This window comes from Rhodoferax sp. ZS1R25, assembly GCF_056521335.1.
Genome location: NZ_JBWMAZ010000004.1, coordinates 109,329 through 159,509, shown reverse-complemented (window position 1 = coordinate 159,509; position 50,181 = coordinate 109,329). Strand labels below are relative to the sequence as shown.

The 50,181-nt window shown below is 63.9% G+C and carries 48 protein-coding genes and 1 pseudogene; 28 read left to right on the top strand and 21 right to left on the bottom strand.

The window, feature by feature from the left end; translation table 11 throughout:
* The 6 genes and pseudogenes from AC097R_RS20320 to pobA all read right to left on the bottom strand — a co-directional run.
* Nucleotides 1-202 (bottom strand): annotated as a pseudogene (locus AC097R_RS20320) (methyl-accepting chemotaxis protein); the annotation flags it as partial.
* 541 nt (nt 203-743) lie between these two features.
* On the bottom strand, nt 744-1,091 hold the full coding sequence (locus AC097R_RS20315; protein WP_479600042.1) for a phosphomannose isomerase type II C-terminal cupin domain: 348 nt from the start codon (nt 1,089-1,091) through the stop codon (nt 744-746).
* Nucleotides 1,092-1,143: 52 nt separating this feature from the next.
* Nucleotides 1,144-2,034, bottom strand: coding sequence for a MurR/RpiR family transcriptional regulator (locus tag AC097R_RS20310; RefSeq protein ID WP_479600041.1), 891 nt, complete (start codon nt 2,032-2,034; stop codon nt 1,144-1,146).
* 89 nt (nt 2,035-2,123) lie between these two features.
* Nucleotides 2,124-5,198 (bottom strand): efflux RND transporter permease subunit, encoded by a 3,075-nt coding sequence (locus tag AC097R_RS20305; protein ID WP_479600040.1) that lies wholly within the window; start codon nt 5,196-5,198, stop codon nt 2,124-2,126.
* Nucleotides 5,195-6,418: an efflux RND transporter periplasmic adaptor subunit gene (locus AC097R_RS20300; RefSeq protein WP_479600039.1), complete on the bottom strand. Its 1,224-nt coding sequence runs from the start codon at nt 6,416-6,418 to the stop codon at nt 5,195-5,197. Before AC097R_RS20300 ends, AC097R_RS20305 begins: the two co-directional genes overlap by 4 nt.
* 140 nt (nt 6,419-6,558) lie before the next feature.
* The gene (gene pobA, locus AC097R_RS20295; protein WP_479600038.1) at nt 6,559-7,731 is read right to left on the bottom strand and encodes a 4-hydroxybenzoate 3-monooxygenase; all 1,173 of its coding nucleotides are present in this window, start codon (nt 7,729-7,731) and stop codon (nt 6,559-6,561) included.
* Between the two features lie 137 nt (nt 7,732-7,868).
* On the opposite strand from pobA, the gene AC097R_RS20290 reads away from it, so the two are divergent.
* The 12 genes from AC097R_RS20290 (at nt 7,869) to AC097R_RS20235 (ending at nt 21,198) form a co-directional block, all read left to right on the top strand.
* On the top strand, nt 7,869-8,681 hold the full coding sequence (locus AC097R_RS20290) for an IclR family transcriptional regulator domain-containing protein (RefSeq protein WP_479600037.1): 813 nt from the start codon (nt 7,869-7,871) through the stop codon (nt 8,679-8,681).
* 23 nt (nt 8,682-8,704) lie between these two features.
* Complete coding sequence (gene trhA / locus AC097R_RS20285) at nt 8,705-9,340, top strand: PAQR family membrane homeostasis protein TrhA (protein WP_479600036.1); 636 nt, start codon at nt 8,705-8,707, stop codon at nt 9,338-9,340.
* Nucleotides 9,341-9,417: 77 nt separating this feature from the next.
* Entirely contained in the window at nt 9,418-10,665 is a 1,248-nt protein-coding gene (locus AC097R_RS20280) for a DEAD/DEAH box helicase (RefSeq protein ID WP_479600035.1), read from the top strand.
* A 76-nt stretch (nt 10,666-10,741) separates the two neighbouring features.
* On the top strand, nt 10,742-11,221 hold the full coding sequence (locus tag AC097R_RS20275; protein WP_479600034.1) for a low molecular weight protein-tyrosine-phosphatase: 480 nt from the start codon (nt 10,742-10,744) through the stop codon (nt 11,219-11,221).
* A 26-nt stretch (nt 11,222-11,247) separates the two neighbouring features.
* On the top strand, nt 11,248-11,571 hold the full coding sequence (locus AC097R_RS20270) for an ATPase with chaperone activity (RefSeq protein ID WP_479600033.1): 324 nt from the start codon (nt 11,248-11,250) through the stop codon (nt 11,569-11,571).
* A gap of 196 nt (nt 11,572-11,767) precedes the next feature.
* Nucleotides 11,768-12,772: an ABC transporter ATP-binding protein gene (locus tag AC097R_RS20265; RefSeq protein ID WP_479600032.1), complete on the top strand. Its 1,005-nt coding sequence runs from the start codon at nt 11,768-11,770 to the stop codon at nt 12,770-12,772.
* A gap of 65 nt (nt 12,773-12,837) precedes the next feature.
* Nucleotides 12,838-14,145 (top strand): ABC transporter substrate-binding protein, encoded by a 1,308-nt coding sequence (locus AC097R_RS20260; RefSeq protein WP_479600031.1) that lies wholly within the window; start codon nt 12,838-12,840, stop codon nt 14,143-14,145.
* Between the two features lie 102 nt (nt 14,146-14,247).
* Nucleotides 14,248-15,252, top strand: coding sequence for a carbohydrate ABC transporter permease (locus tag AC097R_RS20255; protein WP_477890152.1), 1,005 nt, complete (start codon nt 14,248-14,250; stop codon nt 15,250-15,252).
* Nucleotides 15,249-16,421 carry a carbohydrate ABC transporter permease gene (locus AC097R_RS20250; RefSeq protein WP_479600030.1) on the top strand — a complete coding sequence of 391 codons (1,173 nt, stop codon included), beginning with the start codon at nt 15,249-15,251 and terminating at the stop codon, nt 16,419-16,421. The genes AC097R_RS20255 and AC097R_RS20250 overlap by 4 nt, the downstream gene beginning before the upstream one ends.
* A 25-nt stretch (nt 16,422-16,446) precedes the next feature.
* Complete coding sequence (locus AC097R_RS20245; protein WP_479600029.1) at nt 16,447-18,099, top strand: alpha-glucosidase family protein; 1,653 nt, start codon at nt 16,447-16,449, stop codon at nt 18,097-18,099.
* A gap of 16 nt (nt 18,100-18,115) precedes the next feature.
* The gene (locus tag AC097R_RS20240) at nt 18,116-19,834 is read left to right on the top strand and encodes a glycoside hydrolase family 13 protein (RefSeq protein ID WP_479600028.1); all 1,719 of its coding nucleotides are present in this window, start codon (nt 18,116-18,118) and stop codon (nt 19,832-19,834) included.
* A gap of 11 nt (nt 19,835-19,845) precedes the next feature.
* Nucleotides 19,846-21,198 (top strand): MATE family efflux transporter, encoded by a 1,353-nt coding sequence (locus tag AC097R_RS20235; protein ID WP_479600027.1) that lies wholly within the window; start codon nt 19,846-19,848, stop codon nt 21,196-21,198.
* Nucleotides 21,199-21,204: 6 nt separating this feature from the next.
* Here AC097R_RS20235 and AC097R_RS20230 read toward each other — a convergent pair whose 3' ends face one another.
* From AC097R_RS20230 to AC097R_RS20220, 3 genes are all read right to left on the bottom strand, one after another.
* Nucleotides 21,205-22,092, bottom strand: a complete 888-nt coding sequence (locus AC097R_RS20230) for an SMP-30/gluconolactonase/LRE family protein (RefSeq protein ID WP_479600026.1) — start codon at nt 22,090-22,092, stop codon at nt 21,205-21,207.
* On the bottom strand, nt 22,083-22,862 hold the full coding sequence (locus AC097R_RS20225) for an SDR family NAD(P)-dependent oxidoreductase (protein WP_479600025.1): 780 nt from the start codon (nt 22,860-22,862) through the stop codon (nt 22,083-22,085). Before AC097R_RS20225 ends, AC097R_RS20230 begins: the two co-directional genes overlap by 10 nt.
* Nucleotides 22,863-22,940: 78 nt before the next feature.
* A complete protein-coding gene (locus tag AC097R_RS20220) occupies nt 22,941-23,675 on the bottom strand; it encodes a FadR/GntR family transcriptional regulator (protein ID WP_479600024.1) in 735 nt (244 codons plus the stop codon).
* Between the two features lie 74 nt (nt 23,676-23,749).
* Between AC097R_RS20220 and AC097R_RS20215 the strand changes: the two genes are divergently transcribed.
* Nucleotides 23,750-24,691 (top strand): 2-dehydro-3-deoxygalactonokinase, encoded by a 942-nt coding sequence (locus AC097R_RS20215; protein WP_479600023.1) that lies wholly within the window; start codon nt 23,750-23,752, stop codon nt 24,689-24,691.
* Nucleotides 24,688-25,320: a 2-dehydro-3-deoxy-6-phosphogalactonate aldolase gene (locus AC097R_RS20210; protein WP_479600022.1), complete on the top strand. Its 633-nt coding sequence runs from the start codon at nt 24,688-24,690 to the stop codon at nt 25,318-25,320. The genes AC097R_RS20215 and AC097R_RS20210 overlap by 4 nt, the downstream gene beginning before the upstream one ends.
* A gap of 5 nt (nt 25,321-25,325) precedes the next feature.
* Here the strand turns inward: AC097R_RS20210 and rsmI are convergent, their stop codons facing one another.
* A complete protein-coding gene (rsmI, locus tag AC097R_RS20205) occupies nt 25,326-26,237 on the bottom strand; it encodes a 16S rRNA (cytidine(1402)-2'-O)-methyltransferase (protein ID WP_479600021.1) in 912 nt (303 codons plus the stop codon).
* Here rsmI and AC097R_RS20200 point away from each other — a divergent pair, their 5' ends adjacent.
* Genes AC097R_RS20200 through AC097R_RS20190 form a run of 3 tightly spaced genes read left to right on the top strand, consistent with a single transcriptional unit; the run spans nt 26,238 to nt 27,923 of the window.
* Nucleotides 26,238-26,627: a YraN family protein gene (locus AC097R_RS20200; RefSeq protein ID WP_479600020.1), complete on the top strand. Its 390-nt coding sequence runs from the start codon at nt 26,238-26,240 to the stop codon at nt 26,625-26,627.
* A 58-nt stretch (nt 26,628-26,685) separates the two neighbouring features.
* Nucleotides 26,686-27,285 carry a phosphoheptose isomerase gene (locus tag AC097R_RS20195; protein WP_479600019.1) on the top strand — a complete coding sequence of 200 codons (600 nt, stop codon included), beginning with the start codon at nt 26,686-26,688 and terminating at the stop codon, nt 27,283-27,285.
* Nucleotides 27,282-27,923, top strand: coding sequence for a BON domain-containing protein (locus tag AC097R_RS20190; protein WP_479600018.1), 642 nt, complete (start codon nt 27,282-27,284; stop codon nt 27,921-27,923). The genes AC097R_RS20195 and AC097R_RS20190 overlap by 4 nt, the downstream gene beginning before the upstream one ends.
* Before the next feature lie 46 nt (nt 27,924-27,969).
* Here the strand turns inward: AC097R_RS20190 and AC097R_RS20185 are convergent, their stop codons facing one another.
* Genes AC097R_RS20185 through AC097R_RS20175 form a run of 3 tightly spaced genes read right to left on the bottom strand, consistent with a single transcriptional unit; the run spans nt 27,970 to nt 31,137 of the window.
* A complete protein-coding gene (locus AC097R_RS20185) occupies nt 27,970-28,896 on the bottom strand; it encodes an NAD(P)-dependent oxidoreductase (protein ID WP_479600017.1) in 927 nt (308 codons plus the stop codon).
* A gap of 5 nt (nt 28,897-28,901) precedes the next feature.
* The gene (locus AC097R_RS20180) at nt 28,902-30,038 is read right to left on the bottom strand and encodes a PilT/PilU family type 4a pilus ATPase (protein ID WP_310342285.1); all 1,137 of its coding nucleotides are present in this window, start codon (nt 30,036-30,038) and stop codon (nt 28,902-28,904) included.
* Between the two features lie 55 nt (nt 30,039-30,093).
* Nucleotides 30,094-31,137, bottom strand: coding sequence for a type IV pilus twitching motility protein PilT (locus tag AC097R_RS20175; RefSeq protein WP_310342283.1), 1,044 nt, complete (start codon nt 31,135-31,137; stop codon nt 30,094-30,096).
* A 44-nt stretch (nt 31,138-31,181) separates the two neighbouring features.
* On the opposite strand from AC097R_RS20175, the gene AC097R_RS20170 reads away from it, so the two are divergent.
* Nucleotides 31,182-31,886 carry a YggS family pyridoxal phosphate-dependent enzyme gene (locus tag AC097R_RS20170; RefSeq protein ID WP_479600016.1) on the top strand — a complete coding sequence of 235 codons (705 nt, stop codon included), beginning with the start codon at nt 31,182-31,184 and terminating at the stop codon, nt 31,884-31,886.
* On the opposite strand, the gene AC097R_RS20165 is transcribed toward AC097R_RS20170, so the two are convergent.
* Complete coding sequence (locus tag AC097R_RS20165; protein ID WP_479600015.1) at nt 31,883-32,437, bottom strand: DUF3617 domain-containing protein; 555 nt, start codon at nt 32,435-32,437, stop codon at nt 31,883-31,885. The two genes, AC097R_RS20170 and AC097R_RS20165, sit on opposite strands and share 4 nt — an antisense overlap.
* 76 nt (nt 32,438-32,513) lie before the next feature.
* Nucleotides 32,514-32,987: a winged helix-turn-helix transcriptional regulator gene (locus tag AC097R_RS20160; protein ID WP_479600014.1), complete on the bottom strand. Its 474-nt coding sequence runs from the start codon at nt 32,985-32,987 to the stop codon at nt 32,514-32,516.
* 97 nt (nt 32,988-33,084) lie between these two features.
* Between AC097R_RS20160 and AC097R_RS20155 the strand changes: the two genes are divergently transcribed.
* From AC097R_RS20155 to AC097R_RS20145, 3 genes are all read left to right on the top strand, one after another.
* A complete protein-coding gene (locus tag AC097R_RS20155) occupies nt 33,085-36,102 on the top strand; it encodes an L-glutamate gamma-semialdehyde dehydrogenase (RefSeq protein WP_479600013.1) in 3,018 nt (1,005 codons plus the stop codon).
* Between the two features lie 162 nt (nt 36,103-36,264).
* Nucleotides 36,265-37,215 (top strand): ABC transporter ATP-binding protein, encoded by a 951-nt coding sequence (locus AC097R_RS20150; RefSeq protein WP_479600047.1) that lies wholly within the window; start codon nt 36,265-36,267, stop codon nt 37,213-37,215.
* Nucleotides 37,212-37,982: an ABC transporter permease gene (locus AC097R_RS20145; protein ID WP_479600012.1), complete on the top strand. Its 771-nt coding sequence runs from the start codon at nt 37,212-37,214 to the stop codon at nt 37,980-37,982. The genes AC097R_RS20150 and AC097R_RS20145 overlap by 4 nt, the downstream gene beginning before the upstream one ends.
* Here the strand turns inward: AC097R_RS20145 and AC097R_RS20140 are convergent.
* Nucleotides 37,979-38,383 (bottom strand): MAPEG family protein, encoded by a 405-nt coding sequence (locus AC097R_RS20140; RefSeq protein WP_479600011.1) that lies wholly within the window; start codon nt 38,381-38,383, stop codon nt 37,979-37,981. The two genes, AC097R_RS20145 and AC097R_RS20140, sit on opposite strands and share 4 nt — an antisense overlap.
* A gap of 66 nt (nt 38,384-38,449) precedes the next feature.
* Between AC097R_RS20140 and AC097R_RS20135 the strand changes: the two genes are divergently transcribed.
* Nucleotides 38,450-39,460, top strand: a complete 1,011-nt coding sequence (locus AC097R_RS20135; protein WP_479600010.1) for an MBL fold metallo-hydrolase — start codon at nt 38,450-38,452, stop codon at nt 39,458-39,460.
* A 9-nt stretch (nt 39,461-39,469) separates the two neighbouring features.
* Here the strand turns inward: AC097R_RS20135 and rocF are convergent, their stop codons facing one another.
* Nucleotides 39,470-40,384, bottom strand: a complete 915-nt coding sequence (gene rocF / locus AC097R_RS20130) for an arginase (protein WP_479600009.1) — start codon at nt 40,382-40,384, stop codon at nt 39,470-39,472.
* A complete protein-coding gene (locus tag AC097R_RS20125) occupies nt 40,381-41,388 on the bottom strand; it encodes an asparaginase (RefSeq protein WP_479600008.1) in 1,008 nt (335 codons plus the stop codon). The genes rocF and AC097R_RS20125 overlap by 4 nt, the downstream gene beginning before the upstream one ends.
* A gap of 103 nt (nt 41,389-41,491) precedes the next feature.
* On the opposite strand from AC097R_RS20125, the gene AC097R_RS20120 reads away from it, so the two are divergent.
* The 3 genes from AC097R_RS20120 (at nt 41,492) to AC097R_RS20110 (ending at nt 44,935) form a co-directional block, all read left to right on the top strand.
* Nucleotides 41,492-42,349 carry a phytanoyl-CoA dioxygenase family protein gene (locus AC097R_RS20120; RefSeq protein ID WP_479600007.1) on the top strand — a complete coding sequence of 286 codons (858 nt, stop codon included), beginning with the start codon at nt 41,492-41,494 and terminating at the stop codon, nt 42,347-42,349.
* A 35-nt stretch (nt 42,350-42,384) separates the two neighbouring features.
* Entirely contained in the window at nt 42,385-43,044 is a 660-nt protein-coding gene (locus AC097R_RS20115; RefSeq protein WP_479600006.1) for a ProQ/FINO family protein, read from the top strand.
* 67 nt (nt 43,045-43,111) lie between these two features.
* Complete coding sequence (locus AC097R_RS20110) at nt 43,112-44,935, top strand: carboxyl transferase domain-containing protein (protein ID WP_479600046.1); 1,824 nt, start codon at nt 43,112-43,114, stop codon at nt 44,933-44,935.
* A 55-nt stretch (nt 44,936-44,990) separates the two neighbouring features.
* Here the strand turns inward: AC097R_RS20110 and AC097R_RS20105 are convergent, their stop codons facing one another.
* The gene (locus AC097R_RS20105) at nt 44,991-45,287 is read right to left on the bottom strand and encodes a Bor family protein (protein ID WP_479600005.1); all 297 of its coding nucleotides are present in this window, start codon (nt 45,285-45,287) and stop codon (nt 44,991-44,993) included.
* Between the two features lie 203 nt (nt 45,288-45,490).
* Between AC097R_RS20105 and AC097R_RS20100 the strand changes: the two genes are divergently transcribed.
* On the top strand, nt 45,491-45,901 hold the full coding sequence (locus AC097R_RS20100) for a hypothetical protein (RefSeq protein WP_479600004.1): 411 nt from the start codon (nt 45,491-45,493) through the stop codon (nt 45,899-45,901).
* Nucleotides 45,902-45,918: 17 nt separating this feature from the next.
* On the opposite strand, the gene AC097R_RS20095 is transcribed toward AC097R_RS20100, so the two are convergent.
* Both AC097R_RS20095 and AC097R_RS20090 read right to left on the bottom strand, forming a co-directional pair.
* Nucleotides 45,919-47,421, bottom strand: a complete 1,503-nt coding sequence (locus AC097R_RS20095) for an FAD-linked oxidase C-terminal domain-containing protein (RefSeq protein ID WP_479600003.1) — start codon at nt 47,419-47,421, stop codon at nt 45,919-45,921.
* A gap of 73 nt (nt 47,422-47,494) precedes the next feature.
* On the bottom strand, nt 47,495-48,367 hold the full coding sequence (locus AC097R_RS20090) for a LysR substrate-binding domain-containing protein (protein WP_479600002.1): 873 nt from the start codon (nt 48,365-48,367) through the stop codon (nt 47,495-47,497).
* 126 nt (nt 48,368-48,493) lie between these two features.
* Between AC097R_RS20090 and AC097R_RS20085 the strand changes: the two genes are divergently transcribed.
* Complete coding sequence (locus AC097R_RS20085) at nt 48,494-49,069, top strand: bactofilin family protein (protein ID WP_479600001.1); 576 nt, start codon at nt 48,494-48,496, stop codon at nt 49,067-49,069.
* 259 nt (nt 49,070-49,328) lie between these two features.
* Nucleotides 49,329-50,168 (top strand): archaetidylserine decarboxylase, encoded by an 840-nt coding sequence (gene asd / locus AC097R_RS20080; protein WP_479600000.1) that lies wholly within the window; start codon nt 49,329-49,331, stop codon nt 50,166-50,168.
* Nucleotides 50,169-50,181 lie beyond the last annotated feature (13 nt).

Sequence of the window (50,181 nt, the reverse complement as noted above, 5' to 3'; positions counted from 1 at the left end):
GGCGCAATTGCAGAGAAGTTCGCGTGACATCCAGCTGAACGTCCGCCATGCGCATCAATTGCGGCGTGCGGTTGTCGCTCGCTCGCTGGGCCAAAAGTGCTACCTCATTCAAGGAGATCCATGCCGAAACAGCGACCCCAACCAAGGCGAGAACCAACACCCCGCAGACTAGATACAGACGCTTTGCGATGCTCAGTTTCATGGCTGGCTCCGATGTTTTTTGTTTTAAATTTCTTCCCCAAAATAGCTGGGGACAAACTTTCGTCTTGGTCGCGGGAGCATCGTATACCTGTTCTTGCGGATGGCAAGACTATTTCAAGTGATGCCTCATCAACACAAAAAACGGAGCGCTACGGCCGAGTTGCTCTGTGCTCTTTGCACGACTGGCTAAAAGAGGCGTCATCTGGAATTTCCGTTCACTGTCGACTGGGCGCCACGACAACGCGAATTCCGGCAGGGCTCAAAACACTCTAATGAAGTACCTGCGATCCGATGAGACTGAGCCCACCTAGGCAAGGCGGGCAGCTCAAGCAAGCTCGATCCCAATACCGAAAAACTGGCTACCTGGCTGGGAGTGGAGGCAACTAAATCACGGAAGCAGCGTCGAAATTTAAAGCAAATCCACGCGCTGTATGCCTGACGGTTCTGGCGAGAGAACTTTTAAATCCCGCGGCACAGTTTGGATCTCTGGAAGGCAATCGTCATCGATGACGTTGCTGCTGAGCGCGTCGTAGAGAAAGGGTTCAAGCCCGGCCGTAGCGGTCTTCAAACCGCACAATGTCGTCTTCTCCCAGATATGGGCCCATCTGCAGCTCGATCAGCTCCAGCGTGTCGGGGCCCTGGTTGGCCAGGCGATGCTTTACGCCCACGGGGATGTAGACGGTTTCGCCAATCTTCAGCTCCACCACCTCTTCACCCACAGTCACTTCGGCCTTGCCGGCGGCCACTACCCAGCGCTCGGCGCGCTGGTGGTGCAGTTGCAGCGACAGGGTTTGACCTGGGGTCACAGTAATGCGTTTGACCTTGTAGCCCGGCGCTTCGTCCAGAACGGTGAAGGAGCCCCAGGGGCGGGTTTCGAAAGCAGCAGACATGGTGGTGGTCCTTTAAAAAGAGGGGTTGGAAGGTCGTGATCGGAGCGGGACGCTACACATGTTCCCGTTTGTACTTGATGTTCTTTTCCAGCGCCTTGAGTTGCGGCGCCAGATGGGGGCTGCGCTTGGTGGCCACCGCCATCACCAGGATATCAACCACCAGCAGCTGAAGCACCCGCGAAACCATGGGCAGCGCCAGGTTGCTGTCTTCGTCGTGCTCGACGGGGATCACCACATCGGCCATCTGGGCCAGCGGAGAGCCGGTCTTGGTGACGGCGACGATCTTCACCTTGCCCCGCTTGGCGATCTGCGCCGCATGCACCAGGTCCGCCGTGCGGCCCGAGGTGGAGAAGGCAATCAAGCAGTCTTGTGGCTGCGCCATGGTGGCGGTGATGACTTGCTGGTCCGTGTCCTGGCAGACCGTGCAGTTCACACCCAGGTGGTAGAATTTGTGCTGGGCGTCGGTGGCCACAATGCCGGAGTTGCCCACCCCCATGAGCAGCACGTGGCCGTGGCGGTCCAGCGTGGCGTTGATCGCCTGGGCCGCCTGCTGGATGGGCCCAAACCCGGCCGACTTGCGGAATGCGTCAATCGCGGAGATCAGGTTGCTGCTGAGGTTGGCGCCCAGGTTCTCGATGTCATCCTGGTGTTTCAGCGAGTAGTTCACATACGGCAGATCGTGCGACGACGAGCCCAGGTAGAGCACCAGATGCCGCTTGAACTCGGTGAGCCCCTCGTACCCCACACGCCGGCACGCCCGCACTACCGTCGGTTTGCTGACCTTGGCCAGCAGCGAGGCCTGCTCGGCCGACATCTCTAAAAACGCCTTCGGGTCGCTGCATGCCAGCGCCATGACACGCCGCTCGGACTCGGGCAGGCCATCCAACGCATGTTCAATGCGCTGGATGAAGTAGCTCGCGTGAATGGAGGAAGGCGTTGCCATGGCCGGTACACAACATGAATGTACCGATGTTACATAAAAACCTAATTTATATCAATAGTTGCGTAACACGGGTACTTGAGGCCGGCGGATCAAGTCTCCGGCGTTAGCACTGGGCCGGTGCCGCTGAAGCGCTCCAGCATCAGGTAAATCACCGGGGTGATGAAGAGCGTGATGGCCTGGGAGAACACCAACCCGCCTACGACCGCCAGGCCCAGTGGCTGGCGTAACTCGGCGCCGGCGCCAATGCCCAGTGCAATCGGCAGGGCGCCCATCAGCGCGGCCATGGTGGTCATCATGATGGGGCGGAAGCGCAGGATGCAGGCCTCGCGGATGGCCTGTGCCGGCGTCATGCCCTGGTGGCGCTGCGCGTCCAGTGCGAAGTCGATCATCATGATGGCGTTCTTCTTCACGATGCCGATCAACAGCACGATGCCGATGGTGGCGATCAGCGTCAGGTCCTGCCCGAACAGCATCAACGTGGCCAGCGCACCCACCGCAGCCGATGGCAGGCCGGCCAGGATGGTGATCGGGTGGATGTAGCTCTCGTACAGCACGCCCAGCAGCACGTAAATCACCAGCAGCGCCGCAACCACCAGAATGGTCTGGCTGCCCTGCGAGCTCTTGAACACCGCGGCGTCACCGCCATAGGTGCTGATGATGGACACAGGCATCTGGATGGCTGCGCGCGCCGCATCGATCTTGGTTGTGGCATCGCCCAGCGCCGTACCCGGCGCCAGGTTGAAGGACACGGTCACGGCCTGCAACTGGCCCACATGGTTGATGGAGGAGGGCCCCACAGCACGTTCCACCGTGGTGAAGCTGGACATGGGCACCAGCGCGCCGGTGGAGGAGCGCACGTAAATGCCGTTCAGCGCGTGCTCGTCTTGCTTGGCCTCGGGCGCCACTTCCATGATGACCTGGTAGCTGTCGGTGGGCAGGTAGATGGTGGACACCTGGCGCTCCCCAAACGCGCTGAACAGCGCGGTGCGGATGGCGTCGATGGACACGCCCAGCGCGTTAGCCCGGTCCCGGTCGATCTTGAGTTGGGCCTGCAAGCCGCGCAACTGCGCATCGCTGGTCACGTCGCGGAACACGGGGTCGGCGCGCAGCTTCTCCTGCAGTTTGGTGGCCCAGGTGTTGAGCTCGTCCGCGCGCACGCTTTGCAGGATGTACTGGAACTGCGCCTTGCTCTGGCGCCCGCCCAGTTGCAGGTTTTGTGTAGGCCGCATGAAAACGTTGATGCCAGCCACACCGCGCAGCTGCTTGCGCAGGCCTTCCACCACTTTCTTCATGGGCTCGCGCTCAGCCGTGGGCTTCAAGGTCACAAACATGCGGCCGGTGTTTTGCGCACCGCTGCCGCCGTTGAACGAACTCACGGCTGCCACGTTGTTGTCCTTGCGGATGATCTCAGCGGCCCGCTCTTGCAGGCGCACCATCTCGGGGAAGGAGGTGTCCTCGCTGGCCTCGGTGGTCACCTGGATCTGGCCAATGTCTTCCTCGGGGAAGAAACCCTTGGGGATGATCACCAGCAGCCAGGCGGTTGCCACAAAGGTCGCGATGGCCAGACCCACGATCAATGCCCGGTGGGACAGCGCCTTGTCCAGCAGCCGGGTGTAGCCAGCCAGCAGCGCGTTGAAGCCACGCTCGAAACTGCGCACCACGGCGCCAGGCGGCTTCATGTGGGCTTCGTCGGTCAGGAAGCGGCTGGCCAGCATGGGCACCAGCGTCAGCGACACAAAGGCCGACACCACGATGGACAGCCCCACCACCACCGCAAATTCGTGGAACAGCAGGCCGATCACCCCGGGCATGAAGAAGATGGGGATGAACACAGCGATCAGCGAGGTGGAAATCGAGACGATGGTGAAGCCCACTTCGCGCGCGCCGCGCAGCGCGGCCTGGAACGAGTTTTCGCCATGCTCCACGTGGCGGATGATGTTCTCCAGCACCACGATGGCATCGTCCACCACCAGGCCCACGGCCAGCGTCAGGCCCAGCAACGAGATGTTGTCCAGGCTGTACGACAGGCCCCACAGCAAGGCCACCGCCCCCACCAGCGACACTGGCAGCGACAAGGCCGGAATGGCCGTGGCCACAAAGCGGCGCAGGAACAAAAAGATGACCAGCACCACCAGCGCGATGGTGCCAATCAGTGTCAGGGTCACGTCGTGCAGCGCCTCGCGCACGGACACGGAGCGGTCGTTGATCGGCGTCATGCTGACCGACTGCGGCATCTGGCTTTGCAGGGCGGGCAGCGCGTTGCGAATGGAGTCAACCACGCGCACGGTATTGGCGCCGGGCTGGCGCTGGATGGCCAGCGTGATGGAGGTTTCACCGTTCAGCGTGGCCCAGCTCTTCAGCGTTTCCAGGCTGTCTTCCACCACCGCCACATCGCGCAGGCGCACCGGGGTGCCGCCGCGTGTGCTGACGATCAGGTCGGCAAACTCGGCCGCGGTGCGCAGCTGCTTGTTGGCCTGTAACACCAGGGTTTGCTTGGGGCCTTCCAGCGTGCCCACGGGCGTGTTCACGTTAGCGGCTTTCAGGGCGGCGCTGATTTCGTCCAGGCTGATGTTGCGGGTGGCGAGCGCCTCGGGCTGCACGCGCACGCGCACCGCGTAGCGCTTGGCCCCGAAGATGCTGACCTGGGCCACGCCATCCACGGTGGAGAGTGTGGGCGAGATCAGGTGCTCGGCATAGTCCTGCAGGTCCGCGGGCGAGAGCGAGGGCGAGCGCAGTGCAATCAGCAGCACGGGCGCATCCGCCGGATTGACCTTGCGGTACGACGGCGGGTTGGTCATGTCCTGCGGCAGCGCACGTTGGGCGCGCAGCAGCGCGGCCTGCACGTCCACCGCGGCGGCGTCGATGTTGCGGGACTCTTCAAACTCCAGCGTCAGCGAAGTGCTGCCCAGCGTGCTGGTGGAACTGATGGTCTTGAGGCCAGGCACCGTCTGGAATTGTTTTTCCAGCGGCAGCGCCACCGAGGTGGCCATGGTCTCGGGGCTGGCCCCGGGCAGGGATGCAGACACGTTGATGACCGGCGTGTCATAGCTGGGCAGCGCCGACACAGGAATGCTGCGAAAACCAATCACCCCGGCCAGCACGATGGCCAGGTTCAGCAGCACCGTCATCACCGGACGGCGGATAAACAGTTCAGAGAAGTTCATGGCGTGGCGGGCTTGGTGCTGTCCTGGGCCACGGCCTTGCCGTCCTTGTCTTTGGGGGCGCCGGGCGGGTCTTTGGCGTCTTTGCCGCGCTCCACCACCGGGCTATTGGGGCGCAGGTTTTGTTTGCCGTCCAGCACCACGCTGTCGCCCGCCTGGATGCCCGTCACCGCCGCATCACCCGCCTCTGCGTACACCAGCTTCACGGGGCGCAGTATGGCCTTGCCGTCCTCCACCACGTAGACCACGGTGCCGCGTGCGCCCTGGATGATGGCCGCCTGCGGCACCACCACGGCACCTTGGATGGTGGACACGGTTTGTGAAATTTCTACAAAGGCACCGGGCCAGAGCTTGGCGTCCTTGTTGTCAAACACGGCCTTGGCTTTGACCGCGCCTGAGCTCGCGTCCACCAGGCTGTCCACAAACTGCAGGCGGCCCTTGAAGGCACCGCCGCCGTCGGCCAGCGTGGCCGTCACACTGGCGCCGCCGCCTTGCAGTGCCTGCAGGGCATCGCCCAGGTTGCGCTGGGGAATGCTGAACTGCACGCTGATCGGGTCCAGCTGGGTGATGGTGACCAGGGTGGTCACGTTGGCCTGCACCGCGCTGCCGGGGTACACGCTGACGGCGCCTGCGCGCCCCGCATTGGGCGCGGTGATGCGTGAGTAGGACAGCGCCACGCGCGTAGCGTCTATGGCTGCCTGGTCGGCCGCCACGGTGGCGGTGGCGGACTCTACCAGCGCCTGCGCCGTGTCCACCGCACCTTGGGAGATGAAGTTTTGTGCAAACAGCTGCTGAGCTCGCTCGAACTGGCGCTTGGCATCGGCCAGGCTGGCGTTGTCCTTGGCCAGTTGGGCCCGGGCCTTCGCCGCGTTGGCTTCATCGGTGCGCGCGTCCAGCATGAACAGCACTTGGCCTGCCTTGACGAACTGGCCCTCCTTGAAGTGCACCTGGGTCACCGTGCTGGTGACCTGGGACTTGACGTCCACCGTGGTCAGCGGGGCGACGGTTCCGGTGGCCTTCAGCGTGACCGACAAGTCGCGGCTCAACGCTTTGACGGTGCTAACCGTAGCAGGTGCTCCGGCCGCAGCACTGGCCGATGCGGTGGGTGCTGGCGCGGTGGCGGCGGCCTGCGCCGTAGGGGCCTCGGTCTTGCCCGAGCACCCCAGCAGGGCCAGGGGCAACAGGGCGCCAAAAATGAGCAGAGGAGAGCGGGCAAAGTTCATGGGCGGCAACGACGTTGGAATAAAAAAGTTCGGGGAGCGCGACACTGCCGATTGGGCAGCGAACGCTCCATACGAGGACTTTGAATCCTGTTTACCTCACGCCCGCTGTCGGCTTTGTAAAGCCTCCGTAAAGTTCGGCCCTACAGCGGCAGGCCCACGTAGTTTTCGGCCAGCGCGGTAGACGCGGCTTGGGACTGCACCAGGTACGCCAGCTCGGCCTCCTGCAGCTTTTGGCCGATGGCGCCCTCGTCGGGCAAACGGTGCATCAGGCTGGTGAACCACCATGAAAAACGCTCGCCCTTCCAGATGCGCTGCAGGCAGCGCTGCGAGTAGTGGTCGATGCCTGCGGACGACTGCTCCTGGTAGTGCTCGATGAAGGCGGTGCTCAGGTACTTCACGTCGGTGGCGGCCAGGTTCAGGCCCTTCGCGCCTGTGGGCGGCACGATGTGGGCTGCGTCACCCGCCAGGAACATGCGACCAAAGCGCATGGGTTCGGCCACAAAGCTGCGCAGCGGCGCAATACTTTTCTCCAGCGACGGGCCGGTCACCAGCGCCGCACGGGCCTCGGGGTCCAGGCGCAAGCGCAGCTCTTGCCAGAAGGCCTCGTCCGACCAGTTCTGGACCTTGTCGGTGAGCGGCACCTGCAGGTAGTAGCGGCTGCGCGTGGCGCTGCGCTGCGAGCACAGTGCAAACCCACGAGGGCTGTTCACATAAACCAGCTCGTGGTGCACGGGTGGCGTGTCGGCCAGCAGGCCCAGCCAGCCAAAGGGGTAGACCTTCTCGTACTCGGTGATCGCGCCCTGCGGCACGCTGGCGCGGCACACGCCGTGAAAGCCATCGCAACCCGCAATGAAGTCGCAAACGATCTCATGGGTCTGCCCGTCTTTCTCGTAGCGCACGCGGGGCTGGGTGGTGTCAAAGTCGTGCACCGTGAGGTTGCCCGCCTGGTAAATGGTGGGGAGTGCCGCAGCCTGGCGCGCCTCCATCAGGTCGCGCGTCATCTCGGTTTGGCCATAAACCGTCACCTGGCGGCCGCCGGTCAGTGCGCGCATGTCGATGCGGTGGCGTTCGCCACCAAACAGCAGGTCAAAGCCACCATGCACCAGCCCTTCGCGGTGCATGCGCTGGCCCACGCCGGCCTCAATCAACAGGTCGGTGGTGACCTGCTCCAGGATGCCAGCGCGGATGCGCGAGAGCACATAGTCGCCGGTCTGGCGTTCCAGAATGACCGCATCAATGCCCGCCTTGTGCAGCAGCTGGCCGAGCAGGAGGCCGGAGGGCCCGGCTCCGATGATGGCGACTTGGGTGCGCATGAAAACTCCGCGTTCGTGGTGAGCCTTCAGCTTAGTCAGACGCCATCGTTTTGGCATCCCACCGGCCACGCTGTTGCGCGATGAACAGAGTGATTGCGCGACAATCGCACAAAACCAGTTTGCCTGAAGGCCACCCCATGACCCCTACCACCCCCTTGCACCCCAGCACCATCGCGCCGGCCGACCTGATCGCCGGCATGGCCAAGGGCATGGCGGTGCTGGAGAGCTTTGACACCGAGCGCCAGCGCCTGAACGCCACGCTGGCGGCCCAGCGCGCCGGCATCACGCGCGCGGCGGCGCGGCGCCACCTGCTCACGCTGGCCTACCTGGGCTACCTGGAGACCGATGGCAGCTACTACTGGCTCTCCAGCAAAGTGCTGCGCTTTTCGGGCAGCTACCTGGCCTCGGCGCGCATGCCACGTGTGCTGCAGCCCACACTCAACCGGTTGGCGGCACAAACGCAAGAGTCGTTTTCGGCCGTGGTGCTGGACGGGCACGAAGTGGTCATCGTGGCCCGCAGCGGCAATGATTGGCGCAGCTCACCCTCGGGCAAGGCCCAGGTGCTGGCCTACGGTTTGCACCTAGGGGCACGCCTGCCGGCGCACGCCACCTCCACCGGGCGCCTGCTGCTTGCGGCCCTGCCCAAGCCCGCCCTCAGCGACTGGATCAAGGCGCAGCCCCTGCGGCGCCTGACCGCGCACACCGTGACCGATACCAAGGCCCTGCGCCAGAGTATTGACGCCGCGCGGCGGCAAGACTTCTACCTGGCCAGCGAAGAGCACGAGCTGGGTGTGCAAGCCCTGGCCGTGCCACTGCGCAATGTGCAGGGGGACACCGTGGCCGCCCTCAATGTGGTGGCCGCACCGCACCGCTGGACGCCGCAGACCCTGCAGAGCGAGCTGCTGCCGGTGCTGCTGGATGCCGCGCGGGAGCTGCGCCCGCTTTTATAGGTCCAAGCTGCGACAATCGGGGCATGACCGCACGACTCCAAAGCCTGGGTGAAGAAATCGCCAACAGTGTCAGCCACGGGCTGGCGCTGCTGGCTGCCATCGGTGCTGCGCCCTTTCTGATTGCGGCGGCGCGCGACCTCGGGACGGCCAGCCAGATTGGGGCCGTTGTGTTTGCCGTGACCATGGTGCTGCTGTATTTCACCTCCACGCTCTACCACGCGCTGCCCAACGGACGTGCCAAGCGGGTATTTCTCAGGCTGGACTACTGCGCCATCTTCCTGTTCATCGCCGGCAGCTACACCCCGTTCGCGCTGGGCGCGCTGGCCGGCGCCTGGGGCTGGACTCTGTTTGGCCTGGTGTGGGCCTTGGCCGTCGTCGGCGTCATCCTCAAGTCCACCGACAAGCTTTCGCACCCCTGGGTTTCCACCGGCCTGTACCTGTGCATGGGCTGGCTGGTGCTGATTGCCGCTGTGCCGTTGGTGGAGCGCGTGCCGCTGCAGGGCCTGGTCTGGCTGGTGGCCGGTGGTCTGGCCTACACCCTGGGGGTGGTGTTCTTTGTGCTCGATTCGCGTATCCGCTATGCGCATGCGATCTGGCACGGCTTTGTGGTGGCTGGTACTGGTTGCCACTTTTTCGCTGTGATGGGCTACGCCGGCTGATCTCCCGGCTTGCGGCTGACTCGTCCCTCCTATTCTTCTTCCACGTTCCGTTTACTGCCCACCGGGCTCCCCACGCCATGCCCTTTTCCGACCTCGGTATTCCCCCCGCACTGGCGCATGCCATGGTGCTTCAGGGCTATGTCCTGCCCACGCCTGTGCAGGCGCAGACCGTGCCCGTGGCCCTGGACGGGCAGGACGTACTGGCCTGTGCGCAAACCGGCTCCGGAAAAACCGCCGCCTACGCCATGGTGCTGCTGGCGCAACTGGCCAGCCGTACGCCGCATAAGCCCCGCCAGGCCACCGCGCTGGTGGTGGTGCCCACGCGTGAGTTGGCGACCCAGGTCGGCGACACGTTGCGCACCCTGGCCCAGCACGCCGGTCAGGCGGCCCGTGTGACGGTGCTCTTTGGTGGGGTGTCCATCAATCCGCAGCTCATGGGCCTGCGCGGTGGCACCGACATCGTGGTGGCCACGCCGGGTCGCTTGCTGGACGTGGTGGACCACCGCGCCCTCACGCTGGGCGGAGTGCAGACCCTGGTGCTGGACGAGGCAGACCGCCTGCTGGACCTGGGCTTTGCGCAGGAGCTTGATCGCATCCGCAGCCTGCTGCCGGCGCGCCACCAGAGCCTGCTGTACTCGGCTACCTTTCCGGCCGCGGTGCGCGCCATGGCGCAGGCCAGCCTGCACAGCCCCGTGGAGGTGAATGTGGTGGCCGAAGAGGGCGAGCAGCCCGACATCGCCCAGCGCGCCATCGAGGTGGATGGCAGCCAGCGCACCCAGTTGCTGCGTCACTTGATCGCCGAGCAGGGCTGGAGCCGGGTGTTGGTGTTTGTGGCAACCAAATACGCCGCCGAGATGGTGGCCGACAAGCTGCGCCGCGCGGGCCTCCTGGCCGAGCCCTTCCATGCCCAGCTCAGCCAGGGCAAGCGCACCCAGGTGTTGATGGACTTCAAGGCCTCGGCCATTGGCGTGGTGGTGGCGACGGATGTGGCCGCGCGCGGCATCGACATCAGCGACCTGCCCGTGGTGGTGAACTACGACCTGCCACGCTCGGCCACCGACTACACCCACCGCATTGGCCGCACCGCGCGCGCCGGTGCCAGCGGCCTGGCGGTGAGCTTTGTCACCGCCGACATGGAAGCACATTTCCGCCTGATCGAAAAGCGCCACCGCAAGCCCGTGCCGCGCGAGCAGGTGGCCGGCTTTGAGCCCGCGCCGCGTGCCAGCGATGCGCCGGGCGGCACCGCGGGTGGCGGTATCAAGGGCCTGCGGCCCAGCAAGAAAGACAAGCTGCGCGCCGCTGGCCTGCTGCCACCTCTGGCCTGATTGCTATGAAAACAAGAGCTGCTCGCGCAATGGATACGGGGGCTAGAGGCTGATTTGACTTAAAACAGGGGCGCGAATGCCAGACTACCGTTTGTTGTTTGTGTGCATGGGCAATATCTGCCGCAGCCCCACGGCCCATGGCGTGATGCGCCACAAGGTGCAGCAGCGGGGCTGGCAAGACCGTGTGCAGGTGGACTCGGCCGGCACCCACAACTACCACCCGGGCGAGGCGCCGGACCCGCGTTCCCAAACCCACGCAGCCCGGCGTGGCTACGACCTCTCTGACCTGCGTGCCCGCCAGCTGGCCGCGGCCGACTTTGCGCGCGCGGACCTGATTCTGGTCATGGACTGGGACAACCTGGCATTGGCACAAGACCTGTGCCCGCCCGCGCACCAGGCCAAGCTGCGCCGCCTGACCGAGTTTTGCCAGCAGCACGACAGCCCCGTGGTGCCTGACCCGTACTACGGTGGGGCAGGCGGCTTCGACGCGGTGCTCGATTTGGTGGAAGATGCGTGCGACGGCTTGCTGCTGCATGTGCAGCGCCAGCTGCGCTGACCTCCCTTCACCGTCTCCCCCCCCCCATGTCCGACGACTACCAAATCGAAATCCCCCAGAGCTTTCTGGCGCTCTACACCGACACCCGCCGCAACCGCCTGCACACGCCATGGCAAGAGGTGGCCCAGCGCTACGAGCTGTGTGAAGACCTGGCCAACCTGCTGACCACCACGGCGCGCGACATGGAGTTCGGCCTGGGGCTGACTGACGGGGATGTGCTGACGCGCTGCCACCAGGGTTTGCTGGGCGAGGCCGCCGTGGTGACGCCCACGGAGGCGCAGTGGGTGGTGAGCCGTCTGGCCGAGTTGCTGGACTGGGCCCTGCCCCAGTGGGTTACCGAAAATCGGTAACCGGTTGGTAACTTGGTTACCTGAATCCGGGAAATTGTATCGAAAGGTGCTTTCGACGCTTCATTGGACAAAATCGGTTTTGAAAACTGATGGAAAACCGGATTTTCAAGGGTTTTCCCTGAGTGGTTGTATGTGTAATCTGGTTACATTCTGCTGCGTGGCGAGGCGCCGCAGGTCAACCGCAAGGAGCATGCATATGAGTCAGTCCGATGTCCGTTTGCGCGGAATCGTTAAAAACTACGGCAAAGCGGATGTCATCCATGGCATCGATTTGGACATTGAGCCGGGTGAGTTCACGGTGTTTGTCGGCCCCTCGGGCTGCGGCAAGACCACGCTGTTGCGCATGATTGCGGGCCTGGAAGACATCTCTGGCGGCGACCTCAATATCGGTGGTGTGCGCGTCAATGAACTGGGTCCGTCCGAACGCGGTGTGGCCATGGTGTTCCAGAGCTACGCGCTCTACCCCCACAAGACCGTGTACGACAACATGGCCTTCGCCCTGAAGATTGCCAAGACGCCCAAGGCCGAAATCGAACGCCGCGTGCGCGAGGCCTCCGAGATCCTGCAGCTCACCGAATACCTGGACCGCCTGCCCAAAGCCCTGTCGGGTGGCCAGCGCCAGCGCGTGGCCATTGGCCGTGCCATCGTGCGCGACCCCAAGGTGTTTTTGTTTGACGAACCCTTGTCCAATCTGGACGCCGCCCTGCGCACCAAGATGCGCGTGGAGCTGGCCACGTTGCACCGCCGCCTGGGTGCGACCATGGTCTACGTGACGCACGACCAGGTCGAGGCCATGACGTTGGCCGACAAGATCGTGGTGCTGAACAGGGGCAAGGTCGAGCAGGTTGGTCGCCCACTGGAGCTGTACAACAAGCCTGCCAGTCTGTTTGTCGCCAGTTTCATCGGCTCGCCGCAGATGAACCTGATTGGCGGCGAGTTCGCCGCCCGCCACAACGTGGCCACCGTCGGCCTGCGCCCCGAGCACCTGAAGGTGCAGGCGGGCGGTCCCATCCAGGGCACGCTCAAGCACTCCGAGCAGCTGGGCAACGAAACCTTTGCCTACGTCACCGCTGGCGCGCATGGCGACATCACCGCACGCATGGATGGCACGCTGGCGCTGGAGCCTGGCAAGACCATTGAGCTGGGCTTTTCGCCCGAGCACCTGTACCGCTTCAACGCCGAGGGTCGGCGCGTCGACTGACGCACCGCTCCCCCATTTTTTAAGCACCACGGATGGGCCGTGGCGCACCAAGAGGAGAAGAGACGATGTTCAAGAAAACCGTAATCGCCGGAGCGTCCGCTCTGGTACTGGGCACGCTGGTCAGCCCGGCCATGGCCGCCGCCGACTACAAAGGCCCGAATCTGAAGGGTGAAGTGGTCACCATCACCTGCCCCTGGACGGGCGCCGAAGAGGTGTCGTTCCAAAAGGTGATTGATGGCTTTGAAAAAGCCACCGGCGCGACCGTGAAGCACTCCTGCTCACAAAGCTCCGAGCAACAAATCGTGATCGACATCAAGGCCGGTTCGCCGTCCAACATCTCGGTGTTCCCCCAGCCCGGTCTGGCCGCCAACATGGCTGCCATCGGTGGCCTGGTGCCCCTGGGCGAGAAGTCCAAAGAATGGGTGAAGAAGAACTACGCCGCCGGCACCTCCTGGGCAGACCTGGGCACCTACGCCAACAAGGCGGGCAAGAAAGAGTTCTACGGCCTGTTCTACAACGTCAACGTGAAGAGCCTGGTCTGGTACATCCCCGAGAACTTCAAGGAAAAGGGCTACAAAGTGCCCAAGACCATGGAAGACTTGCAAGCCCTGACCAAGAAGATTGCGTCTGACGGCGGCAAAGCCTGGTGTATCGGCCTGGGTTCGGATGCCGCCACCGGCTGGCCTGCCACCGACTGGGTGGAAGACTTCATGCTGCGCACGCAAACCCCTGAGGTGTATGACGGCTGGGTGAGCAACAAGGTCAAATTCAACGACAAGCGCGTGGTCGAGGCTATCGAAGCGTACGGCTGGTTCGCCAAGAACGACGCCTATGTGGATGGCGGCGCCAAGGCCGTGGCCACCGTGAGCTTCAAGGACAGCCCCAAGGGTCTGTTCGGTTCGCCACCCAAGTGCTACATGCACCGCCAGGCGTCCTTCATCCCTGCGTTCTTCCCCGAAGGCAAGGCCGATGACGCTGACTTCTTCTACTTCCCCTCGTTTGCCAGCAAGAAGCTGGGCAACCCGGTTCTGGGTGGCGGCACGATCCTGACCATCACCAAGGAAAGCAAGGCTGCACATGCCTTCATGGACTACATGCAAAGCCCCCAAGCGCATGAAATCTGGATGGCTGACGGCCCCGGCTTCCTGACACCGCACAAGGGTGTGGACCTGGACAAGTACAAGACCAAGGCCCAGAAGAAGCAAGGCGAGATTTTGCTCAACGCAACGACCTTCCGCTTTGACGGTTCCGACCTGATGCCTGGCGCCGTGGGTGCTGGCAGCTTCTGGAAGGGCATGGTCAACTACTCTGGCGGTCAAAGCGCACAGCAGGTGGCAGACGAAATCCAGAAGAGCTGGGACGCGATCAAGTAAGCATCTCCTCTGACGTTGCCCTGGTGGCGCGTCTTCAGGCCGGCGGCTCCGTGCTGCCGGCCTTTTTGAAACCCTTTCACGATACGCAAAAGAGTTGATCCCATGACCGATCAAATCCTCCAGACCATAACCGCCGTGGTGGTCAGCATTGCGTTTTGCCTGCTGTACTTCGCTGGCTCCAACTTTCTGTTGGACAAAATTGTGCACCTCCCCCTGGGGCAAAAGCACCAGCGCGAGCGGGTGCGTTCCAGCATACGACCCTGGCTGTTTTTGGCCCCTGCGTTGCTGCTACTTGGCACGTACCTGCTGTATCCGTTGTTCGAGACTTTTCGTCTCAGCTTTTTCGATGCCACCGGCGAACAGTTCGTCGGCCTGGCCAACTACCAATGGGTGTTGGTAGACCAGAATTTCCTGCTCACCATCCGCAACAACTTCTTGTGGCTGGTGGTGGTGCCTGCGGCCGCCACGGGCTTGGGCCTGATCGTGGCCGTCCTGGCCGACCGCGTGTGGTGGGGCGGCTTTGCCAAGTCCATGGTGTTCATGCCCATGGCCATCAGCTTTGTGGGCGCCAGCGTGATTTGGAAGTTTGTCTATGACTTCCGCGGGCCAGAGTCGGACCAGATCGGCATCCTGAACGCCATCGTCGTCGGGCTGGGCGGCCAGCCGCAGGCCTGGGTCACCGTGCCGTTCTGGAACAACTTCTTCCTCATGGCCATCCTGATCTGGATCCAAACCGGCTTTGCCATGGTGATCCTGTCGGCCGCACTGCGCGGCGTGCCGAACGAAACCATTGAAGCCGCCCGTATCGACGGGGCCAGCGAGCTGCAGATCTTCTTTGAAATCATGGTGCCCCAGGTCATGTCCACCATCCTTGTGGTGTGGACCACCATCACCATCACCGTACTCAAGGTGTTTGACATCGTGATGGCCATGACCGGTGGCCAGTGGGACACCAGCGTCCTCGCCAACCTGATGTACGACTGGATGTTCCGCGGCGGTGGCGACTACGGGCGCAGCTCTACGCTGGCCATGGTGCTCATGTTTGCGGTGGTGCCTGTCATGGCGTTCAATATCCGCCGGTTCCGGACCGAGGAGGCCCAGCGATGAAAAAATACTTCAGCTTTCCCTCGATCGCCGCGCAGCTCTTGCTGCTGGCCATCGTGGTGCTGTGGGTGCTGCCCACCTTCGGCTTGCTGGTGTCCAGCTTCCGCGAGAAGCAGCAGCTGGCCTCCAGCGGCTGGTGGACGGCCCTGTCCACCCAAACCCGTGCCGACATGCGCCGCACGGCTGGCGCACAAAGCCTGGTCAAGGAAGGCGACCGCTATGTGATCAGCGGCCGCCTGTTCCCCGAGCAGTCGGGGATCAAGATCAAGAAGTTCTCCCTCAAGTCGGGTAACCCCGGCGAGTTTGCCGTGGGCACGGCGGCTGAGGTGGCGGACGGCCAGGTGTTCGACGAAGAAGATGGCCAACCCGATGGCACGCTGACCGTGCAGGCCGATGGCAGCTACCGCCTGGAGCTGAGCCAGAACTACGACAAGGACCGCGGTGTGCGGGTGTTCTATGTGGCCGAATCGCCCCCGGTGTTTTTGACGCAGAACTACGAAAAGGTGGTGGCGTCCGAGGGCGTGGGCCAGGCCTTTCTCAACACCTTCAAAGTGACGATTCCCGCCACGTTTATTCCGATCCTGATCGCGGCCTTCGCGGCCTATGCCTTCAGCTGGATGGAGTTCCCGGGGCGCAAATGGCTGTTCGTGGTGGTGGTGGGCCTGCTGGTGGTACCGCTGCAAATGTCGCTGATCCCGCTGCTGCGTCTGTACAACCAATTGGGTGAGGCGCTGGGGGTGGAGAGCAAGTCGTACATGGGGGTGTGGCTGGCGCACTCGGCCTTTGGCCTGCCGCTGGCCATTTACCTGCTGCGCAACTACATCGCCTCCTTGCCCCGCGACATCATCGAGAGCGCGCGCATGGATGGCGCCTCGCACTTCCAGATTTTCCTGGGCATCGTGCTGCCGCTGTCGATTCCTGCGCTGGCCAGTTTTGCCATCTTCCAGTTCCTCTGGGTGTGGAATGACTTTTTGATCGCGCTGGTATTCCTGGGCAAGGCACCCGACCAGATCGTGCTGACCATCAAGCTCAATGACCTGTTGGGTTCCCGCGGCGAGAGCTGGGAAATTCTGACGGCCAGCGCTTTTGTGTCTATTGCGGTGCCTGTGGCGGTGTTCTTCTCGCTGCAGCGCTTCTTTGTGCGCGGCCTGCTGTCCGGTTCCGTCAAGTAACGGTTTTCTCTTCTCTTTTTTCTGTATGACCAAAGCATCGAACGACAACTGGTGGCGCGGCGGCGTCATTTACCAAATCTACCCCCGCAGTTTTGCCGACAGCAATGGCGATGGCATCGGTGACCTGGACGGCATCACCGCCAAGCTGGACTACGTGGCTGCGCTGGGTGCCGACGGCATCTGGCTCTCGCCCTTCTTCAAGAGCCCGATGAAGGACTTCGGCTACGACGTCAGCGACTACTGCGACGTGGACCCCATGTTCGGTACCGTGGCCGACTTCCGCAAACTGGTGGACCGTGCCCACGCGCTGGGTTTGAAGGTCATGATCGACCAGGTACTGTCGCACAGCTCGGACCAGCACCCCTGGTTTGTCGAGAGCCGCTCCAGCCTTACCAACCCCAAGGCTGACTGGTATGTGTGGGCCGATGCCCAGAGCGATGGCACGCCCCCCAACAACTGGCTCTCCATCTTCGGCGGTAGCGCCTGGCAGTGGGACACCCGCCGCTGCCAGTACTACATGCACAACTTCCTGACGAGCCAGCCAGACCTGAACTTCCACAGCCCCGACGTGCAGAACGCTTTGCTGGACACCGTGAAGTTCTGGTTGGACTTGGGGGTAGACGGCTACCGCCTGGACACCGCCAACTTCTACTTCCACGACGCGCAGCTGCGCAGCAACCCGCCCCGTGGCCGCCCTGATGGCGAAGACCCTGCCGTCAATGCCGTGAACCCCTACGGCTGGCAGTGGCACCAACACGACAAGAGCCAGCCCGAGAACCTGGTCTTCCTGCGCCGCCTGCGCGCGCTGCTGGACCAGTACCCCAACACCACCATGGTGGGCGAGATTGGCGACGACGACGGCCTGGCCCGTGTGGCCGAATACACCAGCGGCGGCGACAAGCTGCACATGGCGTACTGTTTTGACCTGCTGGGCACGGCGCACAGCGCAGCGCACTTCCGCGGCTTTGTGCAGCGCTTTGAAGAAGTGGCACCCGGGGGGTGGCCCTGCTGGGCGCTGTCAAACCACGACGTGGTGCGCGTAGCCAGCCGATGGGGCAGTGCGGACAAGGCCGCCCACCCCGACCTGTTGCGCCTGGGCGCGGCCCTGCAAATGAGCTTGCGCGGTTCGCCGTGCATTTACCAGGGCGACGAGCTGGGCCTGCCCGAAGCCGACATCGCGTTTGAAGACCTGCAAGACCCCTATGGCATCACCATGTGGCCGGAGTTCAAGGGCCGTGACGGTTGCCGCACGGCCCACCCATGGGCCAAGGACTCGGCCGACCTGGGCTTCTCCAGCGCGGCCACGCCGGCTGCCCCCTGGTTGCCGGTGATCGAGCCGCACCGCGCGCTGGCGGTGGATGTGCAGGAGCGCGACAAGGGTTCTTTGTTGCATTTCTACCGTGGCTTGCTGCGCTGGCGAAAAACCCAACCAGCGTTGGTCAACGGCACGCTCACCGTGCTGCCGGCCCATCCGCAAGTGCTGGCCTTTGTGCGTGCGTATGAAGGCCAGCAAGTGCTGTGCGTGTTCAACTTCAGCGACACCGCGGCGCAGTGGGACATTCCGGCGGTCTATGCCGCGTCCACAGCGCTGGCAGGCAGTGGCCTGGCCGATGCACCCCGTGCTGGCAACACGCTGCAGCTGGCACCTTGGGGTGGGGCTTACTACCGCCTGGGTTAAGCCCGGCAGTCGCACCATGGCTGCCTCTTCTGTAACGCGCCCGCCCGACGCCGACTGGAAACAGTCGGTGGTCTACCAGATCTACCCGCGCAGCTTTTGCGATAGCAATGGTGACGGGATCGGCGACCTGCCCGGCATCACCTCCAAGCTGGACTACCTGCAGGCGCTGGGGGTGGACGTCATCTGGCTCTCGCCGGTGTACCGTTCGCCCAACGACGACAACGGTTACGACATCAGTGACTACCGCGCCATCATGGCGGAGTTCGGCACCATGGCCGACTTCGACGCCATGTTGGCGGCTATGCACGCACGCGGTATCCGGCTGATGATGGACCTGGTGGTCAACCATACATCCGACGAACACCCCTGGTTCCAGCAGGCCCGCCAGAGCCGCGACAACCCGTACCACGATTACTACCTCTGGCGCGATATGCCCGCTGATGGCGGCCTGCCCAACAACTGGGAGGCCGCGTTCAGCGGCTCGGTGTGGGAGCCCAACCCGGCCACGGGTGAGTACTATCTGCACATGTTCTCCAAGAAGCAGCCCGACCTGAATTGGGAGAACCCCAAGGTGCGGCACGAGGTCTATGCCCTCATGCGTTTCTGGCTGGACAAGGGGGTGGATGGCTTCCGCATGGATGTGATCAACATGATCTCCAAGCCCTTGGGACTGCCCGATGCGCCCGTGATTCGGGGCGGCCACTTGCAACCCAGCTTTGGCATGGTGACCAATGGCCCACGCCTGCTGGAATTCCTGCGCGAAATGAAAGCAGAGGCGCTGGACGGCTACGACACGATCACGGTGGGTGAGGCGCCGCTGGCGACCATCCAGCAAGGCATAGATATCACCAATGCGCAGACCGGCGCGCTGAACATGTTGTTCCAGTTTGAGCACATGGACCTGGATTCCATTCCCGGGGATGGCCGTGGCAAATGGGCGCTGAAACCCCTGGCGCTGACCGACCTGAAGGCCAGCATGTCGCGCTGGCAGGACGCACTGTGGCAAACCGGCTGGAACAGCCTATACCTGAGCAACCACGACCAGCCGCGGCCTGTGTCGCGTTGGGGCGATGACGGTGTGCACCGTGTCGCTTCGGCCAAGATGCTCGCCACCTTGTTGCATGGCCTGCAGGGCACGCCCTATGTGTACCAGGGCGAAGAACTGGGCATGACCAATGTGCGCTTTGCGCGTATCGAGGACTACCGCGACATCGAATCGCTGAACATGTACCGCGAAGCGGTGCAGGAGCGCAAAGAGGCCCCAGCCGACGTGTTGGCGCGCATCCACACCAAGGGCCGCGACAACGCACGCACGCCCATGCAGTGGGACGCCTCTGCACATGGTGGCTTTACCACTGGCGTGCCCTGGATCCAGAGCAACCCGAACTACCCCACGGTGAATGCCGCGCAGGCCCAGGCGGATGCGGACTCGGTGTGGCACTACTACCGCCGCCTGATTGCTCTGCGCAAGAGCACGCCGGTGCTGGTGCAGGGGCACTACGCGCTGTTGTTGCCGGACGATGCTGCGGTGTACGCCTACACCCGCACGCTAGGTCCAGACACGGTGCTGGTGGTCTGCAACTTCACGGCCAGTGAGCAGGACTTTGTGCTGCCAGCCCATGTCGGATTTGAAACGCAGGCGCTGTTGATGGCCAACTATGCGGTGGACCCCGCAGAGAGCGCACGCCGCTTCACGCTGCGAGCTTTCGAAGCACGGATGCTCGCTTTGCGCTAAGGTTCGTGGCCATGACTGCGCCCGACCGCCCCCGCCTCAACATGATCGCGGGCCCTTTGCTGGGCGAATTTTTGCTGGGCATGAGTGTGGCCATGGGCGGCCTGTGGCTGGCCTCGCATACCTCCGACGCCGCAGCCGGCGCCTTCGGACTGGTGAACCAGATTCTGGAAACCCTGTTTGTGGTGTTCCGCGTGCTGGCCATTGGTCTGGGTGTCGTGGTCACGCAGTACTTGGGCGGCCAGCAATTTGCGGCGGCCCGCCGCGCGGCCTTGCTGGCCTTGGGCGCCAGCACCTGGGCGGGGGCGCTGGTCGTGTGCATAGTGGTTGCGGGCAACGACCTGGTGCTGGATTGGCTCAACGCGCCCGACCAGATCGTGGTGCTGGCGGCGCCCTATCTGCAGTGGTTTGCGCCCGCCCTGATGCTGGAGGCCTACAACCTCAGCATGGCCTCGGTGTTGCGCGCGCACCTGCACTCCAGGGACTCGCTCAAAGTGATGATCGTCATGCACAGCAGCCATTTGCTGCTGGCCGCGCTGCTGATGCGCGACTGGGGCGAATGGGATGGCATGGGCCTGGAGGGCTATGCGATTGCCATGCTGATCAGCCGTGCGCTGGGGCTGGTCATGCACCTGTGGTTCTGGCGTATTCGCATGCAGCTGGTACCGCGTTGGCGCGACTGGTGGGCCGCCTCCTGGAAGGACCTGGCACCCGTGCTGCGCGTGGGGCTGCCCGGTGCGGGGGTGGAGGTGGCCTACCGTGGCGCCTTCATGGTGTCGCTGGCTGCGACCGCACGCCTGGGGGTCACCGCGCTGGCCACCCACTCGTACACGCTGCAGTTGCTGAAGTACGTGCTGTTGACCAGCATGGCGATTGGTTGGGCCTGCGAAATCATGGTGGGCCGACTGGTGGGGGCGGGCGACCTGCGTGTGGCCAATGTGCTGGTGCGCAAGGCTGTGCGTAACGGGCTGTTGGCATCGGGCTCGCTGGCATTGTTGGCGGCACTGGGTGCGCCGTGGTTGATGCGCATCTTCACCAAAGACCCGGCCGTGATCCATGCGGCGCAAACGCTGTTGTGGTTGTCGCTATTGCTGGAAACCGGCCGTGTGTTCAACTTGATCTTGAATGGAGCCCTGCGCGCGACCGGCGATGCGCTGTACCCCGCTGCGTCCAGCGTGGCGTCGTTGGTGTTGGTGCTGGGGGTGGGGTCGTTCTGGCTGGGCCGGCTGTTTGGCCTGCCGGGTATCTGGATGGCCTATGCCATTGATGAATGGATTCGGGGGCTGTTGCTGTTGGCCCGCTGGCTGTGGCGCGGTTGGTTGCCCAACGCGCGCGACAGTCGCCGGCGCTTGCGCGCCGGCGAGTAGGCAGGGTCAGCCAAACGTGCAGGGCAGCACGCCTTGCACACCGGGTTCCAGCACAAAGATGCTGCCCGCCAGCGGGTAGCGTTCTAGCGTGGCATCGTCCAGCCCAACACGGGCACTGGTCACCAGCAGTTGGTCCAGGTTCTTGCCACCGAACGCCATGCTGGTGATCTGCGTTGCAGGCAGGGGAATGGTGCGAAGCAAGGTGCCCTGTGGCGCGAACTGCCGTATGCAGCTGCCGCCCCAAAATGCCACCCACACATTGCCGTCACGGTCCAGCGTCATGCCATCGGGCGTGCCGTCTTCGCCACCAAACTTGTTCCACACCGTCTTGCCCGTCAGCACGCCTTGGGGGGAGAGGTCGTAGCGGTAGACGGTGTCCAGGAACGAGTCGGTGTGGAGCATCCAGCGACCGTCGTGCGCGATGGCCGGGCCGTTGGCGATGTAGATACCGCTTTCGACTACGCTGATCTCCCCGGATGGTGCGAGTTGGGCCAGGCGGCCCTGGCGCAAACCGGGTTCGTCGTTGCGCATGGAGCCAGCCCAGATGCGGCCATGGCAGTCGGCCTTGCCATCGTTCAGGCGCACCAGCGGTTCGCCCGGGTGCGGCGTGCCGATGGGTTCTATGCGCAGGCTGGGCTCCAGCCACAGGCGAACAAAGCCCGACTGCAGGCCGGCAATGAACCCATCACCGTCGGTGCGCGGGATCAACCAGCCAATGCGCTCGGGCATGGCCCAGGTTTGGCGCGTGTCTGTCTCGGGGTTCCAGACATGGAGTGCCTTGCCATGGACGTCGACAAAATAGAACTGTTGGCTGGTGGCGTGCCACATCGGGCCTTCGCCCAGTTGCAGGTTCGCAGGCCAGACGGTGGGAATGGTGGGCGTGCTCAGGTCCATCCGGCGTCCACCACAAAGTCTTGCGCCGTCACCATGCGGCTGTCGTCCGCCGACAGGAAAAGGGCCATATTGGCCACGTCGCTGCCCACAATGCGGCCGGGCAGGCACTGGTTCTCGTCCATGGCTTTTTCGCCGGCTTCGTCCACCCACATGGTGAGCTGCTTCTCGGTCATGATCCAGCCGGGCGACAGGGTGTTCACGCGGATATTGAGCTTGCCCAAGTCCCGGGCCAGGCTACGCGACAGGCCCACAGTGGCCGACTTGCAGGTGGCGTACACGGGGTAGCCCGCGCCCTTGATCATCCAGCTGATGGACCCCAGGTTGACGATGGAACCACCGCCCAGGCGCTTCATGCCCTCGACCACGGACTGTGCCGCAAAGAAGGCCGGGCGCAGGTTGATGGCCACGCGCCAGTCAAAGTCGTCGGGCGTCACATCGGCCAGGTCGTGGCGCTGGTCGTTGGCCACGTTGTTGACCAGCACGCTGATGTCACCAAAGCGCTCGGCCGTGGTCGCAATGGCGGCCTTCAGCGCGGCCACATCGGCGGCATCGCTTTGCAAAAACAGCGGGGTGGGGCCGAATGCGGACGCGGCTTCGATGACCTGCGCGGCCGACTCGGCGTTGCGGCCCGTGAAGGCCGCCTGGGCGCCCTGGCGGGCGTAGGCGATCACGATGTCCGCGCCAATGCCGGAGCTGCCGCCCGTGACAAAGACCGTGCGCCCAGCGAGGCTGGGGTAGGTCGCAAATGTGGAAAGGGATGGGGTTTGCATAGGAGGGTGGGAAGTTGCCTACAAATTGTAATGGGAATGCCTAAATCATCATACAAATAAACCCGAATCCCGAGCAAATCACACGGACGGTGGAATCACCGCCCGTTTCATCAGCGACCGGGTGTCCGAAAGCATGCCCGCCATGCGGTGCAGCGCACTCTGGGCGTCGCGGGCCTGGATGGCTTCAAACACCTTTTGGTGGTCCGGCAGGGCCTGTTTGAAATTCTCGGAAGTGCGGGCGCTCACGGCCAGCAGCGACTCCAGTGCGCTACCAATGATGGCGGCCAAGGGCATCAGCAGCGGGTTGTTCGTGGCCTTGAGCACGGCGGTGTGAAAGGCCAGGTCGGCCTGCACCCATTCGCTGATCTGGTGGGCGTCCTGCATCGCGTCCAGCGCCTTGGCAATGTCGGCTAGCTGTTCAGGCCGGTGGCTGGTGGCGGCTAGGGCGGCGGCCGATGGTTCGATGATCTCGCGCAACTCGGTCAGGTGCTGCAAAAACTCGGCATCCGCGCCCGTGGCGCAGCGCCAGGCCAGGATGTCGGGGTCCAGCAGGTTCCACTGCTCAGTGGGGCGGACCCGGGTGCCAATGCGCGGGCGGGGCTCCAGCAGGCCCTTGGCAGCCAGCACCTTGATGGCTTCGCGCAGCGCGGTGCGGCTGACCGCCAGCTCCGCGCAGAGCTGGTCCTCATTGGGCAGCAAGGCCCCCGCCGCATAGACGCCACCGACCACCCGGCGCCCCAACTCGTTGACCACCTGGCCATGCAGGTTGCGTCCGGCATAGGTGGCGTGGTTGGGGGTTGCGGAAGGCTTCATTGGGCAGGGCGACGGTGTTTTGCGGCAAAATCGAGTTTAATCATCATATGTTTAAATTCACCTGAACATCCACTGTGAACTCCAAAAATATGGCCGCCAACCCTGCTGTTTCGATTGTCGGTGTGGACTGGGGTACCACCCACCGCCGCGCCTACGCCATCACGGGCGACGGCCTGTGCGCGCGTGAAATCTCCGATTCCGACGGCGCCCTGGCCTGCAAAGGCCGCTTCCCCGCAGCCCTGGATGCCGCGCTGCAAGCGCTGGAGGTGCAGGGCACGGGCGTGGTGTTGGCCGGCATGGTGGGCAGCGCGCTGGGTTGGCACGAGGTGCCGTATGTAGACAGCAGCGTGCCCGTGCAAGACCTGGCCGCCCATGCCATGCGGGTGTCTGACGCCGCGCCAGGCGTGTCGGCCATCATCATTCCGGGTTACCGTGTGCGCAATGCGCAGGGTGTACCCGATGTGATGCGCGGCGAGGAAACCCAGCTGCTGGGCGCCTGGGCCCTCGGCCACCGCAGTGGCTGGTTTGTGTTGCCAGGCACGCACAGCAAGTGGGTGGAGTTGGACGAAGGCCGCGTGGTGCAACTGCGCACCTACATGACGGGTGAATTGTTCGACTTGCTCAGCAAACATGGCACGGTGGCCGCGGCGGCCGGTGGTGCGACTCCCGTGTGGGACGAGACAGCCTTTGCCGAGGGCGTGAAGGCCGCAGGCCACCACGCACTGAGCCACCAGATTTTCAGTGTTCGGGCGCGCGTGGTGTGCAAGGACATGCCGGCCTCCAGCACCACCGCATACCTGAGCGGCCTGCTGATTGGCACCGAACTGAAAGACGTGCTGCAGGGCAGCGCAGGCACGGGCCCCCAGGGCACGTTCAAGCTGCTGGGTTCGCCGCAGCTGGCAGCCCACTACCAAACCGCGGCCCAGCATCTGGGCCTGTCGTTCGACATCCTCGATGCCAAGGCCGCCTTTGTGGCGGCCATCCACCACATTCACCTGAACTGGAAACCCCTATGAGCGATTCCCTGGACCTGTTGGCGCGTGCGCGCCGCACCCCCTTGGTGGCCATCCTGCGCGGGCTGTTGCCCGCTGAGGCGCAGGCCGTGGGTGAAGCACTGGTTGAAAGCGGCTTTCGCACGCTGGAGGTGCCCCTGAACCGCCCCGGCGCGCTGGAGTGCATTGCCGCGCTGGCGCGCACCCTGCCGGCCGACGCCATCGTGGGCGGCGGCACCATGCTGACCGTGGCCGATGTGGAGGCCGTGCACGCCGCCGGCGGCCGCCTGATGGTCTCGCCCAACTGCGATGTGGCGGTGATCCGCCGTGCGGTCGAGCTGGGCATGCTGTGCGCGCCCGGTGTGGCCACGCCCACGGAGGCGTTTGCCGCGTTGCAGGCGGGTGCCCACGCGCTCAAACTGTTCCCTGCTGAGATGGTGGGCCATGGCGGCATCAAGGCGTTGAAGTCGGTGCTGCCCGCCGGGACCGACCTGTGGCCCGTGGGCGGCATCACCCCTGAAAGCATGGGCCCCTGGAAGAAGGCTGGCGCTACCGGCTTCGGCATTGGCAGCCAGTTGTTTGCGCCGGGCACCTCCGCGGCCGATGTGCTGGTGCGGGGGCGTGCCTACGTGCAGGCCTGGCAGCAGGCCTGAAGCGTTTAGCCCTGCTTCAGGGCCAGGGCCCGCTCGTACAGCGCGTTGCGGGCCTCGCCGGTGATATCTGCAGCCAGTTTGACCGCGGTTTTCAGTGGCAACTCTTCCAGTAGCAGCTTGAGCACCCGGTCGTCCGGCGCCTGCGCCGCGCTGGCCGGTGCAGGATGAATCACCAGCGCGAACTCTCCCCGCAACCGGTTCGCATCGGCAGCCAGCCAGGCGGTAAAATCGCTGGCCGCTACCGTGGCAATTTCTTCAAATTGTTTGGTCAATTCGCGCCCAATCGTGACCAGGCGCGCCTCTAGCGGTGCCAGCGCTAGGGCCAGCGCCTCAATGCGGTGGGGTGCCTCCAGCAGCACCACGGCGCGACGTTCTTCCGACAGGACCTGCACCTCGTGTGCCCGCTCGGTGGCCTTGGAGGACAAAAAACCCCGGAACACAAAACCGCTGTGGCCCTCGCCCCCTTCGGCCAGACCCGCTGCGCACAAGGCGGTGGTCACGCTGCTGGCGCCCGGCAAGGGGATGCTGCGCAGGCCCGCGGCACGCACCTGGGCCACCAGCCGTGCGCCGGGGTCGCTGATGCCCGGGGTGCCCGCGTCGCTCACATAGGCCACACGCTGGTCCTGGCGCAGGCGGTCCACCACCACTTCTGCGGCCTGGGCCTCGTTGTGCTGGTGCACTGCCAGCAGTTGGCCGGATGATTTGTCGATGCCGTAGGCGCGCAGCAGTTGCTGGGTGTGGCGCGTGTCTTCGCAGGCAATGGTGTCGGCCAGCGCCAGCACATGCAGCGCGCGCAGGCTGATGTCGGCAAGGTTGCCAATCGGGGTGGCCACCAGGTACAGCGCGCCCTGCGGATAATGCTGCGCACCGGCGGCCTCTTTGGCAGCGGACAGGGCAGAGATAAAAGACGCACTCATATGGGTTTCTTTCCAACACGACCATCAGCATCCGTCACCACCAAACAACTGGGGGACGCGGGGGAAGCCACGGCGCTGCGGCATCTGCAGGCGCAGGGACTGCAACTGGTCGAGCGCAATTATCGAACCCCCGGACGCGGTGGCGGAGAAATCGACCTGATCATGCGTGCGCCCGATGGCACGCTGGTGTTTGTGGAGGTGCGCAAACGGGCCTCCACCACGCATGGTGGCGGTGCCGCCAGCGTAAGCGCCACCAAACAGCGGCGCATCATCTTTGCGGCGCAGCACTACCTGCTGCGGCTGCGCACGCTGCCGCCGTGCCGGTTTGACGTCATGGTGCTGGACGGTGACCAGGTGCAGTGGCTGCAAGCGGCCTTCGACGCATCTTGATACAGGCCTTGACGTGCCAGCCAAAAGGGCCTTTGAGGCCCGCGGTATCATCCGGGCCATGCTGGAACAACGAATTCAACAACACTTTATTGACAGCGCGGACCTGAAATACCAGTCGGCGCAAGCCCTGAGCAAGCCGATTGCGGCGGCGGTGCAAGCCATACTGGCCTGCGTCACCAGTGGCGGCAAGGTTTTGGCATGTGGCAATGGTGGTTCGGCCGCCGATGCGCAGCATTTCGCCGCCGAATTTGTCGGCCGCTTTGAGCGCGAACGCCCCGAGTTGGGCGCCATTGCGCTGACCACCGATACCTCCATCATCACAGCCATTGCCAACGATTACGACTTCAACGTGATCTTTTCGCGCCAGGTGCGTGCCCTGGGTTCACCTGGCGACGTGCTGCTGGCCATTTCCACCAGTGGCAATTCGGCCAATGTGCTGGCCGCCATCGAAGCCGCCCATGCGCGCGAGATGGTGGTGGTGGGACTGACAGGCCGCAACGGCGGAAAAATGGCGCAGCTGCTGCGGGACACCGATGTGCACATCTGCGTGCCGCACGAGCGCACGGCCCGTATCCAGGAAGTCCATCTTTTAACGCTGCATTGCATTTGCGATGCGGTTGATGCCCAGCTTTTGGGCGAACAGGAAACCAACCCATGAACAATCGCATTTTGAAACGTCTGGCCTTGGCCGCTGCACTGACCGGCACCCTGGCGGGCCTGTCGGCCTGCTTCCCGCTGCTGGTGGGCGGCGCCATGGTGGGGGGCACCTTGGTGGCCACAGACCGCCGTACCTCGGGTTCGGTGCTGGAAGACGAAGGCATTGAGCAACGCGCGGCCAGCCGCCTGCGCGAGAGCCTGGGTGACCGCGCCCACGTCAACGTGACCAGCTACAACCGCCAGGTGCTGTTGACCGGCGAAGTACCCACCGCGCAAGACAAGCAACTGGTGGAGCAAGTGGTGTCCCGCGTGGACAACGTGCGCAACATCGTCAATGAGCTGGAAGTGATGGGCAACGCCACGCTGACGCAGCGTTCGTCCGACTCGCTGGTGACGGGCCGCGTGAAGGCCGCTTTGGTGGACGCCAAGGACCTGTTTGCCAATGCCTTCAAGATCGTGACTGAGCGTGGCACCACTTATGTGATGGGCCGCGTGACCGAGCGTGAAGCCAAGCGCGCCACCACCGTGATCAGCAGCACCTCGGGCGTGCAGCGCGTGGTGCGGATTCTGGAAATCATCTCGGAAGACGAGCTGGCGCGTACCCTGCCGCAGAAGCCGGCTTCAGACGCCACCAAGTAACGAAAAACGGCCCCTCGGGGCCGTTTTTATTGGCGGGTACTGCTGCCTACTTCAGGCGCTTGATCAGGCTGCTGGTGTCCCAGCGGTTACCGCCCAACTGCTGCACATCGGCGTAGAACTGGTCCACCAAGGCGGTCACCGGCAGGCGTGCACCGTTGCGCTTGGCCTCGTCCAGCACCAGGCCCAGGTCCTTGCGCATCCAGTCCACCGCAAAGCCAAAGTCGAACTTGTCGGCCACCATGGTCTTGCCGCGGTTGTCCATCTGCCAGCTTTGCGCGGCGCCCTTGCCAATCACGTCCAGCACCTGGTTCATGTCCAGCCCAGCGCGCTGGCCAAAGGCCACGGCCTCGCTCAGGCCCTGCACCAGTCCGGCGATGCAGATCTGGTTCACCATCTTGGCGAGTTGGCCAGCACCACTCTCACCCAGCAAGGTGAAGGCGCGTGAGAAGGCCATGGCCACGGGTTTTACCGACTCAAACGCATTGGCATCGCCACCACACATCACGGTCAGCAGGCCGTTTTGTGCGCCGGCCTGGCCGCCAGATACTGGGGCATCAATGAACTGCAAGCCCTTGGCCCGGGCTATGGCGCTGAGCTCGCGGGCCACATCGGCTGAGGCCGTGGTGTGGTCCACAAAGATGGCGCCGGGCTTCATGCCGGCAAAGGCACCGTCGGCGCCCAGCGTCACGCTGCGCAAGTCGTCGTCATTGCCCACGCAGCAAAACACGATGTCGGCGTTCTGCGCGGCTTGGCGCGGAGTTTTGGCATGGCTATGCGGGCCATTTTGGCTGCTAGCCCCCGCAAAGTCTGCGCGCCACGCTATGGATTTGGTAGCGGTGCGGTTGTACACCGTGACCTGGTGGCCAGCGCTGGCCAGGTGGCCGGCCATGGGGTAACCCATGACACCCAGGCCCAGAAAGGCGACGGAGTAGGCGGGAGAAGGTTCGTAGGTTTTGGCGTTGATGGCAGACATTGGACTCACATGATGGCGAAATTTTCAGTGCCGGCGGACAGGTCGGTGGACTTGCCGCGTGCGCTGTTGAGCTTGATTTGCAGGCGCAGGTCGTTCAGCGAATCGGCGTTGCGCAGCGCGTCTTCGTAGGTGATGGCGTTGCCCTCGTACAGGTCGAAGAGTGCCTGGTCGAAGGTCTGCATGCCGGCTTGGCGGCTCTTCTTCATGATCTCTTTGACCTCGGACACCTCGCCCTTGAAGATCAGGTCGGAAATCAGCGGCGAATTGATCAGCACTTCCACCGCGGCTACGCGGCCCTTGCCGTCCTGCTTGGGGATCAGGCGCTGCGAAACCAGGGCCTTCAGGTTCAAGGACAAGTCCATCAGCAACTGGCTGCGGCGCTCTTCGGGGAAGAAGTTGATGATGCGGTCCAGCGCCTGGTTGGCGCTGTTGGCGTGCAGGGTGGCTAGGCATAGGTGGCCGGTTTCGGCAAACGCCACGGCGTGTTCCATGGTTTCGCGGTCGCGGATTTCGCCCATCAGAATCACATCGGGCGCCTGGCGCAGGGTGTTTTTCAGCGCGGCTTCCCAGCTGTCGGTGTCCAGGCCCACTTCGCGCTGCGTGACCACGCAGTTCTTGTGCATGTGGACAAACTCCACCGGGTCTTCGATGGTGATGATGTGGCCAAACGACTTGTCGTTGCGCCAGTCCACCATGGCTGCCAGCGTGGTCGATTTGCCCGAACCCGTGGCGCCGACCATGATGGTCAGGCCGCGCTTGGCCATCACAATTTCCTTCAGCACCTGGGGCACGCCCAAACCGTCAATCGTGGGCAGCACCTGCGGAATCACCCGCAGCACCATGCCCACTTTGCCCTGCTGGATGAACGCATTCACGCGGAAACGGCCAATGTTGGCCGGCGAGATGGCGAAGTTGCTTTCCTTGGTGCGCTCGAACTCGGCCACCTGCTTGTCGTTCATGATGGAACGCGCCAGCGCCAGCGTGTGGGCGGCGTTCAGCGGCTGCGGCGACACCTTGGTCACCTTCCCGTCCACCTTGATGGCGGGCGGGAAGTCGCCAGTGATGAACAAGTCGCTGCCATTGCGGCTGACCATCAGCTTGAGCAGGTCGTTGATAAATTTCGTGGCTTGATCGCGCTCCATGAGAGCACCTACCTTTCTTTAAATCGACGCAGAGGAACGCGAGGGTGAGTCTCGGTCAGCCGGGGAAGTTTTCGGGAATTTTTGCCTTCGTACGGGCTTCGGCCGCGCTGATGACGTTGCGCTTCACCAGATCGGTCAGGTTCTGGTCCAGCGTTTGCATGCCCACGCTGTTGCCCGTTTGGATGGAGGAGTACATCTGCGCGACCTTGGCCTCGCGGATCAGGTTGCGGATGGCGCTGGTGCCCAGCATGATCTCGTGGGCTGCCACCCGGCCCTGGCCGTCCTTGGTCTTGCACAGGGTTTGCGAAATGACGGCCTGCAGCGATTCGGACAGCATGGCCCGCACCATTTCTTTTTCTTCGGCGGGGAACACGTCAATGATCCGGTCGATGGTCTTGGCGGCGCTCGACGTGTGCAGCGTGCCGAACACCAGGTGGCCTGTTTCCGCCGCTGTCATGGCCAGGCGGATGGTTTCCAGGTCGCGCATTTCACCCACCAGAATCGCGTCCGGATCTTCCCGCAAGGCGGACTTCAGCGCGGCCGCAAAGCTCAGCGTGTGCGGCCCCACTTCGCGCTGGTTGACCAGGCATTTTTTGGACTCGTGCACGAACTCGATGGGGTCTTCCACCGTCAGGATGTGGCCGAACTCGGTTTCGTTCAAAAAGTTGACCATGGCCGCCAGCGTGGTGGACTTGCCCGAACCCGTGGGGCCGGTCACCAGCACCATGCCGCGGGGCTTGAGGGCCAGGTCGGCAAAAATCTTGGGGGCGTTGAGCTGTTCCAGCGAGAGGATCTTGCTCGGAATCGTCCGGAACACGGCGCCGGCGCCGCGGTTGTGGTTGAAGGCATTGACGCGGAAACGTGCCAGGCCGTCGATCTCGAACGAAAAGTCGATCTCCAGAAACTCTTCGTACATCTTGCGCTGGGTGTCGTTCATGATGTCGTACACCATGGCGTGGACCTGCTTGTGGTCCAGCGGCTCCACGTTGATGCGGCGCACATCGCCGTGCACGCGGATCATGGGTGGCAGACCTGCGGAGAGGTGCAAGTCGGAAGCCTTGTTTTTGACGCTAAACGCCAGCAGCTGGGTAATGTCCACGGGATCCTCTTTGGGTCAGATGGGTTTGGTACGCTTGAGGGATTATGACGATGATTGCCGACAATCTCCACGCTGTTCGCAGCCGCATCGCCCAGGCCTGCACTGCGGCGGGCCGCTCGGCGGACGCGGTGCAGCTGCTGGCTGTCTCCAAGACCTTTGGGCCTGAGGCCGTGCAGGCGGCATTTGATGCCGGCCAGCGCGCCTTTGGCGAGAACTACATCCAGGAGGCGGTGGAGAAGATCGCCACGCTGGAGCACCTGCCCGTGGTGTGGCACTGCATAGGCCCTATCCAGAGCAACAAGACGCGCCTGGTGGCCGAGCACTTTCAATGGGCGCACACGGTGGACCGCCTGAAGATCGCCCAGCGCCTGAGTGAACAGCGCCCGGCCCACCTGCCGCCGCTGCAGGTCTGTGTGCAGGTGAATGTGGACGGTGGCCCCACCAAGTCGGGCGTGGTGCCGGACGAGGCGCTGGCCTTGGCCCGGGCGGTGGCCACGCTGCCGCGGCTTCGTCTGCGCGGCATCATGTGCATCCCTGAGCCTGCTCCTGATTTTGTAGCTGCTAGCGCAGTCTTCGCGCGGGCTAGAGGCCTGTTTGATGCCTTGAATGCGGCGGGATTGGCGCTGGACACGCTGTCCATGGGCATGAGTGCGGATCTGGACGCGGCGGTGGCCAGCGGCAGCACGCTGGTGCGCGTGGGCACCGCCATCTTCGGCGGGCGCCCCTATCCGCCTGCGCCCGCTGCCTAGCCCTTGGGTGCGGCCAGCGGCTTCACCGTGCCGCAGTCACTGCCCAGCCATTTGCCATTGGCCTGCATGTCCATGGTTTCTTCCTGGCCCTTGAGGGTGGTCACGGTCTTCATGGCCATGCTGTAGGCCTCGGCGCTGGTGAAGGTGATCTGGCCCTCGCCATGGCTGGGGGGCTGGGTGCAGACGTAGCTGAATTTCTGGGTGTTGCCGGTGCGTGGGCTGGGTGTGTGGGTGCAGCTGCCGCGCTGCTGGGGGGCCACGTCGTTGCGCGCCGCCATCTCCGGCGTTACGCATACTTTCACCGCCATGCCGCCGCCCGGCGCGGCGCCCATCTGCAGGCCTTTCTTGGCCATCATGTCTTCCACCATCTTGCGCTGCTCGGGCGACATGCTTGCCATCTGCTTTTGCATTTGGGCCATGGCCGCATCGGCCTTGCTGCCGGGGGCGCCCTGCATCTGGTTGGTGATCTCCCACAGGCCGGGTTTCATGCTCTGGGCGTGGGCGGCCAGCGATGCCAGCAGGGTGGCGCAGGCCAGGAGGGGGAGTTTCATGGAGGGCTCCGGTGGCGGTGGAAGGGGCCCATTGTGAGCGCGCCGCGCGCGTTTGCAAAGCGGCCCGGCAAGCGCCTTAGCCCAGCGCCAGGTGGGTGGAGTTTTTCACTTCTTCCATCACCGCGTAGGTACGCGTTTCGCGCACGCCGGGCAGCTGCCACAGCACGGTGCCGGCAAACAGGCGGTAGGCCGCCATGTCGGCCATGCGGGTTTTGAGCAGGTAATCAAAACCACCGGCCACCATGTGGCACTCCATGATCTCTGCGCGCACCTGCACCGCGGCCTTGAAGGCGTCAAACACGTTGGGCGTGGTCTTGTCCAGCAGCACCTCGACAAACACCATCATCCCCGCGCCCAGCTTGAGCGGGTTCAGCCGCGCCTCGTAGCCCAGGATGTAGCCGTCCTTGGTCAGGCGCTGCACGCGCGCCAGCACGGCGGTGGGCGACAGGCCCACGGTCTCGGCCAGCTTGAGGTTGGAGACCCGGCCGTCCTCTTGCAGGCAGGCCAGGATCTTGAGGTCGGTACGGTCCAGGTCGGGGGCGGTGAGCATTTTTGAGTTATTCGCTATTAATGGCAATGAATATAGCGATTAATTCATCTTAAAAACCGTAACCATAGCGCATTGAATCAATTTGTTGGAGTTCTCCATGTCCTCAGCCTCACGCCTGCCCAACCCCTACCGCCCCGAGGGCGAAACCGTGTCACACCGCCTGCAGTCGCTGGAGGCTGCGCTGGACTGGGCCGATGCCGCCCGCGTGGCCGCGCCCTGGGTGCAGGCTGTGCGCGACAACCCGCCGCCCTTTTGGGCCATGGAAAGCCTGCTCAAGGAATACCCCATCTCCAGCGCCGAGGGCCTGGCCCTGATGCGCCTGGCCGAAGCGCTGCTGCGCGTGCCCGATGCCGAGACCGCCATCGCGCTCACCACCGACCAGCTGGGCCGCGCCGACTTCGAGGCCAGCGGGGACAAGGTGCTCTCGCGCCTGTCCAGCACCGCCATTGCGCTGTCCAAACACTTTCTGCCTGACGCACAGCACGAGCCCGGCATCATGGCCAAGCTGGGCGCGCGCACCGTGGTGGCAGCCACACTGCGCGCCGTGCAGCTGCTGGGCCGCCAGTTTGTGCTGGGCCAGACCATGCCGGAGGCGATGAAAGAGGCCGACGCTGCGCGCAAAAAAGCCAACGTCTGCTTCAGCTACGACATGCTGGGCGAGGGCGCGCGCACCGATGCGGACGCGCTGCGCTACCTCAAAAGCTACGCCGATGCTATTGAATTCATAGCTGGTCGCGCAAGCAAGACGGGGGCTCTGGCCAAGAATGACGGTATCTCCATCAAGCTCAGCGCCCTGTTCCCGCGCTACGAAGACGCGCACCGCGACGCCGTGCTGCTCAATCTGGTGCCACGCGTGTGGACGCTGTGCATGGCCGCGGCCAACGCCAACATCAACCTGACCATCGACGCCGAAGAGGTGGACCGCCTGGAGCTGTCGCTGGACGTGCTCGAAGCCCTGCTGGTGCGCGTGGCCGCGCACTGCCCGCAGTGGACCGGCCTGGGCCTGGCCATGCAGGCCTACCAGACGCGGGCGCTGGAACTAATAGCCCACGTCACCGCGCTGGCGCGCAAGCACCAGGTCAAGCTCATGTGCCGCCTGGTCAAGGGCGCGTATTGGGACGCCGAAATCAAGCGCGCCCAAGAGCTGGGCCTGCCGCACTACCCGGTCTTCACCCACAAGCACCACACCGATGTGTCCTACCTGGCCTGTGCGCGCGCCCTCTTGGCTGTGTCCGATGCCATCTTCCCGCAGTTCGCCACGCACAACGCGGCCACCATCGCCGCCATCCTCCAGATGGGTGCCCGGACCGGCGCCGCCTTTGAACTGCAGCGCCTGCACGGCATGGGCGAAGGCGTGTACCGCGAGGTGCTGAAGAACCCGCTGATCAGCTGCCGCATCTACGCCCCGGTGGGTGCACACCGCGACCTGCTGGCCTACCTGGTGCGCCGCCTGCTGGAGAACGGCGCCAACTCCAGCTTTGTGCACCAGCTGGCCGACGAATCGGTGGGCATGCAGGAGCTGCTGATCTCGCCGCTGCGCCTGGAGCCCCATCCCAGCCTGCCGCTGCCGGCCGACCTGTTTGGCAGCCACGCCGGTGCCCGCGCCAACAGCACGGGGCTGGACCTGACCGTGCCCGCCCACCGCGATCCGCTGTTGGGCGCGCTGAACACCACCCCCGTGCCCGTGGTGCCCGAGGCGGATGTCAAAACCATCCCCGGCGCCTATGCAGCCTGCGCCAGCAGCTATCAACAATGGAGCAAGGTGCCGGTGGAAGCGCGCGCCGTGGTGCTGCGCCGCGCGGCCGACGCGCTGCAGGCCGCCATGCCGCAGTTCTGCGCGCTGCTGGTCAAAGAAGCCTTCAAGACCTGGGGCGACGCGGTGAGCGAGGTGCGCGAGGCGGTGGACTTCTTGCGCTACTACGCGGACGAGGCACAACGCATCATGCAGCCCATCAGCTGTCCCGTCGTCGCCCATGCGCAGGCCGGCTACCAGTACGGTGTGACCGGTGAGACCAACACCCTGCGCCTTACCGCGCGTGGTGTCTGGGTCTGCATCAGCCCCTGGAACTTCCCGCTGGCCATCTTCGTGGGCCAGGTGGCCGCGGCCCTGGCCACGGGCAACACCGTGCTGGCCAAGCCGGCCGAGCAAACCCCGGGCGTGGCCAAGGCCGCGGTGGACCTGATGGTGGCCGCCGGTGTGCCGGCGGATGCGCTGCAGCTGCTGCACGGCGCGGGTGAGACCGTGGGCGCGGCCCTGGTGGCGCAGCCCGGTGTGGCGGGCGTGGTGTTCACCGGCTCCACCCAGGTGGCCAAGATCATCCAGCGCGCGCTGGCGGCGAAGGACGGCGCCATCGTCCCGCTGATTGCCGAGACCGGCGGCATCAACGCCATGCTGGTGGACAGCAGCGCGCTGCCCGAGCAGGTGGTGGATGCCGTGGTGCAAAGCGCCTTCCGCTCCGCCGGCCAGCGCTGCTCCGCGCTGCGCCTGCTGGTGGTGCACAGTGCCATTGCCGATGGGGTGATCGAGATGCTGCAAGGCGCAGCGAAGGAGCTGCAGGCCGGCAACCCGGCCGACCTGGCCACCGACCTGGGCCCGGTGATTGACCGGGAGGCCTACGACAACATCCAGCGTCACATTGCGCGCCTGAAGTTCGAGTCCAAAGTGCTGTTAGCCCCCGCAGATTCTGCGCCAACAGCTACCATTTCGATAGCAAATCTGATTGCCCCGCACGCGTTTGAGGTGGACCACATTGCCAACGTGAAGGCTGAAATCTTCGGCCCCGTGCTGCAGGTGGTGCGCTGGGATGGAAATCCGGAGGACGTGATTGCCCAGATCAACGCGCTTGGCTATGGTCTGACGCTGGGCATCCAGACCCGCATCGACAGCCGCGCCCAGGCGCTGGCTAGCGCGGCCCACGTGGGCAATATCTACATCAACCGCAACATGATCGGTGCCGTGGTGGGCGTGCAGCCCTTTGGGGGCGAGGGTCTGAGCGGCACCGGACCCAAGGCCGGCGGCCCGCACTATTTGTACCGCTTCTGCGCGGAGCAGACGGTGACGGTGAACACCACGGCTGCCGGTGGTAACGCCGCGTTGCTGGCCAGCATGCACTGAGGTCACTTGCTTGCAGGGTTGCTCATGGGGTCGCCTGCGCGTTGGTGGGGTTCGGTGGGATACTTGAATTTACTTTACAGGCACCCTGAATTGCACACCCCACCTCTCTCCACCCCACACGCTGGCCGGGCCACCGTGTCACCCCCATCGGCATCGCCCGGCGTGGACGCCATCGTGCGTGTACGCGGCGTCAGCAAAACCTACGCTGGCGGTTTCCAGGCGCTGAAGAACGTCGATCTGGACATTCACCGGGGCGAGATTTTTGCCCTGCTCGGCCCCAACGGCGCGGGTAAAACCACGCTCATCAGCGTGATTTGCGGCATGTGCAATGCCACCACCGGCACGGTGACCGCCGACGGCTTTGATACCGTGCACGACTACCGAGCGGCCCGCGCCGCCATTGGCCTGGTACCGCAAGAGCTGCACACCGATTCGTTCGAGACCGTGTGGGACACCGTGAGCTTTAGCCGCGGCCTGTTTGGCAAGCCGCCCAAGCCCGCTCTGATTGAAAAAATCCTCAAAGACTTGTCGCTGTGGGACAAGAAGGACAACAAAATCATGGCGCTGTCGGGCGGTATGAAGCGCCGTGTGCTGATTGCCAAAGCGCTGTCGCACGAGCCAAAAATCTTGTTCCTGGACGAGCCCAGCGCTGGCGTGGATGTGGAGCTGCGCCACGACATGTGGCGCCTGGTGCGCGAACTGCGCGACGCGGGCACCACCATCATCTTGACCACCCACTACATTGAGGAAGCCGAGGACATGGCGGACCGCATTGGCGTGATTCGTGGCGGCGAGTTGATCCTGGTGGAAGACAAAGACGTGCTGATGCGCAAGCTCGGCAAAAAGCAACTCACCCTCACGCTGCAGCACCCCATGGACAGCCTCCCCGAGGCATTGGCACCGTGGTCGTTGGTGTTGAGCCAAAGCGGCACCTGCCTGACCTACACCTTCGACACCCAGCAAGAAAACAACGGCATTGCCGAACTCTTGCGCGTGTTGGCTGGGCACGGCATCGACTTCAAAGACCTGCATTCGAGCGAAAGCTCGCTCGAAGACATCTTTGTGAGCCTGGTGCACCAAGATAAAAATGAACCGAAAGCACCCACCGCATGACCGGCCTGAACTTGTATGGCGTCAGCGCCATCTACCGATTTGAGATGCACCGCGCTTTTCGCACCTGGATGCAAAGCTTGATCGCGCCGGTGCTCTCGACCGCGTTGTATTTCATCGTCTTCGGGTCGGCCATTGGCTCGCGCATGGGCGACATTGGTGGCGTGAGCTACGGGGCGTACATCATTCCAGGCCTGCTGATGCTGTCGCTGCTCTCCGAGAGCATCTCCAACTCATCCTTTGGCATTTACATGCCCAAGTGGTCGGGCACCATTTACGAGCTGCTGAGTGCGCCGGTGAACTGGGTCGAGGTGCTGCTCGGCTACGTGGGTGCTGCGGCGTCCAAGTCCTTGTTGGTGGCGACGCTGATTTTGGTGACCGCGCGTTTTTTCGTGCCCTACGAAGTCGCGCATCCCGTGTGGATGGTGGGATTTCTGGTGCTCACGGCGGTCACGTTTTGCCTGTTCGGTTTCATCATCGGCCTGTTGGCAGACAGCTTTCAAAAGCTGCAGGTCATCCCGCTGCTGGTCATCACCCCGCTCACTTTTTTGGGTGGCGCGTTCTACAGCATCAACATGCTGCCGCCGCTGTGGCAAACGGTGTCGCTTTTTAACCCCGTGGTCTACCTCATCAGCGGCTTGCGCTGGGCGTTTTACGGCCAGGCCGACGTCCATATCGGCGTCAGCGTTGGCATGACGCTGGGTTTTATGGCCGCGTGTTTGGTGGTGGTGTGGTGGGTGTTTAAAACTGGCTACCGGATTCGCCGTTAAGCCAGCAGCTTTGCTAGCAGGCAGAAGTACAGTGCGACCTGTGTAGCCCAAAAGCTGGCACGCACCAGCACCTGCAGGCGGCCTGTGCCGCTGAGATGCACCAGGCTTTGCACAACCCGTGCATAGAGCACCCAAGGCGCCAGCGCGGCAATCGCATCCAGCTTGCCCAGGGCCGCCGCGGCCAGCACGATGACTGCGAACAGCGGCAGGTTCTCCACGCAGTTGGCATGCGCGTCTTCCAGGCGTTTGATGAAGCCCGGGTCATCTGCAGGTTTGGCGCCGCGCGGCCAGGAGTTGATGGGTGTGCCGCCCAGAAAGCGGATGCCGCGGTACAAAAAAACCGCGGTAACCAGCAGCAGAGTCCAGCCAGTGAAGCCCAAAAGGGCGTGAATTGCAGCCATGGGTATGTCTCCTTGTTGTAGCTTGCGGCATTATGGGGGGCTCATGCCCCCAACCTTGCGCACCCCATGACTCCTGTTTCTCCACCCAGCACCCCCCGCTTTGGCAACACCGACCCCGCGGTGGTGATTGGCAACTTCCCCTGGTACGAGATGGTCTGGCGTTCACTGCGCGGAGACTTCAAACCCCAATCGGAGCCTGCGGGCGGTTACGCCGCGTTTGCACGGGAATGGTCGGTGCCGGTGGACCATGGCCGCTTGCTGCAGCAGCCGGCGGTACCAGCCGTGACCTGGCTGGGCCATGTCAGCGTTTTGCTGCAGGTGGCGGGTTTGAACGTGCTGATGGACCCCACGCTGGCCGATTTTGCCGGTCCCATGGGCAAGGTGGGCGCGGCACGCAAGGTGCCCGCGCCGCTGACGCCGGAGCAGCTGCCGCGCATTGACGTGGTGCTGATTTCGCACAACCACTATGACCACCTTTGCGATGCCACCATCCGCCGTCTGCTGGCCGCCGGGCAAACGCCAGAGTTCATCGTGCCCCTGGGCCTGAAGGCCTGGTTTGACAAGCGCGGTATCGCCAATGTGACCGAGCTGGACTGGTGGCAAACCTTTGACCTGCCGCACCAACTGCGCGTGCACTTCACGCCCGCCCAGCACTGGAGCCGGCGCACGCCATGGGACACCAATGCGTCCCGCTGGGGTGGCTACTGTCTGGAGTGGTTGCGGCCCGCGCAGGCGCCATGGCGCTTTCTGTTCCCAGGGGACACCGGCTATAGCAATGACTTCAAAACCATACGCCAACGCATAGGCGCCATCGACTTTCTGGCCCTGCCCATAGGCGCCTACCTGCCGCGCGATTTCATGAAGCCCATGCACGTGAACCCCGAGGATGCGGTGCAGCTGATGCTGGACCTGGAGGCCAAGCAGGCCATGGGCGTGCATTGGGGAACCTTCATGCTGACGCAGGAAGCGTTTGACCAGCCGCCCAAGGACTTGGCCGCCGCGCTGGCGCAGCGCGGTCTACCGCAAGACCGGGTGTGGTTGCTGCGCCAGGGCGAGACGCGCAGCATCCCGCTCTAGGCCGCGGGCCTATTTGCGCATCAAGGTGCTTTTGCCGAAGAGGGACTCGATCAGGTCCACCGCCACCTCGGCCGTGCGATTGCGTTCGTCCAGCGCGGGGTTGAGTTCCATCACATCCAGGCTGGCCAGTTTGCCGGTGTCGGCAATCATCTCCATGCAGAGCTGCGCCTCGCGGTAGGTGGGGCCACCACGCACGGTGGTGCCCACGCCGGGTGCAATGTCGGGGTCCAAAAAGTCTACGTCAAAGCTCACATGGAGATGCGTGTTGCTGTCGATCAGGGCTAGCGCCAACTCCATGGCCGCGCGCATGCCCATCTCGTCGATGTAGCGCATGTCGAAGACTTCCAGGTCCTGCTCGTGCACAAAGCGCTTCTCGCCCTCGTCCACACTGCGAATGCCGATTTGCCGCACCCACTTGGGCGAAATGGCGGGCACGTGGCCACCAATCTCGATCAGCTCCTGCGGGCCAAAGCCACACAGGCAGGCCACGGGCATGCCGTGGATGTTGCCGCTGGGGGTGAGGGTGTTGGTGTTGAAGTCGGCATGCGCATCCAGCCACAGCACGCGCAGCTTTTTGCCGGCCTCGCGGCAGTGGCGCGCCACGGCGCTAATCGACCCTATGCCCAGACAATGGTCCCCGCCCAGCACGATAGGCAGGCGCCCACTTTGCAGCTCGGCATACACGGCGTCGTGCAGGCTGCGGTTCCAGGCGGTCACCTCGGCCAGGTGGCGGTAGCCGTCCACCGGCGGCAGCCAGGGGTTGTTGGGGCCGCTGAGGTTGCCGCGGTCCTGCACCTCCAGCCCGTGGCCCTGCAGCACCTGGGCAATGTGCGCCACGCGCAGGGCTTCGGGCCCCATGCTGGCACCGCGGCTGCCCGCGCCAATGTCGGTGGGGGCGCCAATCAGGCTGATGTGGGTGTTCATGGGGTTTCCAGTTGGAAAACAGGGAGCCGCTCGCCCACCAGCAGGCCGCGGGCGTTGCGAATCTCGGCCGCGCGCCAGGGTTGCAGCGCCGCGCGTTGGGCATCGTCCAGCCAGCCCAGCTGGTCCAGTATTTCGACGCTGGCCGCAAACAGCGCGGGCTTGTTGCCGTCGATGATCTTGAGCGCAAAGGCCTCGCCGCGGCTCTTGCTGCCGACCACCTGCACGCCGTCGGCGCCCACCTTGCTGACCCAGTCGCCCCGGCCCACGCGCATGAAGTCCAGGTCGTTGCGGCCCGTGCCGCTCACCATCTCGGGGTGGGCGGTCATGGCCTCGCTCAGCAATGCAAAGCTGGCGCCAAACTCCGCATCCTGCGCGCCACTGGCCAGGCGCGCGTAACCACGCGCCAAGTTGGAGAGCGGCATGGCGAAGTTGGGTGCCGAGCAGCCGTCAATGCCACGTGGCATGTCCTGCACGTCCATGCCCACGGCACGCGCCACATCGCGGGCAATGGCCTGCTGCAGCGGGTGCGCAGCCGCTGTGTAGTCATCCAGCGGCAGGCCGTGCTGGACGCAGTACGCCACAAAGCCCGCGTGCTTGCCGCTGCAGTTGTTGTGCGCCTCGGTGTAGGTGGCGCCCTCGGGCGCACCCTTGTCAAAGTAGCTGAACAGCAGTGGCACATGGCAGCCGCAACGCAGGGTTTTGTAGCTGTGACCGGCTTTCGCCAGCATGCTGTTCGCACCATCCACATGCATGGCCTCGCCGTTGTGGCTGGCGCACAGCAACGCGTTCTCGGCCTGCGTAAAACCAAACTGCGCGGGGCCACCAGCTTCCACAAAGGGCAGGGCCTGCAGCGCCTTCAGCGTCGAGCGGGTGAAGGTAACCAGGTGCGGGTCACCCGCAAAGGCTTGGAGTTGGCCAGTGCGGTTGACGACGGCCACGGCGCCAAAGTGCAGGCATTCGGGCGTGCCGCCACGGGTGAGCTGGATCAGGGGGGCAAGGTTCACGGGTCGGGTTCTCCTGCGGACAAGCGTATCCGATTTGGCTGCTGGTGTGCCAAGGCTGTCTATACTGAAACGCTATGGCCACAGCCCAACTTTGCATAGCCCCATGCTGACACCCGAACAGAAAACCCGCTACCAGGAAGACGGCTTCCTCATCCTGCCGAACTTCAAGTCCGCTGCCGAGATTGCCGCTGTGCGCGCACGGGCCGAGGCCATCGTCCAGGCCTTTGACCCCAACGAGAGCAAGACCATCTTCACCACCAACGACCAGGTACGCCAGGTGGACCGCTACTTTCTGGATTCGGCCAACCGCATCAGCTGCTTTTTTGAAGAAGAGGCGTTTGGGCCCGATGGGGAGCTGCGCCAGGCCAAGGCCCTGTCCATCAACAAGATCGGCCACGCGCTGCACGACCAGGACCCGGTGTTCGAGGCCTTCAGCCACGGCGCTGCGCTGGCCGCGGTGGCCGCCGATGTGGGGCTAACCCGGCCCCAGGTCTGGCAGTCCATGTACATCTTCAAGCAGCCCGGCATTGGTGGCGAGGTGGGCTGGCACCAGGACGCCACGTTTTTTGACACCACGCCCATCAGCGTCACCACGTTTTGGTTCGCATTGGAAGACGCCACGCTGGACAACGGCTGCCTGTGGACCGAACCCGGCGGACACCGCGGCCCGCGTGGCGTGCTGCGCGAGCGCTTTGAGCGCCATGGCGATGCCATCACCATGCACAAACTGGACGCCACGCCCTGGCCCGCCAGCAATGTCAACGCGATTCCGCTGGAGGTAAAGGCGGGGGCACTGGTGGTCTTCCACGGGCTGCTGCCGCACTACAGTGCACCCAACCGGTCTGCCGTTTCGCGGCATGCGTACACCCTGCATGCGACGGATGCGGGTACGGCGTACGCAGCGACCAATTGGCTGCAGCGCGGAGCGGAAGATCCGGTGCGCGGCTTTGTGCTGGCATGATCGAAGGCTTTTCCCAGCCTCTTTGAAATACTTGCATGACAGCTACCTTGCCTACCGCACCCGAAACGCTCGCCACCGATGCCCCCGTGGCTGCTCCCAAGCGCGCGGTCAAACCGGATGTTCTCCCGGTGCTGGAAAAAATGGCGGCGCTGTACCCCCACATGTTTGGCGCCACCTTTCTGCCCATGAAGCGCGGCATTTTCCAGGACTTGCTGGACGCACACCCTGACGCGTTTGAGCGTGACAGCCTCAAGGCGGCGCTCTCCCACCACACGCGGTCCACCCGCTACCTGACGGCCGTGGCCTCCGGCGAAGACCGGTACGACTTGCAAGGCAAGCCCACCGAAGCGATGGCGCCCGAGCATGTGCACCACGCCTTGCTGGAAGTCTTTCGCCGCCGCCAAACCCGCAGCAAGGAAGACCTGCGCCCCAAGCTCTTGCAGCGCATCGTGGTGGCCTATGAGGCCTCGGGCCTGACACCCCAGGCCTACAGCGAACTGGTAAGCAGCCGCGACGAAGCCGCCAACGCCGTGCTCGACGAGGCCATGGCAGAAGCCAGCGCCCAAGCCGCCAAGACCGAAGCACTGACAAAGGCGTTCAAAGCGAGTGGAAAAACGGTGGAAGTCTTTGCCGACATGTACGGCATGGACCCGCGTGCGGTGAGCCGGATGCTGGCGCGGGCGACGGTCGCCTGACCTAGTGTTGTCCCGCAATTGACGGCAGGTTAGCCCCAGGCGGCCCACAATGGCCGCCATGCCCGACATCCTCTCCCCTCTGCAAGCCAGCGTCGTCCAGTGGCTGGTGCAACCCGGCCAGACGGTGGATGCTGGCGATGTGCTCGCCATCCTGGAAGCCATGAAGATGGAACACGAGGTGCGGGCGCCCGCTGCGGGCCGCGTTACCCACCTGTGTTTTGCGGTGGGCGAGCTGGTGCAGGACAAAGATGTGCTATTGAATTGGGAGCTGCTTGCGCAGATTCCACGAGGGCTTGAGGCTGATTCGACATCAAAAACAGTCCCGCAACCCGCACCAGTAGAAGCTCTAGTCGCAACCTCCTCCGGCGTACGCGCCGACCTGCAGGCGCTGCGCGACCGCCTGGCTTTCACCGCTGATGCCAACCGCCCCGAGGCGGTGGCCAAGCGCCATGCCCAGGGCCTGCGCAGCGCGCGTGAGAACATTGCGGATCTGTGCGACCCCGGCTCGTTTGTGGAGTATGGCGCTCTCGCTGTGGCGGCCCAGCGCAGCCGCCGTACAGAACAAGACCTCATCCAGAACACGCCGGCCGACGGCATGGTGACGGGTATTGGCACGGTCAACGGCCAGCGCACCGTAGTTTTGGCCTATGACGCCACGGTGCTGGCCGGCACCCAGGGCATGCGCAACCACCAGAAGACCGACCGCATGCTGGGTCTGGCGCTGCAGCACCAGCTGCCCGTGGTGCTGTTTGCCGAGGGCGGCGGTGGCCGCCCGGGTGACACCGATATGCCCATCGTCGCCGGCCTGCATGTAGCCACCTTTGCGAGCTTTGCGCGCCTGAACGGCCAAGTGCCGGTGGTGGGCATTGCGGCGGGCCGCTGCTTTGCGGGCAATGCGGCGCTACTGGGCTGCAGCGATGTGGTGATTGCCACACGCGTCAGCAACATCGGGATGGGTGGCCCGGCCATGGTGGAGGGCGGCGGCCTGGGTAGCTTCAAGCCGGAGCAGATTGGCCCCAGCGCCGTGCAGCACGCCAATGGCGTGATCGACGTGCTGGTGGACGACGAAGCGCAGGCCGTGGCCGCGGCGCGCCACTACCTGTCCTTCTTCCAGGGAGCGGCTGCCACTTGGACCGCACCCGATGCGGCGGTGCTGCGCGACGTGGTGCCCGAGAATCGCCTGCGTGTCTACGACACGCGTGCCGCTGTGGAGGGCTTGGCCGATGTGGGCAGCGTGCTGTACCTGCGCACGGGCTTTGGCTTGGGTATCCACACCGCGCTAGTGCGCATTGCCGGGCGGCCGGTGGGCGTGCTGGCCAATAACCCAGCCCATCTGGGCGGCGCGATTGATGTGGATGCGGCTGACAAGGCCGCGCGCTTTTTGCAGCTGTGCAACGCACACGGCCTGCCCATGGTCAGCCTGGTGGACACGCCCGGCTTTATGGTCGGGCCGGACACGGAGGCTACGGCGCAGGTGCGCCATGTGAGCCGTCTGTTCATTGCTGCGGCGCATCTGCGTGTGCCGTATCTGAGTGTGGTGCTGCGCAAGGGCTATGGCCTGGGCGCCATGGCCATGACGGCGGGCAGCTTCCATGCGCCGCTCTTGACCGTGGCCTGGCCGACGGGCGAGTTTGGCGCCATGGGGCTGGAGGGCGCGGTGCGCCTGGGCTTCAAGAAAGAGCTAGAAGCCGTACCCGAAGGCGCTGAGCGGGAAGCCCTGTTCCAGCGCCTGCTGGCCCAACAATACACCGCCGGCAGCGGCCTCAATATGGCCGCCACGCTGGAGATCGATGCGGTGCTGGACCCCGCGGACACGCGCGACTGGCTGGTGGCGGGGGTGGAGGCTGGCAAGGTGCAGGACTTCACGGGTCCGGCGATAGACACCTGGTAGCGCCCATAGAAAAAGCCCCTCGACGAGGGGCTTTTTATTGAAGCGTCGTGTCTGCTTATTTGCAGTACACGCGTGCAGTGCGGGGGGTGTAGATGCCAAAGGTCACGAGGCCCAACAGCACATCCATGCCGGACTGTTCCACTGCGACGCCTTCGACTTTGCTGGCGCCACCGCACACCTTGGCAGCATCGACGGTTTGCTTCTGACCAATACCGTTGACGAAGAAGGCCTGGCTGTCTTCCGACTTAGCAGTGGGGGTGGGCGAGAGTTCACCAGCAACATTGAAACGCTGGTTGGCACAGCCAGCCAACAGAGCCACTGCAACCATAGTCGCCAGAACGGGTTTGAACATACCGAATACTCCCTGAAAAATTGATGTTGTGCCTCGGCATGAGGCGGAGTCATTATGTATCGAGTTTGAGGGGTTGAAAATTTGACCAAGTCTGTGGTGTGGCGCACACACTTTCGGTAAATGGTGATAGGAAGCCCGCGTTTTCCATCTTTTCAAGCGCGGGCCTGCATGCCATAGTGAATTCCCATTCCAAGGAGTTCGCCTTGAAGTCTGTTGCCCTCGCCCTTGCTGCCTTCACCCTGGTGGGTGGGCAGGCCCATGGGCAAGAGGTGCTGCAGCCGGTGAGCTACAGCTTGGTACCGCTCGCAGCCATGGGCAGCAAAGACCGCACGATGCTGATCGAGGCCGACGGCGAGCGCAAAAAGCTGGAGGCCTCGCTCAAGGACTATTTGCTGGCCTTTGACACCCGCTACGACGGTTCGCGCAAAAAGGTCGGCCTGACCCTCACCTCGTTCTCGGGCAGCCCGCTGGCGCTGGCCTATGACCCCGACGGCAAAAGCATGGTGGCGCAGGTGAGTTTTGGGCAGACCGTCACTTCAGGCCTGCGCTTCGAGTACCGCGCCTTTGTGGGCGAATCGGGCAACGTCAACTTCCAGATCAGTTCCCGGTTCTAGGCCGTCGTCGCGGCCTGCTAAAAGCGCGGCAGGTCCGGGTGCTTGACCTGGCCGCCACGCACCAGCTCGCGGCCGTATTCGGCGCAGCGCTGCAGTGTGGGAATCACCTTGCCAGGGTTCAGCAGACCCAGCGGGTCAAACGCGGCCTTGAGCGCAAACATCTGTGCGTTTTCTTCCGCGCTGAACTGCACACACATGCTGTTGAGCTTTTCCACACCCACGCCATGCTCGCCGGTCACCGTGCCGCCCATGGCCACGCTGGTCTCCAGAATCTCAGCGCCAAACAGTTCGCAGCGGCGCAGCTGATCGGCGTCGTTGGCATCAAACAGGATGAGCGGGTGCAAATTGCCATCGCCCGCGTGGAACACATTGGCGCAGCGCAGCTGGTATTTCTTCTCCATCTCGGCAATCGCCAGCAGGATGTCGGCCAGCCGTGCGCGGGGGATGGTGCTGTCCATGCACATGTAGTCGGGGCTGATGCGGCCACTGGCGGGGAAGGCGTTCTTGCGCCCGCTCCAGAAGCGCAGGCGCTCGGCCTCGCTGTTGCTGACCGAGATGGCCGTAGCCCCCGCACTGCGCAGCACCTCGGTCATGCGGCCAATTTCTTCTTCCACCTCTTCGGGCGTGCCATCGCTCTCGCACAGCAGGATGGCTTCGGCCGTCAGGTCGTAGCCCGCGTGCACAAAGTCTTCCACGGCGGCGGTCATGGGCTTGTCCATCATCTCCAGTCCGGCGGGGATGATGCCGGCCGCAATGACTGCCGCGACCGCGTCGCCGGCTTTGCGCAAGTCGTCAAAGCTGGCCATGATGCAGCGCGCCAATTGCGGCTTGGGCACCAGCTTCACGGTCACTTCGGTGGTCACGGCCAGCATGCCCTCGCTGCCCACCACCACGCTCATCAGGTCGTAGCCCGGCGCGTCCAGCGCGTCGCCGCCAAACTCGATGGGCTCGCCCTCCATGGTGAAGCCGCGCACTTTCAGCACGTTGTGCAGCGTCAGTCCGTATTTCAGGCAGTGCACGCCGCCCGAGTTCTCGGCCACGTTGCCGCCTATGGTGCAGGCAATCTGGCTGGACGGGTCGGGCGCGTAGTACAGGCCCAGCGGCGCAGCCGCCTCGCTGATGGCCAGGTTGCGCACGCCGCACTGCACGACTGCCGTGCGGCTGCGTTGGTCCAGCTTCAGGATCTTGTTGAACTTGGCCAGCGAGAGCGTCACCCCCAGCGCATGCGGCATGGCGCCGCCGGACAGGCCGGTGCCCGCACCGCGCGCCACCACCGGCACATTCAGGCCGTGGCAGACCTTGAGCACGGCCGCCACCTGGTCTTCGGTCTCCGGCAGCGCCACCAGCAGCGGGCGCTGGCGGTAGGCGGTCAGCCCGTCGCACTCGTAGGGTGTGGTGTCTTCGGTCTGGTACAGCAGCGCATGCTTGGGTAAATGAGGCTCTAGCCCCCGCAGAACATGCGCAAGCAGCTCTGTTTTTGATAGCAATTCGGTGGTGCTGGTGGTGGCAGGGGCGTTCATGGCGGGGCTTTCGGGCGGCGTAGTCTGCACTCTAGGTGAAAGCCGGGCGCAGTGGCGTGAAGAAATTGCGGGCCTAGCCCACCGCTTTTTTCAACCAGTCGGCAAAGGCCGTCACTTCCCAGCGGTCCATGGCGCCGGTACGCCAGCACAGGTAGTGGGCATGCGGGCTGGGCACGTTGTTGTCGTACAGCCGCACCAGCGAGCCATTCTCCAGCCACGGTGCACCCAGCTTCAGGCGCACCAGGCCCACGCCCATGCCGGCGGCCGCGGCGTCGCACATCAGCCCAATGTCGTTGAACTGCGAACCCTCTACTGGCTCGGGCCAGTCCAGCCCGTTGGCCGCAAACCAGGTGCGCCAGGGCTCCAGCGGGCTGCGCAAGAAGGGGGTGTTGGCCAAGTCCTGCGGCGTTTCAAACGGGCCGTGTTCGCGCACAAAGGCGGGCGAGGCCAGTGGCGTCACCTCGTCCTTCATCAAGAGCGCATGTTCCATGTCGGCATAGCGGCCCGGGCCAAAGCGCACCATCAGGTCCGCGTCCTCGGCCACCACGTCCAGCAGGGGGATGGACACCTGCAGTGTCAGGTCAATCTCGGGGTAGGCGTCGGTGAACTGGCGCAGGCGCGGAATCAGGATGGAGCGCGAGAACGTGGGCGTGACCGCCAGGCGCAACTTGCGCTTGCCCGGCGCGGCCGAGGCGCTGGGAAACTTCTGCAGGATGGCCAGGCCCTCGCGCACATGGGCCAAGTACTCGCTGCCCTCCGTGGTCAGCGAAAAATCGGCCCGGCCAAACAGTTTGGTGTCAATGATCTGCTCCAGTTGCCGTACCCGGTGGCTCACCGCGCTGGGCGTGACAAACAGCTCTTCTGCCGCCAGTGTGACCGAGCGCAGCCGCGCCAGCGCCTCAAAAGTCAGCAGGCATTGGATGGGGGGAATGCGGGACGCGCTCATGGGTGGATGATGCCATTGACGCTTGCAACATTTAGGGGCATTTGAGTCAGGGATGTTGCAATTGACTAAAGATTTCTACAGGGTGGCGGGGCTAGTATGAATTCTCTTCAACTCGAAAGAATTCCGATGACGATGCAGCCTCCTTTTTTTGGCAAACGCCCCGCAGATCCGGTGAACCCTCGTCCGACTCCTAGCCAGCCCAGTGGAGTGTCTGGCTCCGCGACAAACAGCGTGGGAAGCGCACCAGTTGCCCCGGCACTGGCGCCTGTGCCCGCACCACCCACCGTCAGCACGACGGCATCGCCCCCTTCGGGCGCCCCCACCAAGGAAGGCGGCAGCAAGCTGACAGTAGGCCCCAATATCAAACTGAAGGGGGTGGAGATCACCGATTGCGACACGCTGGTGGTGGAGGGCACGGTGGAGGCGACCATGGATTCCCGCGTGATGCAGATTACCGAGATCGGTGCATTCAAGGGGTCAGCAGACATCGACTACGCCGAGATACACGGTGAATTCAACGGAAATTTGACGGTGCGCGAGAAGCTGGTCATCTACTCCACTGGGCGGGTGAGTGGCAAGATTCGCTACGGCAAGGTGGTGATTCAGGAAGGTGGTCAGCTGATGGGAGACATCCAGTTTGGCGCAGCCAACAGTGCGGAGATCTTGCCGCCTTCAAAAATGGGCTTGTTGAACGCCGCATAACTGACAGGGGGCGTTGGCAGGCTGAACTGCAAGGGCAACCCACGGGTTGTCCGGACAGCCTGCCGTCAGCAAAACTAATATTGCCGCTGAAATAGCGGCCTCCCTCAGCAAACCAGCGCAATGATGAGGACTTGCGCTTAAAGTCCCGCATCGCTTGCCACGACCGACTGGCAACTCTCTGCATGCGCGGCAATTTTTCGCCTGTGTCCACGCGGGGCGCTCAGTAGAATGGCGATCTTTTTCCTTCGGGAGTTGCCCTGTGTCTGACACCCTTGCCGTACTCCCCCAGTACCTGCTCCCTAAAAAAGCCCTGACCGCCTTTGGCGGCTTGGTGGCGGGTACCCGGGGCGGCAAAGCCACCACCGCGCTGATCCGCTGGTTCATTGGCAAGTACCAAGTCAACATGGCCGAGGCCGCCAACCCCGACCCCGCGGCCTACGCCACCTTCAACGAGTTTTTCACCCGCGCTCTCAAAGAAGGTGCGCGCCCACTTGCTGCTGCGCCTTTTGTCTGCCCGGTGGATGGCGCTATCAGCCAGTTTGGCGCCATTGAGAAGGACCAGATCTTTCAGGCCAAGGGCCACCACTACAGCACCACGGCGCTGGTAGGGGGCGACGCTCAGCTGGCCGCGCAGTTCGACAACGGCACGTTTGCCACCATTTACCTGAGCCCGCGCGATTACCACCGCGTCCACATGCCCTGTGACGGCGTGCTCCGCCGCATGGTGTATGTGCCAGGCGACCTGTTCTCGGTGAACCCGACCACCGCACGTGGCGTGCCGGGCCTGTTTGCGCGCAACGAGCGGGTGGTGTGTGTGTTCGACTCCGACCATGGCCAGTTTGTCCTGACGCTGGTGGGGGCCACGGTGGTCGGCAGCATGGCCACGGTGTGGCACGGGCTGGTGAACCCACCGCGCCTGCCCCAGATCACCGAATGGCATTACGACGCTGGCAAGGTCATACTGCGCCAGGGTGAAGAGATGGGACGCTTCTTGCTTGGTTCCACTGTCGTCCTGCTATTTGGGCAGGGCGCGCTCGACTTTTCGCCGCAATGGGCGCCGGCCAAACCGGTGCAGTTGGGCGAAAAGATGGGTGTTTAGACCGCTAGCCCTC

What these genes read in the sequence shown, in the direction of transcription:
- AC097R_RS20315 (WP_479600042.1), bottom strand. Translation starts at nt 1,091, where the DNA reads ATGTCTGCTGCTTTCGAAACCCGCCCCTGGGGCTCCTTCACCGTTCTG.
- AC097R_RS20310 (WP_479600041.1), bottom strand. Translation starts at nt 2,034, where the DNA reads ATGGCAACGCCTTCCTCCATTCACGCGAGCTACTTCATCCAGCGCATT.
- AC097R_RS20305 (WP_479600040.1), bottom strand. Translation starts at nt 5,198, where the DNA reads ATGAACTTCTCTGAACTGTTTATCCGCCGTCCGGTGATGACGGTGCTG.
- AC097R_RS20300 (WP_479600039.1), bottom strand. Translation starts at nt 6,418, where the DNA reads ATGAACTTTGCCCGCTCTCCTCTGCTCATTTTTGGCGCCCTGTTGCCC.
- pobA (WP_479600038.1), bottom strand. Translation starts at nt 7,731, where the DNA reads ATGCGCACCCAAGTCGCCATCATCGGAGCCGGGCCCTCCGGCCTCCTG.
- AC097R_RS20290 (WP_479600037.1), top strand. Translation starts at nt 7,869, where the DNA reads ATGACCCCTACCACCCCCTTGCACCCCAGCACCATCGCGCCGGCCGAC.
- trhA (WP_479600036.1), top strand. Translation starts at nt 8,705, where the DNA reads ATGACCGCACGACTCCAAAGCCTGGGTGAAGAAATCGCCAACAGTGTC.
- AC097R_RS20280 (WP_479600035.1), top strand. Translation starts at nt 9,418, where the DNA reads ATGCCCTTTTCCGACCTCGGTATTCCCCCCGCACTGGCGCATGCCATG.
- AC097R_RS20275 (WP_479600034.1), top strand. Translation starts at nt 10,742, where the DNA reads ATGCCAGACTACCGTTTGTTGTTTGTGTGCATGGGCAATATCTGCCGC.
- AC097R_RS20270 (WP_479600033.1), top strand. Translation starts at nt 11,248, where the DNA reads ATGTCCGACGACTACCAAATCGAAATCCCCCAGAGCTTTCTGGCGCTC.
- AC097R_RS20265 (WP_479600032.1), top strand. Translation starts at nt 11,768, where the DNA reads ATGAGTCAGTCCGATGTCCGTTTGCGCGGAATCGTTAAAAACTACGGC.
- AC097R_RS20260 (WP_479600031.1), top strand. Translation starts at nt 12,838, where the DNA reads ATGTTCAAGAAAACCGTAATCGCCGGAGCGTCCGCTCTGGTACTGGGC.
- AC097R_RS20255 (WP_477890152.1), top strand. Translation starts at nt 14,248, where the DNA reads ATGACCGATCAAATCCTCCAGACCATAACCGCCGTGGTGGTCAGCATT.
- AC097R_RS20250 (WP_479600030.1), top strand. Translation starts at nt 15,249, where the DNA reads ATGAAAAAATACTTCAGCTTTCCCTCGATCGCCGCGCAGCTCTTGCTG.
- AC097R_RS20245 (WP_479600029.1), top strand. Translation starts at nt 16,447, where the DNA reads ATGACCAAAGCATCGAACGACAACTGGTGGCGCGGCGGCGTCATTTAC.
- AC097R_RS20240 (WP_479600028.1), top strand. Translation starts at nt 18,116, where the DNA reads ATGGCTGCCTCTTCTGTAACGCGCCCGCCCGACGCCGACTGGAAACAG.
- AC097R_RS20235 (WP_479600027.1), top strand. Translation starts at nt 19,846, where the DNA reads ATGACTGCGCCCGACCGCCCCCGCCTCAACATGATCGCGGGCCCTTTG.
- AC097R_RS20230 (WP_479600026.1), bottom strand. Translation starts at nt 22,092, where the DNA reads ATGGACCTGAGCACGCCCACCATTCCCACCGTCTGGCCTGCGAACCTG.
- AC097R_RS20225 (WP_479600025.1), bottom strand. Translation starts at nt 22,862, where the DNA reads ATGCAAACCCCATCCCTTTCCACATTTGCGACCTACCCCAGCCTCGCT.
- AC097R_RS20220 (WP_479600024.1), bottom strand. Translation starts at nt 23,675, where the DNA reads ATGAAGCCTTCCGCAACCCCCAACCACGCCACCTATGCCGGACGCAAC.
- AC097R_RS20210 (WP_479600022.1), top strand. Translation starts at nt 24,688, where the DNA reads ATGAGCGATTCCCTGGACCTGTTGGCGCGTGCGCGCCGCACCCCCTTG.
- rsmI (WP_479600021.1), bottom strand. Translation starts at nt 26,237, where the DNA reads ATGAGTGCGTCTTTTATCTCTGCCCTGTCCGCTGCCAAAGAGGCCGCC.
- AC097R_RS20200 (WP_479600020.1), top strand. Translation starts at nt 26,238, where the DNA reads ATGGGTTTCTTTCCAACACGACCATCAGCATCCGTCACCACCAAACAA.
- AC097R_RS20195 (WP_479600019.1), top strand. Translation starts at nt 26,686, where the DNA reads ATGCTGGAACAACGAATTCAACAACACTTTATTGACAGCGCGGACCTG.
- AC097R_RS20190 (WP_479600018.1), top strand. Translation starts at nt 27,282, where the DNA reads ATGAACAATCGCATTTTGAAACGTCTGGCCTTGGCCGCTGCACTGACC.
- AC097R_RS20185 (WP_479600017.1), bottom strand. Translation starts at nt 28,896, where the DNA reads ATGTCTGCCATCAACGCCAAAACCTACGAACCTTCTCCCGCCTACTCC.
- AC097R_RS20180 (WP_310342285.1), bottom strand. Translation starts at nt 30,038, where the DNA reads ATGGAGCGCGATCAAGCCACGAAATTTATCAACGACCTGCTCAAGCTG.
- AC097R_RS20170 (WP_479600016.1), top strand. Translation starts at nt 31,182, where the DNA reads ATGACGATGATTGCCGACAATCTCCACGCTGTTCGCAGCCGCATCGCC.
- AC097R_RS20165 (WP_479600015.1), bottom strand. Translation starts at nt 32,437, where the DNA reads ATGAAACTCCCCCTCCTGGCCTGCGCCACCCTGCTGGCATCGCTGGCC.
- AC097R_RS20160 (WP_479600014.1), bottom strand. Translation starts at nt 32,987, where the DNA reads ATGCTCACCGCCCCCGACCTGGACCGTACCGACCTCAAGATCCTGGCC.
- AC097R_RS20155 (WP_479600013.1), top strand. Translation starts at nt 33,085, where the DNA reads ATGTCCTCAGCCTCACGCCTGCCCAACCCCTACCGCCCCGAGGGCGAA.
- AC097R_RS20145 (WP_479600012.1), top strand. Translation starts at nt 37,212, where the DNA reads ATGACCGGCCTGAACTTGTATGGCGTCAGCGCCATCTACCGATTTGAG.
- AC097R_RS20140 (WP_479600011.1), bottom strand. Translation starts at nt 38,383, where the DNA reads ATGGCTGCAATTCACGCCCTTTTGGGCTTCACTGGCTGGACTCTGCTG.
- AC097R_RS20135 (WP_479600010.1), top strand. Translation starts at nt 38,450, where the DNA reads ATGACTCCTGTTTCTCCACCCAGCACCCCCCGCTTTGGCAACACCGAC.
- rocF (WP_479600009.1), bottom strand. Translation starts at nt 40,384, where the DNA reads ATGAACACCCACATCAGCCTGATTGGCGCCCCCACCGACATTGGCGCG.
- AC097R_RS20120 (WP_479600007.1), top strand. Translation starts at nt 41,492, where the DNA reads ATGCTGACACCCGAACAGAAAACCCGCTACCAGGAAGACGGCTTCCTC.
- AC097R_RS20115 (WP_479600006.1), top strand. Translation starts at nt 42,385, where the DNA reads ATGACAGCTACCTTGCCTACCGCACCCGAAACGCTCGCCACCGATGCC.
- AC097R_RS20105 (WP_479600005.1), bottom strand. Translation starts at nt 45,287, where the DNA reads ATGTTCAAACCCGTTCTGGCGACTATGGTTGCAGTGGCTCTGTTGGCT.
- AC097R_RS20095 (WP_479600003.1), bottom strand. Translation starts at nt 47,421, where the DNA reads ATGAACGCCCCTGCCACCACCAGCACCACCGAATTGCTATCAAAAACA.
- AC097R_RS20090 (WP_479600002.1), bottom strand. Translation starts at nt 48,367, where the DNA reads ATGAGCGCGTCCCGCATTCCCCCCATCCAATGCCTGCTGACTTTTGAG.
- AC097R_RS20085 (WP_479600001.1), top strand. Translation starts at nt 48,494, where the DNA reads ATGACGATGCAGCCTCCTTTTTTTGGCAAACGCCCCGCAGATCCGGTG.